The sequence below is a fragment of the Campylobacter troglodytis genome (assembly GCF_006864425.1).
In the GTDB taxonomy this organism is placed as follows: Bacteria; Campylobacterota; Campylobacteria; order Campylobacterales; family Campylobacteraceae; genus Campylobacter_D; species Campylobacter_D troglodytis.
This window is the reverse complement of the sequence record NZ_QHLI01000003.1, coordinates 1-56170: the sequence shown is the minus strand read 5'-3', so window position 1 is coordinate 56170 and position 56170 is coordinate 1. Positions and strand designations below refer to the sequence as shown.

Here is a 56170-nt window from a genome sequence, read left to right as displayed (position 1 = left end):
AAAATCCCATAGAGCCATATAAGTGGAGAAAGGATAGGGAAAAAAGCCCTTCAAGGTGATAAGCTTAAATTCAAGGCTTGATTTAAAAACAGTTTGACAGTTTATAGTTTTAAGATCTTAAATTCATAGGATTAAAATTTGCAAGGTGCATTAAACTAGAAAATGAAGAGCCTTGAATTTAAAGGACGGTTGAGATTATAAATTTGGATAAAAGCTTTGAGTTTGATAAATTTAAAGGCTATATTTTAAAAAGTGCCGATCTTTTCGCATAGGCTTGTCAAAATGATACTCTTGCAAAAAGAAGATCTAGTGGCTTGTAAGAGTAGCAAGGTAAGCTTTTGTGAGAGCCTATGCTTAGTATGTTTTAAATTTAAAGCTTGTTCAATATGAAAAATATTTTTTTAAATTCAAATATTAACAAATCATTTTAAAACAAGCTTAAATTCAGCAAGAATTTAAGGCTTGTAGGTTTAGACTGAATTTAAATCAAAGGCTCTTTTAAAAAAGTGCCGATCTTTTTACATAAATTTTGTTAAATTGGTATCTTTGTGAAGTGCTAGTGGCTTGGCATTAGGTGCTAAAACAAAAAAGTTCTTTTTTTAAAAAAAACCTTGAGAACTCTTTGCTTTGACTATGTCTAAAAGTATCGCTGTATAGAAATGCTTAATATGAGAAAAAGCGACATTTTTAAAAAAATATTTTTAAATTTAAACAAATCCAATTTTTAAAAAAAGAGTTTAAATTCAAACAAAAAGAAAGGCTAACAATGCTAAAAAATCTCAAAAAAATTTGCAAGATCTATATACTCATACCCTTAATAGCTTTGCTTTTTTCTGCTTGTTTTATAAATGAAAGAGGGCTTTCAAACCGCTTTTATGATGACTGTAAGCCCTATTATGATGCAAGTGGGAGCTATCACGAGGAGTGCATACCAAATTGGTTTGATCTGCCTCTTACTCCAAAGCCTTAGAGACCTCCAAAGGCATTAAGTAGCTTCATAGCCTCTGCTTCATCAGAGTTATCAGCTTTTTCGTCCTTGTCGTTATCTTTTTTGATAGGATTGCTAGTTGGAGGACGTTTAAGCTTAAAGATATGATCATCTGTTACAACAAGGCTCATACTTGATTCAAAGACCTTGATCTCATTTACAGAGCCTACTATCTTAACATCTCTTTTTTTCGAGCTATCATCAAAGAGAGCCTGGGCTTCAAGGATTAGCACATCTCCTAGCTTTAAGGGTGCGTAAAACATAGACTTTGAGGTTATAAGCACTGAATACTCTTTGTTTATGGCTGCTTGGGCTACATAGTTTGCAGCACTGAAAACAAAGGCATCGTGAATTAGCCCATACTCATCCACTACCATCTCAGCCGTTGGGATAAAAACAGACTTAGCCTGATTTTCAGAAAACTCTGAGATTGTACCAGCCAAGGTAGCACTGATATTAGGACAAGTTAGAAGCTCACCTCTTATCCTAGCTGCTTCCTCTTGGGATACATATTTTTCAATCTTTGTGTAATTAACGCCTTGCTTAATCATAGCCTCGCCTTTAAAAATATTTACAATCAAATCGACAAAATCCAAAAAATTTTACCATTAAAAATTTATTTTAAGTAAAAGTTTTTAACTGAGAACCTAAAGTTTTTGCAAAAATTGTCAATTTTTCATCGCACTTTAAGCAAAAAAAAACGATAAAATCAACTCAATTAAAGAAAATTAAAGGAGCAAAAATGAGAAACTTAGCTAAATTTGCGTTGCTAGGCTTTATGGCTTGGCTTTTAAAATTCCGTGAATTTTTTAGCAAAATGGCAAGAAATTTACAAATTTTAAGGTTAAAAACTCAAAGTTATATTTAAATTTCTCTTTACAAAGGACAAAAAGGTTAATCGCAATTTTCACCTTTGTGGTTGGTGCGGTGAGTGCGGGTTTTGGTGCTACTAGCGATACTGAATTTAAGGAAATGCAAGATAAATGCTATGATAAAATAGATTTTAAATCGTGCGAAAAATTATGTGATTTAGATGATGGCAAGGGGTGTAATATACTTGGTATTTTATATCTTAAGGGACAAGGTGTTGGCAAAGATTTATCAAAAACCATAAAACTTTATGAAAAGGCTTGCGATTTAAAATATGCCAATGCTTGTGGTAATCTTGGCGGACTATATTACAGCGGACAAGGCATTAAACAAAACAAAAACAAGGCAAAAGAGTTTTTGGATAAGGCTTGTGATTTGGGCGATTCAATGTCTTGCGATAATTATAAAAAAATGGTAAATTCTGCGCCAACTACTTCTAGTTCTGAAGAAACGCTTACTTCTATTAAAAAAAGAGCTATTGAAAAGTGGTGTGATAAAATTGGAAATGCGGATCCTCGATGTGGTGAGTGGGCGAAGAAAGGATGGTATGATCCTAGTCAAAGAATTGAACGAGAAATGTTAAGAAAAATGGAGGACATAGAAAGGCAAATGCAAATGGATAACATACAAAGGCAACAAAGGCAAATTTACGGCTACTAAGAAAGGGTAATTAAAATGGCGGAGGACAAACTTAAATTTTTAGAATTTATCCAAAATATCATCACAAGAATGAATACAAATTCATTTCAAATTAAGGCTATGTGTGTGGCTATCATTTCTGCCATTTTTGCGGTGTATGCGACAAATGGCAACAAGGCTATCTTTTATGTAAGCCTTGTTGTGTTGGGGCTTTGCTGGGTTTTTGATGCGTATTATTTGTGTCAAGAGAAAAAATTTAGAGCCTTGTATGATGAGGTGCGAAAAGAAGATAGCAAAGTGCAAATGTTTGACTTAAGTGCTTTTAAAAACTATCATAAGGATTGTTGCGGTTGTTTTAAAGCTTGGTTTTCTAAAACGATTTTGTATTTTTATGCTTTGTTAGGTGTTTGTATTTTTGTTTTAAAGGAGATCTTATAATGAAAAAGGTATTTTTTAGCTTTCATTACGAGCTTGATTTTTGGCGTGTAAATCAAGTGCGAAATATGGGCGTTGTCGAAGGACAACAAATTTGTAAGCCAAATGAATGGGAGGAAATCAAGCGTAAAGGTGATGAAAATATCAAAAAATGGATAAATGATAATATGAAAGAGTGTAACTGTGTTATCTTGCTTATAGGAGAAAAAACTCATACTAGAAGATGGGTAAGACACGAAGCAAAAAAGGCAAGAGAGCTTAAAAAGCCTATTTTTGGCATATTTATTCATAATTTAAAAGATCAATATGGCAAAACAGCAAGGCGGGGGCAAAATGTTTTTGATATTTACGCTTATGAGCCTAAAAACTATGATGAAATAAGAGAAAATTTAAGTTCTTGGATAGACAAACAATGTGATTTATTAAAATATAAAAACACTTTACCCACAGATAGAGACTGAAAAAAGCCCTAAATTCCAAGCCTCACATATACCCTTTGAGGTGCAGGATATCCCTCGCAAGTAAGATTTGAATTTAAAGGATCTAAAAAATCACTCAAAGAAAAGCCATCGCTCCACTCAGTTTTTCTTTGCTCAAAGCTGTCGGTAGTTTTGGTGGCAAGCACTTCAAAGTGTGAAAATCCCGCCCTCTCGCACCAGTTTTTCAAAGCTAAGATAGAAGGCACAAAGTAAATGTTGGAGATTTTAGAATAGGTTTTTTTCGGCACAAGGGCGATTTCCCTTTCATCTTCTATGAAAACCGTGTCTAAAAATACCACCCCTTTTTTGTTTAAACCAGCTTTTAATTCTTTAAGCATTTTAAGGGGATCGCTTCTGTGATAAAGCACCCCAAGACAAAAGATAAGATCAAATTTATGCTTGTAGTTTGGCAAGGCTTCAACCCCCAAAAGCTCGTATTTTATGGCAGTTTTAGCAAGGGCATTTATGAGCTTAAACTGCAAAAAGCAACGCATACTTGGATCAAAGCCAACAAGTTTTTTGGGGCTAAACTCAAGCATCTTAAACATATAATAGCCATTATTACAGCCCACATCAGCTACCACCTTACCCTGAATTTCGTTTAAATAGGGCTTTAAAAGATTAAACTTCACAAAGCTTTGCCACTCACTATCAATGAAAAGCTCATTTATGCGAAAGGGTCCCTTTCGCCAGGGCTTTAAATCAAGCGCAATTTGTTTTATTTCCTCATTAAATTCAAGCTCGCAACTCAAATTCACGCTCTCATCTAGGCTTAAAATGCCCTTTTTAACGCGCTTTTCTAAGCTTTCTATTTGTTTAAGAAGCTCTTTTGTCATCTTATCCCCTTTAAGCTAAATTCTATTTTTCAAAGGCAAATTTTAGCCAAGTCATTTAAAAAATGCTCAAATTTAAAATAGGCATTTAAAAAGTTTAAATTCAAGCAAACTAAAAAAGATCTTTAAATCCCATTTAAACACCCTAAATTGTTACCTATGGTAATTTTATCTTTAAAAAGCTTAAATTCAAAAAAAAAAAAAACGCTAAAAACTACTCTTTTTTTGCTAAGATTTATGTTAAGGCTTTTTAAAGGCATTTATCTTTCTTGGCAAAGTAGCTAAAACCAGCTTTTTGGCAAAAGCTTAGGTGATAAATCAAGATCTTTGAAGGGCTTTTTGATTTAAGGGGGATTTATGATTGAGGTTGGAATGTTTAGCACCCTAATGCTTGCTGTTTTGGCCATTTATGCGGGTGAGTTTTGCAGAGAAAAGATTAAAATTTTAAAGACTTGGTGTTTGCCTTCTGCTGTTGTGGGGGGTACTGCCTTTGCTATTTTAACAGCACTTTGTTATTCAAGTGGGATCCTTGCTTTTAGCTTTGATTATCAGGTGATGAATAAATTTTTTTACAATGTCTTCTTTGCAGCCTCTGGGCTAAGTGCTTCTTTGGCCTTAATTAGACACGGAGGCAAATTGGTGCTTATCTTTGCCTTTTTAGCAGCCTTACTTGCTATCTTTCAAAATGTCCTAGCCATTGGCATTGGCTCCTTGATGGGCATGAATCCCCTTGTTGCCTTAATGGCAGGATCAACTCCCCTTACAGGAGGGCACGGAAATTCAGCCTCCTTTGCTCCCATAGCCGTTGAGATGGGAGGAGAGGGAGCCTTGGAGGTGGCAATTGCCGCTGCTACCTTTGGTCTTGTAAGTGGGTGCATAATGGGAGGTCCCATTGGCAGAAGGCTAATTACAAAGTATAAGCTAGATAAAGAAGAAAGCCTTACAAGGCAAGAAGATAGCATAAATGCCAAGATCAAAGCCTTTGTAAGCTCAAAAAGAGCCCAGCAAGCGGTATTTATCCTACTTTTAGCTTGTGGGATAGGCGAGGTGCTTTTTGTCTTTTTTAAATGGCTCATTCCAAGCGTGAATTTACCCATACATGTTATGAGTATGTTTGGTGGGATACTTTTAAGATTTATACTAGATAAAAGATCAAAGAATTTTCAAGAAGAGGAGCTAAAAGAAAGAGAAGCCTTGTATGAGAGCATACAGATCGTAGGGGCTGTGTGTCTTAGTCTCTTTGTGTCCTTATCTATCATAACGATGAAATTATGGGAGCTAGCCTCCTTAGCCTTGCCCTTAATCACGATCTTGCTTTTACAATGCGTGTTTATTTATTATTTCATAGTCTTTCTTACCTTTAAGATGTGTGGGAAAAACTACGATGCTGCCATCATTAGCGTAGGACACTGTGGCTTTGGGCTTGGGGCTGTGCCTGTAAGTATGGCTACTATGAGCTCGGTTTGTGAGAGTTACCGCTACTCAAAGATAGCCTTCTTTGTGGTGCCCTTAGTGGGCGGCTTTATAAGCAATATCACAAATGCCATCATCATAACGGCATTTTTAAATATAGCCAAGGCTATGCTGTGAATTTGGCTGTTTTATACTCTGCCTTAAATTTGCATTAAATAACAAACAAGAATGCTTTGTTTAAATTTAAGGTTTACTTAATTTGCTTTATCACATCCAAAGCCAATGCGATAAAAATTTTTGCGATAACTAAGGGGACTTGAATTTAAAAAATTCAAGCAAGTTAAACAATTTAAATAGGTTTAAATAAAGCTTAAACAAGCTTTAAAAAGTAAGGTGTTGCTTGAATTTAAAGGTCTAAATTTAAAAATTAAGGTAAGTTTGTTTAAATTTAAGGTCTAAGCTTTGAGAATTCAAGCGAGGTTTTTTGAGTTTTTAGTATCTAAGCTTAAAAATTCGATTAAGATTTTTTAAATAACGACAAAGAATCCTTTGTCTAAATTTAAGGCTTGTTTAAAAGGGAGCTTGAATTTAAAAAATTCAAGCAAGCTTAAACAAGTTTAAAAAGTAAGATTTTTTTGAATTTAAAGTGTAAATTTAAAAATGAAGGAGTGTAAATTTAAAAATGAAGGCAAACTTGTTTGAATTTGAGAGTGTAGGTTTTAAGAATTCAAGCAAGTTTAAATTCAAGGAAAAATTGATAAGTTTAAAAATTTCAAGCTAGAACGAAGTTAAAAACATAATTTAAAGCGTGAAATTCAAGTTAGGATAAAATGGGAATTTTAAGTAATTTAGCCTTAAATTTACAAGTAAAGATTAAATGCAAGGTTTAAGCCCTTTTGTCTTTGCTCTTGCAAAGCTTAGTTAAAAAACAGCTTTCACATAAAGGATTCTTAGCCTTACAGGTATAGCGTCCAAAAAGCACCATTGCTTGATGCAAGCGGTTTAAATTATCCTTAAAGATGCGAGTAAGATCGGCTTCTACAAGCTCAGGTGTCTTAGCCTTGCTTAAATTAAGGCGATGTGCTACGCGAAAAATGTGAGTATCAACAGCCATCACATTTGCCCCACACCACTCGATCAAAACCACATTTGCCGTCTTTTGCCCCACACCTGCAAGGCTTTGTAAATCTTTTTGATCTAGGGGTATATTTCCCTTGAAATTCTCGCACACAGCCCTTGCCATTTTGATTAAATTTTGTGCCTTGTTATTAAAAAAAGAACAAGTTTGTATGAGAGCTTTCACGCTTGCAAGATTAGCCCTAGCTAGATCAGCAACGCTAGGATAGGCTTTGAAGAGATTTGGGGTGATTAAATTCACTCTTTTGTCAGTACACTGTGCTGAGAGCATAACGCAGACTATTAACTCATAAAGATCCTTAAAGACAAGTTCTGTTCTAGCACCCTCAAAATGTTTTAAAAACAAGGATTTAATCTCTAAATTTCTTTTCATTTTTTTATTTTAGTTAATTAATCTTAACCAAGCTTAGATAAAATTATGCCTAAATCTCTAAATACAAAGGAAGAAGATGAAAAAAATCTCACTAGCACTTGGTTCTTTACTGCTTACGCTAAATTTAAATGCAGCTGTGGTTGCCACTGTGGATGGGAAAAATATTACAGATACTCAGATCAATGAAGATCTAGCCTCTGCCTTAGGAGGACAAAAGCTTAACTCCTTGCCAGAACAACAAAAAAGGCTTTTGATTCAGCAATACATAGCCCAAATGCTACTACTTGAAGAAGCCAAAAAACAAGGCTTTAACAAGGGCTCAGATTTTAACAAAGAGCTTGAAAGGGCAAAGGATCAAATAGCTTTGAATTTGTATCACAAGAAGCTTTATGATTCTATAAAGGTTGATAATTCCAAGATCAAAGCTGCTTATGATAAAAACAAGAGCCAATTTGTCCGTCCTGCTGGTGTTAGGGCTAAGCACATTTTAGTTAAAAGCGAAGCAGAGGCAAAAAGCATAATCAATGATCTTAAAAATCTAAAAGGAGAAAGTCTAGATCAAAAATTTAGCGAGCTAGCAAGGACTAGATCCATAGATGGCTCAGCTCAAAATGGAGGTGAGCTTGGCTGGTTTGGCGAAGGAGATATGGTAAAGCCTTTTTCAGATGCTGCCTTTTCTCTTAAAAAAGGGGATTATTCTAAGACTCCCATAAAAACAGACTTTGGCTATCATATCATCTTAAAACAAGACGCACAAGCAAGGACACAGCTTAGTTTTGATCAGGTAAAGCCAAATTTAGAAAACGACTACAAGATGCAAGAACTTCAAAGATTATTAGGACAAAAGGCTAATGAGCTTTATGGTAGAGCAAAGGTGGAGTTAAAATAATGGGTGTTTTAGACTTAGTAGGTGCTGGGGTTGTAAGTGGGGATGAGCTAAACAAGGTATATGCCTATGCAAAGGCACAAGGCTTTGCCATACCTGCTGTAAATGTAGTTGGATCAAATTCCATAAATGCGGTCTTAGAGGTGGCAAAGAAGGTAAACTCTCCTGTGATTATTCAATTTTCAAATGGAGGGGCTAAATTTATGGCTGGTAAAAACTGCCCAAATGGCGATGTCCTAGGTGCTATTAGCGGTGCAAGGCATGTTCATTTACTTGCTAAAAATTACGGAGTGGCTGTGATCTTGCATACAGATCATGCAGCAAGAAAATTACTTCCCTGGGTGGATGCTCTTATAAAGGCAAGTGAGGATAATAAAAAGATCTATGGTAAAGCCCTTTATAGCTCTCATATGCTTGATCTAAGCGAGGAGGACTTAGAGGAAAATATCTCTACTTGCGAGGCTTATCTTAAAAGGCTAAGTGAGCTTGGAATTAGCCTTGAAATAGAACTTGGATGCACAGGAGGTGAAGAGGACGGCGTGGATAATACAGGAATTGACAATGCTAGATTATACACCCAGCCAGAGGACGTAGCCCTTGCTTATGAAAGGCTTGGTAAGATTAGTGATAAATTCTCCATTGCGGCTAGCTTTGGCAATGTACACGGGGTGTATAAGCCAGGAAATGTAAGCTTACAGCCTAGTATCTTAAAGAATTCACAAAATTTTGTCAAGGAAAAATTCGCACTCAAAGATGACAAGCCTGTGAATTTTGTCTTTCACGGAGGCAGTGGAAGCGAGCTAAAAGACATAAAAGAAGCACTTAGCTATGGGGTCATAAAGATGAATATAGACACAGATACCCAGTGGGCTTTTTGGGATGGGGTCAGAGGCTATGAGAGTGCAAATAGGGCTTATTTACAAGGACAGATCGGAAATCCTGAGGGCGATGACAAGCCAAATAAAAAATATTACGATCCTCGTGTGTGGCTTAGAGCAGGTGAGGAAAGTATGATAAAAAGGCTTGAAAGAGCCTTTGAGGATTTAAACTGTTTGAATAGAAATTAAAATTTGGCTAAGTTAAATTCAAAGTAAATGGTTTTGGCTTAAGATAACTTAAGCGGATATTTTCTTACAACTTCATTAAATTTTGATGAGAATTTTGTCCTAAATTTTGAGACTTAATTTCTTTTAAATGAGGGACAAAATTTTCTATTTTTATGCCACGAATTTCAATAATATGAAGCTTTGCAAAGCCTCTTCTGTTTGCAGTTACAAGACGCGTAGCACGAAGTAAAAAAGTTCTCTATCCCATTGATATGATTTCGCTAATGTGCAAACTCGTTTTTGCTATGTTTTACCATATAATTAGCTTTACTCCTTCTTGCAAAGTTACAAGCATAGTGAAGTAAAAAATCAACCAAGGCACCGTAGGCTTTGAAGCTGTTGCTGTAAATTTCACCTTCTTTAAGCTCTGCAAAGTCCCTTATAATAGATAGTAGCTCTTTGGCAGAGCAAGTGTTTTAGAGTATAAATACAACCGTTTCGCTTTAACATCCCTTCTGCTTACAGTTATGAGCGCGTAGCACGAAGTAAAAACACAGGTGTTTTTTACCAACCCCACATACACGCTTACCACGTCCACTCCTTACACCGAAATAACTCTCATCAACTTCTATTTCACCGATCATTTTAGAAAGTTTCTAGCATTCTTTGGCTATCAAAATGTGAATTTATTTGAAAATTTTACACAAACTTTGATGAGGAATTTGACAAAGTAGAGCGTTTTTTTCACCTCTAAATCAATCCCCCAAAAGTTACAAGACGCGTAGCACGAAGTAAAAAATAACGCAAAATTTACCTAAATTTCTTTTGATACAATTCTGGAACGGATTTTTGTTTTTCATAGGACTTAACTTAAAAACCTTTCAATTTAGTTTAAGTTTAATTGAGCCATTATTTTTGCCGCATTAAAACAAGCTGTTAAAGTTAGCATTTCACAAATTTAATTTTTGTTGGGTGTTTTAAAAATGAGCTTTTTATAAGCTCACATAAATTGATCCTAGAAATTGAATTTTATGCAAGATTTAAAAGATAGCTTAAATTTAAACACCAAAGATAGCTTAAAATAAGTTTATTTTTTCCTAAAAAGAAAGAAAAATTAGATATAATTCAAAATTATTTAAGTTTTTAAAACTTGTTGCTTTTGCTCTAAATTTAAGACAAGAATTTGCAAATTGTAGTTTTATGAATTTAGACAATTTGGCTTTTTGTGAATTTTTTTTGCAAAGGTTACTAGGTTTTGAATTTAAGGAATTTAAATATTTTTTAAATACTTATAAATATAAGATTTACACAGTTTACAAAAACAAGATTAAAGTAAAAGCTAAGATTAAAGGTAGGAGTGATGGATAGGATAGAAGGGGTTTCAGAGCTTTCTTTGCCAGATATTAAGGAAAGAAGTGGATTTTTGGTTTATCTTAAAATCATCTTTTTGCCTTGTTTGATATACATTCTTGTGCTTTTGGCATATTTTGGAAAGATAGATTTTAAAATAAGCCTACTTGCCCTTGCTCTTATGGGTCTTATCTTGGTTGTAGCCCTTCTTCTTGCAAGACATAACGCAGAATACGCTTCTAGTTTCTTAGAACAACAAAAAAACGATTTCAAGCAAGCCCTAAAAAGCTATATTATGAAAAATTTTTTAAAAATAGGCAAGGAAACCAAATGCAATGGCAGTTTTGATGCCTTTTGTGCTACCTACATAAGAACTTCTAGGAATGAAAATTTTGCCAACATAGCTTCTAGCTTGTTTTCTATGATGGGAATTTTAGGCACCTTCATTTGCATAGCCTTGTTTGTGCCAAGCTTTAATGCAAAGGAGCTAGGTGCTTTAGAGCAAGAAATTTCACAGTTTCTAAGTGGGCTAGGGGCTGCTTTTTATGTGTCTATTTATGGGGTATTTTTGTCCTTGTGGTGGGTATTTTTTGAAAGATTGGGTAGGTCTAAGATACAAAAATTATTTGATAGATTAAAAAGCTCAACAAGCATATTTTTTTGGACCAAAGAAGAGCTAGAACAAAGATATTTGACTCAGGGTTTGCAGCATTTTGATAAGGTTGGTGTGATCTTTGAACAAGTTAGTAATCAAGACTTTTTCAAGGAGCTTAATTACAGTATAGAAAGAAAATTTGGGCTTTTTCAAGAGATGCTAAATGTCGAGGAAAAGGCCATTCGCATCAGTGCTGAGCATATTAAGCAGACTATGAACGAGCTTAATGCCTCGCACAGAAAGCAAAAGGATCTAAGCAAGGTTTATATAGATATGACAGAGGTTATAACTAGCTTTAATCATAACTTAAAAGAGGTAAATTCTAAGCTTAGCGAGCAGTATAGTCGCTTGCTGGAATTAAGCGCAGATAGGGTGCAGCACCTTGATAAAACCCTTAGTAGCCTCGATGAGATGATAGAGGATTTTAAGAAAAGCTTTGGGCATTATCAAGAGCTAATGATACAAAATCAAGAAAAGATCTTTCTTGGTTTTAAGGATAGTTTAATTCAAGGCATTAGAGAATTCAAAGAAGCCTATGAGGATGAAAAGCACATAGACGGTGGCATAGAACTAGCCTCTAAATTAAAGGCTGAAATAAGCGAGCTTGATAACGAGGCTAGCGAGGTCATAGCTAAGTTTAATAAAGACGGTGAATTTTCAAGTAAATGAAAAAAAATTACGAAGAAGAAAGAAGCTTATTTTATCTTAGTTATACCACCCTTGTGGCTGGGCTTTTTTTTGTTTTTTTGTTCATCTTGGCTGCTGTTTTGATTAAAAACTCTTATGCAAGGCTTGATTTTAATCTCATTGAAGCAAGGCTAAATGATGAAAAAACACAGTTTGAAGCTCAAAAAGAAAGCTTTAAAGAAGAACAAAAAATCATCTATGAGCTTGGTAAAAATCTCAAAGGAACAGAGCTGAATTTTTCAAGCAAAAAAGATGAGGAGATGCTGATCTTATTATCCCAGCTAAATGAAAAAGAAATTAGGCTTAAAAATTTAAAAGACAATTTTACTCAGCTAAGAGAAGAATTTGCTAATTTAAGATTTATTAAGAATAACCTCATCTTAGAACTTCAAGCTAAATTTGATTTTAATATTACAGTTAATCCTCAAACAGGAGCACTCATCTTATTTAACAACACCCTCTTTAATCAAGGCTCATATCTACTTAAAAACGAGGTTAAGCCAAAGCTTAGAAATATCTTAAATGAATATCTAAGTGCCATCTTGCAAGATAGCTCCCTTGCTAACAGCATAGAACAGATCAGCATACAAGCTTACATAGCAGAGGAAGGGCATTCGTTTCTTCACAAGATAGATCTTGCCTCCAAAAGAAGCAACGAGCTTATGGGCTTTGTGCTTTCTTTTTACAAGGATGAGAGGCTAAATTCCTTGCTTTTTGCAAATACTAGCGTACAAAATGATGAGAAAGAGGGTAGGGTGGAGCTTGACTTTGAACTTTCTAAGGACTTCATCATCAAAAAAACTCAAGAGCTTTTTGACAAATGAGCCTTAGTAGGCTTGAAAAAACCAAGCTTGATGGCTTTGAATTCTTTGTAAAAAGAGATGATCTACTTGGGGATCTTTGTGGGGGAAATAAGGCAAGAAAGCTTAAGTATTTCATTAAAAACGCAAAAGAGCTAAGAGTTTCTTTAATGCAAGAACTATCTCATCAATCAAGCCTTAAAGATCAAGCCTTGCAAGCTCATAATTTTAAACTAGGCTTAAAAAGTGGGGACCTATCAACCTATAATTTTAAACAAGCCTTAAAAATAGGCGACTTAAAAGCTCGTAAATTTAAAACAAAGCTAAGCTCAAATTTTAAGCAAGAACTAGCCACAAATACTTCTTTAAATTTAAAAAACTTCACTCAAAAAATTCAAAGTAAAACTCAGCCAAGAATCATAAGCTTTGGTAGCTCTCAAAGTAACTGTTTGGCTGTTTTGAGTGAATTTGCAAGGAAGTATGATTTTGAGCTTATCTTTGTTTGTAAGCAAATTTCAAGCTTTTTAAAGGATAAGCCTTGTGGAAATTATGCCCTTGCCTTGAAAAATGAGGCTAAGATCATACAAAGTTTAAATTCTAGCCTAAAAGCTGAGGCTTTGGCTCTATGTGAAAAAGGGGATCTTTTTATACCAGAGGGACTAGCTTGCAAAGAAGCTGAGATGGGTTTTGAAAGCCTTGCAAGAGAGATTAAAGAACAAGCCTTTGATTTAAATTTACAATTTAACATCTTCTTGCCCTCAGGCACAGGAACAAGTGCCTTATATCTTGCAAAACACAGTGAATTTAGGGTCTTTACTTGTGCTTGTGTGGGGGATGAGGCTTATTTAAAAAGGCAAATGCTTGATTTAAAGGAGCCACTTTGCATTGAAATTTTAGATCCTAGTGATGAGGGCTTAAAAAATTCAGTAAAGCTCAATGACACCTCTTGCAAAAAGCTTTTTATATTAAAAAAACCAAAAAATTTTCATTTTGCCAAGCCCTACAAGGAGCTTTTGGCTATATATAAAAAAGCACTTTTTGAGTGCGGGATAGAATTTAGCTTACTTTATGATACAGTTGGGCTAGGTACCATGCTTTTTTATAGGCATTTATTTGCTAGACCTATGCTTTATGTGCATCAAGGAGGGGTAAGTGGCAATGCCTCTATGCTTGAGCGCTATAAATTCAACAGGCTTTTGTAGTATAGGCAAGGCTATGCTTAAAACTACAAAATAGATAAAGAAGAATATTTTGTTAAAAGTGCTAAATTTAATACTGTTCTTTAATCCACGCTTTGCGTTCTCGCTATAAACGCTCTTTTTCTTGCAAATGTTAAAAGTCTTGTTAGCAAGAACTTTGCCAGGTCAATTTTTGCAAATTTAGCTATTTTTAATAAAAATTCAAGCATTCACAATCCATCATTTTAAAGTTTAAAGCCTTTTATTTGCATAAAAGATTTTTTAAGACTTAAAAAAATTCACAAAACAAATTCTTAAATTTAAAATATCAAGTTCTAAAAATCTTTTGATAAAAAATTTGTTAATTTCAAAACCTTGCGTGTTTTTGGGCATTTTTTAGCACAAACTGTTTTTTTTATGCACTTTTTAATGTTTTTTAATTATAATTTCCTTATGCGATTTTATCTTCAAGGAAGCTAGTATGATTTATAAAATTTTAATTGCAAACAGAGGCGAGATAGCTATTCGCGTGATTCGTGCTTGTAGGGATTTACACATTAAAAGCGTGGCTATTTATACAGAACCTGATATGCACTGCCTTCATGTAAAAATAGCAGATGAGGCTTATAAAATAGGCACAAACGCCATTAGAGGATACCTAGACATTGATAGAATCATAGATGTAGCAAAGGCTTGCAAGGCTGATGCTATACATCCAGGCTATGGCTTTTTAAGTGAAAATTATGAATTTGCAAAGGCTTGCGAGGATGCAGGGCTTATCTTTATAGGACCAAGATCAGAAGTAATTCACAAAATGGGAAATAAAAACATAGCTCGCTATCTTATGAGTAAAAACGGCATTCCCATTGTGCCTGGAACAGAAAAGTTAAATGACTGTTCCTTGGATGAGCTTAAAACACAGGCTGAAAAAATAGGCTATCCTGTTATCTTAAAGGCAAGTGGAGGAGGAGGGGGACGAGGAATTCGTGTCGTTCATAAAGAAGAGGAATTAGAGTCTTCTTTTGAGGCTTGCAAGAGAGAGGCCTTGGCTTTTTTTAATAACGATGAGGTTTTTATGGAAAAATATATAGTAAATCCAAGACACATAGAAATTCAGGTTCTAGGGGATAATTACGGACACATAATCCACCTTTGCGAACGCGACTGCTCCATCCAAAGAAGGCATCAAAAGATCATAGAAATAGCACCTTGTCCTAGCATAAGCGAGGATCTAAGAAAGACCCTAGGGGTTACTGCTGTTTCTGCTGCTAGGGCTGTGGGATATTCAAATGCTGGAACGGTCGAGTTTTTGCTAGATGATTATAACCGCTTTTATTTTATGGAGATGAATACAAGAATTCAAGTAGAACACCCCATCACAGAGGAGGTTATAGGGGTTGATCTTGTGGTTAGGCAAATTCGCATAGCAGCAGGAGAGATCTTAGATCTAGAACAAAGCGATATAAAGCATAGAGGCTATGCTGTGGAGGCTAGGATCACAGCTGAGAATGTGTGGAAAAATTTTATCCCAAGTGCTGGTAAGATAGGTGAGTATTTTCCTGCCTTAGGACCTGGGGTTAGGGTTGATAGCCATATTTATAAGGATTATGTCGTGCCTTCCTTTTATGATAGCTTGCTTGCTAAGCTTATAGTAAAGGCTACTAGCTATGATTTGGTGATTAACAAGCTAGAAAGGGCATTGAAAGAATTTGTCATAGATGATCTAAGAACAACCATACCCTTTCTTATTGCAATTACCAAGATTAGAGAATTTAGAAGAGGGTATTTTGACACCTCCTTCATAGAAACTCATATGCAAGAAATACTAGAACACACAGAAGACAGACACCAAGAAAACAAAGAAGAGGTCATAGCAGCCATAGCAGCTACTCTGCAAAGGATCAGAGAGGCTAGGAAATGAGTGATTTTTTAGACAGTCTAAGAGACATTAAAAAAGAGCTTTTAAAAGAGCAAAAATTAAAAGAAGAAAGCTCACAAGAATCAAAGGAAGCTTCTTTGCGTAAAGAATTTGCCGACTTTGTCAAGGATAGTGATATATTAAAAAGATGACACATTTTAAAGAAGAAAGAAGAGAGATTAGCTTTTGCACCTTAGAGGATGACTGCCCTTATTTGGATAGGCACCGTTGTATAATGGAGTATAAATTCATACAAGAATGCTCCAAAGAGCTTAATCAAGAGCTTGTAAGTAGGGGGTGGAGGAGATTTGGTGCGTATTTTTCAAGACCCATTTGCAAGAGCTGCTCTGAGTGCTTGGGGCTTAGAATTGAGATTGAAAAATTTATCTTTTCTAAGAGCCTAAGAAGGGCTATTAAAAAAAATGAAAAAACTCAGATCGTTTTAAGAAAGCCAAGTTTAAGTAACGAGCATTTGCTTTTATATGAAAAATATCACTCCTTTATGAAGGATACAAAGGCTTGGAAATTTTATTATTTAAATTTTAGACAGTATTATAATCTTTATGTAGATGCAGCCCAGGACTTTGGCTATGAGCTTGATTTTTACATAGACGGTAAGCTTGTTTGTGTGGATCTAATTGACATCTTAGAGGATGGAATTTCGAGTATTTATTGTTTTTACGATCCTGAATATAGATCATTTTCCTTGGGTAAGTTTTCCTTGCTAACTGAGATTAAAATGGCTCAAAAAAGAAACCTAAAATACATTTACTTAGGATATTTTGTAAAAGGGTGTCAATCATTAGCTTATAAAGCCGATTATACTCCAAATGAAATATTAAAACAAACAAGCTCCTTGGATGAGAGTGCGTTTTTGTGGGAGAAATCTAATGCAAATTGTCCAAAATTTACAGTCCATAAGTCTTAATATAGACGATCTTAGCCTTTTTCATTATTTTAAAGAAATCATTACAAAAAACTTCTCAAAGGTAATAGGCAAGAAATACAAGATCCTGTCCTTTTTTGATGAGGGTGAAATTCAGCAAAGAAAGTATTTTTTAAAGCTAGTTGCCAAGCATTACAAAGAAGATGATATAGAATTAGACAGCTCTTGCTACAAAAAGACCTTTAAGCTAAATTTCAAAGAAGAAAATGCCCTCAAACCCCTAATCCTTGTGGATGTGAGCTTTGAAAATGGGGGGCTTATCTTTAAGCTAGGATCAAATGAAAAACTCTTTGTTTCTTATATCAAGCAGTATTTCAAAGAGCATCAATGCGAATACAACGAAACAGCTAACATACTTAGTATTTCTTACAAGGACAAAGGCACGGTGGCACTCTTTGAAAGCTTTGCCTCTGTGAATGAGCATTTAAAATACTGTGTTAGCTTTAAGATAGATGAGGATGAATACAAAAAATTCAAAGAAGAAGCACATAAAAAAGAAAATGATAGGTGGAAATTCAATGCCTTGGCTAAGATCTTTGGCTCATATTTTCAACTTCTTGATTGCTCTCCAAATGATAATATAGACCAGATCAGACAAAAATACCTCATCCTAGTCAAACTTTATCACCCTGACTCACATTATGATAAGGATCAAATAGAACAGCTAAGATGTAGGGAGAAATTTGAGCAAATTCAAATAGCCTATGATAATCTAAAAGCCTTGTATAAAAACAACGCCTAGGGATTTTAGCCTTGTGCGAAAAAAATTTAAATTCAAAAGGCTTTTGCCACAGTGCTTTTTAATAAAAAACACTTAAGCACTATTGGCAAATCTTAGAGCCTAAAAAAAGATTGGCTCTCTTAAACTTAAGCTCACATAAAGAAGTTTCAAGTTATGATTTATAAGATGAAAAACAAGTATATCAATCGTTTCAGAATTTCAGAGGCTAAATTTAAAGAGATTTTGAAGTATTTTTTTGCATCCTTACACTTGCAACTTTGCAAGAAGGTACTAAAGAACATTTAGGGTAAAACATTCCAAAAATGAGTTTAGCTAAGAATCACATAAATAAAATTGTGAATTTCTAGAGCTTTGCTAAACATAGACTTGCTAAATTTAAAGGCAAAAGCAAATTTCTTGTTTCACTTAAAAGAAACTAAGTTAAGACGAAAATTCAAGATCAAGCTTTGTATAAAATCTTGTTAAAAATGATGAGTTCTAATCCGCTTAAGTTGTCTTGAGCCTTATGATAAGTATCTTAAAATACTTATTTATATTCTGGAATGCAAAGTGTATCAATACAAATTTTTCGCCTTACTCTTGTAAGCTTTAAAATGGCAACACAAAAGAAAATTCACAAAAGCCTTTGAATTTTTGTCATACAAGGCAAAATGCGAAATAATCAAATAAAGCCTCTTTGTTTTATAAACTTAAAAATGACAAGGGTGTGAATTTTTATTTTTGCAAAAACTAAAAGCCTAGTTTCTTTGGCAAAATGAGAATAGCGTGTTGTAGAATCGATATTTTAATTCCTTAAATTTAAAGCTTAAACTTAGGCTAGTTTTGTCGTTCAATTTAGTTCCTTGGCTAAAATTTAATCTTACAAAAGTTTATATCAGTTTTTCACAGCACATCTAAAATTCAGCCCTTAAAGTTAGGCTTAAAAGCACTTTGTTTTAACTGTAAAATTAAAGTTTTAAAACTAGCTTTTAAAAACATACTTAAAATTTAGACTCAAGATACTTTAATTTGATACAAGATGGTTTTAAAGTATAAATATATAAATTTGGCGATTGATACTTTTAGCTGATGTAATTACGGCTGAAATGTTGGTAAAATCGATGTTAAACAAGTATATATTTTTATCGCACATTTCTGAGCGTAAATTTAGACAAATTTTGGAGTGCTTTTGTGCTGATATTTGCGTAAGCAAAATCGCTGTTTTGTGCAAGGTTTCTCGCCCTTGTGTTAATAGAATAGTGCAACAAGCTTTTAACCCTTAAAGAGTGTGAAAAATTAGCAAAATGAGTGGTGAGATTGAAGATGGTGAGAGTTATTTTTTGTTTCGTTTCGTCTTGCAACTTCGAACAGAATGTGCAAAAAGAGTTTGTGGAAAAAATGGGACATGGAACTGGTAAGAATACACCTATGTCTTTATTTCGTTAAGCCTCTTGCAACTGTAAGCAAAAGGTTTATTAAAACGCTAGCTTAGCGTTTATATGCTCAAACACTGCTCTGCCAAAGAGCTATTGTCTATTATAAAGGACTTTGCAAAGCTTGAATAAAGTGAGATTTACAAGAAAGATTCAAAGCCTATGATGGTTTGGTTGATTTTTTGCTTCGCAAGGATTGCAACTTTGCAAGAAGGAGCAAAGGCAAGTTACAGAGTAAAGCATAGTGCAAACGGGTTTGCAAAGGGACAAAACCACATAACGAAATAAAGAACTTTTTTACTTCGTTAAGCCTCTTGCAACTGCAAGCAGAGGGGGATTTGCAAAGTTTCGTTTAGCTAAATTTAGAAGCACAAAAAAAGAAAATTTTATCCTTCATTTAAAAGAAACAGAGTTAAGACGAAAAATTTAAGGCAATATTCTCATCAAAATTTATTAAAATTGATAAGCCAAAATCCTATTAAAGTATCTTGAGCAAAAATTTATAAGTAAAACTCCCACTTTAAGCATCTAAGATCTAAAATAGGGCTTAAATTTAGACAAAAGCAAACTTTTTTAAAAAGTATTAAGCTGACAAACTTTGATTTTGTCATTCTTAAAAATAACCTTGCCATCTTTGTGTGCTAAAAGATAAAAAGCCTTAAAGCTCACATAGCCTAGTGAATTTCTAAGCTTTTTATCCAAAAATACACAAAATTCAAAGTGTCCTTATGAAAAGCTTGAATTTAATTCTTTAAAGTCCGTCAAAGGGGTTATTTACTACATTTTTCCTATCTACTATGTAGGGGATTAAGGCCACCTGTCTTGCTCTTTTTATGGCCACCTCGACCATTTCTTGATACTTTTTGCTTGTGCCTGTAAGGCGCCTTGGCATGATCTTAAATCTTTCGCTCAAAGCGTATTTAAGCAAGGCTGTGTCCTTGTAGTCTATAAATTCTACCTTTGCTTCTGTGTATTTGCAGTATTTGCGTGAGTATTTTCTTTTTTCTGCCATAATTTTTCCTTTCAAAATGGTAATTCTGAGTCGTCAGCTTCGAAATTATCTACATCGATCTCTCTTAGCTTTTCTTGTTGTGGAGGCTGTTGGGCTGGTTTTTGAGCCTGCTTTGCGGACTGATTTACAGACTGATTTGAGTAGGGATCCCCACTCATTGTTTTTGTTTGATTGTAGTTTTGATTATAGCCTCCTTGGCCTTGATTGTAGCTTAGATTTTGAGCTGGGTTTTGACTATTTGGGCTTGATCCTAGCATTTCCATATTTTCTACGGATACGGTGTGTTTTGATCTAGTTTGTCCGTTTTGATCATTCCATTGCTCAAAACGCAAACGACCCTCTATAAGTACCTTGCTACCCTTGGATAAATATTGATTTGCCACCTCTGCTGTTCGTCCCCAAAAGGTGATATCTACAAAGCAGGTTTCCTCGCGTTTTTCGCCATTTACGGTCATCTTGCGTGTAACGGCAATGCCTGTCGCACCTATAGCCGTACCTGATGGTGCATAACGCATCTCTATGTCTCTTGTGAGGTTGCCAACCAAAACAACTTTGTTAAACATTGTTTTATCCTTAAATTTCAGGTGCTTCTAGAGGCTTTATCTCTTTTTTAGCCTGCTTTATGCCCTTACTTAGCTTTTCCCAAGCTACAATCTCCTTTTTGCTTTCATATTTTACTATGAGATAGCGGATGATTTCTTCTGTGATGCCTAGCACCCTTTGTAGCTCTGCGATAAGAGTAGGTGGGGATTTAAAGTAGATGACAAAATATGTCCCTCTTTCGTATTTTTTGATAGTATAAGCAAGCTTTCGCGTCCCCATAGGCACTACAGTTTCGATTAGCCCCTCATTTTTTGTAAGGATCTCTTTGACAAAATCCACCTTAGCACTTAGCTCCTCTTCTGTGAGCGTGGGTTTTAGTATAAATAAAACCTCATAATGTCTCATATCTTCTCCTTATGGATATATAGCCTATCTTCATAGGCAAGGATTTTAAAAAGCAAATTATAGCAAAGTTTTCTTAAATTTTAGCTGTTTTTAGTGTATTTTAATGTCTCAATTTGCCTTTGTTTTTTGCCAAAAGTTAAGCTTAAATTAATTTTAAATTTAAAGGTTAAATTTGGCAAGATAGCTTTAAAAGCTTCTTTTTTAAAAAGTGTTAATCTTACAACAAGGCCTTGTATTTTTGAATTTTCGCAAGAAAACTATTAGGTGGCTATAAGGAGTTAGGTGGCTACAAGGAGTAGGCGCAACAAAGATATATTTTTGTGAGATCTTTCGCTTGGTATGACAAGAATTTTGTCATTTTGAGCCGAATGCAAAGCACAAAGCGAAAAATCTCTTGCATTGTCATATTGAGCTTTCGCAGAAAGCGAAATATCTCTTTCTCTTTGAGATACTTAGCACACGCTTAGTATGACAAAGTTTAAGATACTTAGCTTTTTGTGAAAGACCAGTATGGCAAGACACAAGTTGAGATACTTAGCACACGCTTGGTATGATAAAGTTTGCGTTATTTTGAGACACTTTCGCTCAGTATGACAAAGTTTGCGTTATTGTGAGATACTTTTGCTTAGTATGACAAATTCTAATTTTTATAAAAGAACTATGTATTTTTAATAGTTTAATTCGACTTTGTTTCTTGTAAAAAAATAAGCTTGAATTTAAATTAATCTTAAATTTAAAGGCTAAATTTGGCAAGATAGCTCTTAAATTCATTTAAGCTTGTTTAAAAAAGGGGCTTTTTAGCCTAAAATTTAAGTTCTAATAGATGCCACCAAGAGATATAATTTTTGCAGATTAAAATTCTAAGAATGCTTAAGCAGTAAAAGGCTTAACAAGCACAGCCTTGTGAATTTAAACAAGGCTTTAATTTAATGCGTTTGGGTGTAATTTTTCATAATGGCTATGTTTTTGTAGATCTCAGCTTGAGGGAGATTGTTAAATTTCTTGTTAGCATACTCAAAAAAGCCCTGAGCCTCACTCCAAAGGGGCTTTGTGGAGAAATTATACCCACCCATCATCATTAGATCGTGGGCTAATTCACTGTCCTTTGTCTTCTTATAAGCAAAGTCAGTAAGCTTTTTCATAAGATGGGCTATGCTTTTTACAGCTTCTTGATACTCCTTAGAGCTTGGAATCACAGGTGTTTCATCGCTACTTAATAAGGCTTTTATATACTCCTTGTCATTTTTATCAAAGGCTGCATTTGTGCCTTTAAAATCATATTTTTGCGTAAAAGCTTTCATCTTTTGCTCCTCTTTTTAAACTTTGAATTTAAAAGCAAAAAGCATTCCAAGGCTGAAAATTCTTTAAATTCAAAGCAAACTTAAAATTTCATGGATCTTTTGTAAAAAAAGCTTTGTCAAAAAAACATTGAAATGCCTCATACTAGACATTGAATTTAAGTAAAAATTCAGCACAGTTGAATTTAAAATCATAAAAAGACTTTCGCAAAAGAACCTTGCTTTTTAAATTGTTCATTTTGCAAAGCAAGATTATCAAAACAAGCTTTTTTGAATTTTTGTGAATTTAAGTAAATTTAGGCTTTGGCTTGTAATTTGCAAGTTATTTAAAGCTTTGTAGTTTATAAATAGACCTTGAATTTGCCCAGCTTGTAGGAAAATTAAAAGAGAGGAAATGCCCAAAGTGTTTTTAAAAGCAACTCATTAAAATTCACAGTTTTAGTTTTTCATTAGGGCTTTAAGATAAAAAGAGTGCCAAGATAGCACTCTTTGGATTTGAAAAAGCATTTGAGCGTGTTATGAAAGAAAAAAATTCTTTTTATATTTAGCTTAAATTTCAAAACACCTAAGATAAACACAGCTCAAAGGCTAAACTGAGTTTGAACTTCGTCAAGGGCTTGAATTTCGTAAATTTAAACAAAACAGCTTAAATCAAAGGCTTAAGCAAATTCAAGCCAAGCCTTTAAATCTATCCAAGGGCTTGAAACTTTTTTAAATTCAAGACTCAAAAAATTTAAAACCCAAAGCCTTGAATTTTTTTAAATTTAAGAGACTTAAAATTTAAATTCAAGTAAGCCCCTTAAATTTAGCCAAAGGCCTGATCTTATTTTAAAAATTTAAACATTAAAGCTTAAAAACTAAGTTTAAATTCAAGCTTAACTTAAATCAAGGCTTAAATTTACTTGCTTAAACTTACAACACAACTGTGTGAATTCTTTAAATTTAAGCTCTAAAACTTGAAAGCTAAAAGCTTAAATTCAAGCTTAAAATCACAGTTTAAATTCAAGCCAAGCCTTGAAGCTTTGCTTTAAATTTAAAACCTAAAGGCATTGAATTTTTTTTTTTAAATTTAAGAGACTTAAAATTTAAATTCAAGGCTTAAATCCAGCCAAAGGCTTGATCTTATTTTAAAAATCGAAACATTAAAGCTTACAAACCAAGCTTAAATTCAAAACTTAAATTCACCAAGCCCTTAAATCTAGCCAAGCCTTGAAACCTTGCTTTAAATTTAAAGCTCAAAGCCCTTCAAGCCTTAAAAGCTTCCATTTACAGAAATATAATAGCGCCTTCTTTCTTCTATTCTATTATAATGCCCATTTGTAGGTGTATCAAATTCCTTTACAAAGTTCTTATCAAGCACATTATAAACTGCTAGGTTAAAATTCCAGTTCTTATTTAGCTCATATCCCACACCCACAGAGGCTAAGAATACATCCCCATAATAACGAGAGCCTCTAAAAAGATCAGTTGTTCCAGGAGTTTGACTACTTCCTCTGTATCTGCCAAGCTGCCACTCACCCTTGATCCAAGGACTAATACTTGCTATTTTATAGCTAGCCTTTGTGATGATGTTGTGCTTTAAAGAGCCAGCTTCTGGCTTTCCTACATTTACTCCGTTTTGATCCTTTTTAACCTTGCTATCAAGATAGGTATAAGATAGATTAAAGGCTAGATTATCAATAGGTCTTAGGGTGCTTCCTACCTCAAAGCCTCTGTATTCAACCTTGCCAAGATTTATAGCCTGCGAGCAAATTTCATTTGTAGCACACAAGACGCTGGTATTTGGCACTGTTGTGCCTTGGGCTACTGATTGAGATGAAAGCTTGTTGTCAAAGACTGTGTAAAATCCCGTTACTGAGTGAGTAAGAAAGTTGCTGTCATAAGTAAAGCCTAACTCGTAATTGATGCTAGTTTCCTCTTTTAACTTAGGATTTCCATATACATAGGTGGTTCCTTGCCCTGAGAGGTTGTAGTTTCCTGGGGTTAGTCTATTTGGAGGAGGTGCCTTGAAGCCTGTGCTAACCCCTCCTTTTAGCATTAAATTATCCATTATTTCAGCTACTACATAAGCTCTAGGGCTTACATTACTTCCAAAGGTATCGTGGTAATTATACCTAGCACCAAGGGTTAAAAAGACCTTATTAAAGATATTTAGCTCATCCTCTGCAAAAACGCCTAGCAAGGAGCTATTAAAATGTGTCTTTTCTACAAGTCTATCTCTAAATGTTGAGTATTGATAAGAAGCACCAAGGCTTAGGGTATTATACTCGCCAAGTGCTAAAACGCCTTTGCTCTCAGCTATATAATCCCTAGTTCTTAGATCCCTATTTGAGCCGTCTCTGCTAGTTCCAGTGGCTACTACCTCTCGTCCCATATTTGCATACTCGTTAAAGCTTAGGCTTGAGTTTAAATTAAGCCCATCATACCTTCCCTCATGTGCTAAATACCCACTTAGCTTTTTCATAATGACAGTTGGAGGATAGCCACCAGTATACAGACCGTTTGCTTCTCTAACAGTTCTATTTCCCATCTGAGACTGTCTATTATCATAATGATGATAGGAAAAATCCACATCTGCTATCACAGTGTTTTTCTCATCAAAAAGATAGCTTAATCTTGCTCCAAAATTATAAAGATTTGCCTTGGTTGGATTATCCCCTGCGTGAGGGCGGCGAATGGTGCCGTTTTGATTTCTAACATCAGCCGGATGTCTATAACCCGTCCTTGCTCTTAGCTGCACATCAAGCTTATCTTCAATGAGAGGTCCCCTTGAAAAGATGCCAAAATTAAAGGCGTTTCCATAGTCTCTATGCTCTTGTAAGAGGCTATCAAAGGACACAGAGGTTTGCCAGTTTTTACTAGCCTTTTTTGTGATGATATTTATCACGCCTCCAAGGGCTTCTGAGCCATAAAGCGTGCTCATAGGACCTCTAATGACCTCTATCCTTTCTATGCTAGAAAGAGGGGGCAAGAAGGTGTTGGTAAACTCGCCAAAGCCATTTGGACCTAGATCGTTGTTTGAGGTGGTTGACACCTTTTTACCATCCACAAGCACGAGGGTGTAGTTTGTAAGCCCGCGCATAGTGATGTTAAAGCCTCCTGTCTTGCCCTTGCTAGCGTGTAGATCAACTCCTGGAATTTCTCCTATGGCTTCTGCTAGATCGCGAACTGGCATCTTTGAAAGCTCCTCTCCTGTGATGACGCTTGTTGAGGCTGGGGCGTATTTGATCTCTTGCTCATAGCCTGAGGCTGAGATAACTGTGGATTCAAGGGTGTAGGTTTCATCGCCAAAGGCTAGCCCCCCCCCCCCCGCAACCATAAAAAATACAGCTGCTAATGAAAATTTATGCCTTTGCATAAGATCTCCTTGTTTTGATTTAAAAAATTCTTAATGTTAAATCAATAAAGATATTTTGAAAGCTTTTTGATTTTAATTAAGGCAAGTATTGTATTATTTTTCAGCTTAAAAATTTATGAAATTATGATATTTAGGATTAAAGTTAAAGATTTTTATTTGAATTTTTGCGAAGTTATTTAAGTTTAATATTTTTTTAAAACTTTGTGAAAAGTGAAATTTTGCAAAGAGATAAAATGGGGGGACAGTGGAGGTGGAGATGAAGTGGGGGTGAAGTGGAAGTGGGAAGATAGTGGAGGTGAAATGGAGGTGAAATGGAGGTGAAATGGAGGTGAAATGGAGGTGAAATGGAGGTGAAATGGAGGTGAAATGGAGGTGAAGTGAGGGAGTGGCGATTTTAGATTATTAAGCTTATGCTTTTTTGTGGGCTTGAAAAGCGATTTTAGCCTTTGAGTTAGTCTTTTAGTGCGCAAAGCTTTGATTTGTTAGGGCAAACCGAGAGAAAAAGAGCAAAATTAGGGCTTATTTACTATTTTAATCTTGTGAATTTTTTAAAATTTAAAGAGCTTTTATTTTTGAATTTAAGCCTTGTAAAATTTATAAATTATCAAAATTAAAATATATCAATATATAAATTCAAGGCATTTTGATTATATTTTGCTTCAAGCTATAAAAAAAGTTGCTTTGAATTTTTTTTTTTTTTGCGTAATTTAAGTTAGTTATTTTTTGTGCAGTTTTTTTTAGTAAGGTGTTTGGCTAAGTCGTAGATTTGCAAAAAGAGGGCTTTAAGTGATTTGTGTCTAGCTTTGAGCTTGTCCTTAAATAAACACCCTTAGCAACTGTTTTACCATAAAAAGCTTGAATTTTTTAAAGAAAAGAGCCTTTGCTAGACAAGATCTTTATCTATCTTGCAAATTTGAATTTACAAAACTAGCTGAAACTTAAATAAATTTGCAAGTTCTATCTTAGCTAGCTTGAATTTAACTGTTTGAATTTTTGTAATTTGTTTTAACCAATTTTAAGCAGATTTACTCTTATCAATTTTAATAAAACCTGATATAAATTTTGTCCTTCATTTAAAAGCAAGAGCATTAAGATAAAAAAATTAGGACAAATTCTCATTAAACTTTATTGAAATTGATAAGAGCAAATCCTATTAAGTTTAATTGAGTTTAAATTTAGCTAAATCCTTATAAATTCAAGCCAACATTCATCTTGCTTAAATGACTTTAAAACAAATTATATGTTTAAGGCTTAAAATTCAGTTAATTGTGTATGTTTGAGGACTCGGAGGAGAGGGGAGTTAAAGATAACATAGAAAGTCATATTTTTAAATGGCGATTGATACTTTTAGCTAATATAATTAGATCTAAAAAATTGATAAAATCGATCTTAGTATATGTTTTTGCCCTACATTTGAAAGCGAAAATTTAATCAATTTTAGAGTGTTTTTGTGCTGATCTTTGCGTAAGCAAAATTGCCCTCTTTGCAAGGTTTCTCGCCCTTGTGTTAATAGGATAGTGCAGCAAGCTTTTAACCCTTAAAGAGTGCGAAAAAATCTCAGCGGTGAAATCGAAGTTGATGAGAGCTACTTCGGTGGTGTGCGTGGAAAGCGTGGGCGCGGGGCTGGAAAAAAGACACCTGTGTTTTTACTTCGTTAAGCCTCTTGTCCCTTTGCGAGAAGGAATACTAAAATGCAATCGCACGAGTCTATACGCTCAAACATTTGCTCTGCCAAAGAGTTGCTACCCATCATAAAGGACTTTTCAGAGCTTAAAGAAAGTGAAATTTACAGCGATTGACTAAAATCCTACGGTGCCTTGGTGGATTTTTTGCTTCGTTACACTCGCAACTTTGCAAGAAGGAGCAAAGTTACAGGGTCAAACACGTTAAATTCGAGTTTGCAAATGGACGAAGCCATATCAACGAAATTGTGAATTTCTGGGGACCTTACAAAGGCTAGATTAGGGGGTTTCACGGGATTAAAAAGGAATTTTTCTACCTTCATTTGAAAGAGGGTGAATTTAGATACAATGTCAAGGTTAAAAACGAAAATTTGTATAAAATTTTGTTAAAATGGCTTAGGAAAATCCTAGCCATTTTAGCTAAAAGTATCAATCGCCTTTTAAATATAGCCAAATTCAAGGCTAAATTTACAAAGAGGGATCTTGCGATCCCACAGTCTTGTAAGCTCACAAGTTTTACTGTCTTCTACCAAAGGTAATGGCATATACAGAATTTCTAAGCTCAAATATATCATCCTTTGGCTCTAAGATGCCACTAGGCAAAACGCCAGGCATAAAGACCTCTTTATTACAGCCATAGCCTTCAAATTTGCTAATTTTTAAGGTTCCTAGGGGGATTTTTTTATGCTCACCCATCCAAAGGGCTGAGGTATTTTTAAGATCATCCTTTGCATTTGCAAGCTCAAGCTCAAGCTCAAATTCTATTGGAGCTTTTTTCACCTCTTTTTTGAAGTTTTTTTCTAAAAAGCTATCTCCTAGCTTTTTAAGCTCCTCCTCATTTAAAGCTAATACCCCACTTTTTGGCACAAAGGAAAAGCGAGCTGCAAGGGGCTTTTTGCCATTTTTTTCCTCAAAGAAATAAGCATGAACGCTGTGATAGGCATTGTTAGCAAAGCTAGGAGTAATGGGCAAGGAACCTACCTCTTTTGAAAAATTCACAAAAGAAGCCACCTTTGCTCTTTCAGCTGCTATTTGCTCTGCTGTTAGGCTCTTGTTTTTTTGCTGTAGCTGTAAATCAAAAAATTTGATAAATTCAGTAGCGTTTTTAGAAAAGGTTACTCTGGCATTTGTCATCGCCATTTCCCATTGCTCGCCGTTTGAATCTATCTTTAAGGCCATAGCCCTTACCTTTGAATTATCGCTTTGCTTTTCATTTCCCCCACCAAGAGAAAATCTAGCCTTAACCTCGCCTTTTTGTGTAAGCAAGGGTATGTTAAACCTAGAAGCTGCGGCCTCATTAGGTATAAACTCCCCACTAGCACAAAAGCCCTTTGAGTGATTGATCTTCTTTTTGGGATTTTTAGGATCTGCGTTTAGTTTGTAAAAATAATCCGCAATGATCTCCTCATTAGAACCAATAGGCTCAGCCACCCCAGCACAAAGCACAAAGCACAAGGCACAGCAAAGTTTAGGAACCTTCTTGCCAACTAAGTTTAAGTTTTTCATATTTGATCCTTTCTTATTTTGTTAGGATAGTCATTTTTGCATAATAATTTAAAAAATTTCTTAACATAGCACAATTTTAAAGGCTTTGAGGCAAATTTTGTGTAAAAGCTGTCCTTATTTTAGCCTTTTGATAAAAATTTCACACAAAGACAGTGAATTTTCAAGCTGGCTTATTTTAAAACTAAGGCTTAAATGCTTTTATCTTACAAAGCTCACACAAAAAGTGTATAAATTCACAAAGAAGCTTGAATTTAGACTCAAGCCAAGTATTCTTTAAGACAAGTTTGAGTTAATATTTGGCTTAAGATACTTTAATTTTATACAAGATCATTTTAAAGCATAAAGAGCAAAATGAAAAAACAAATATATAATTCATTCCCTAATCTCTTAAAATAAATTTAAAGAATTTTGAAATATTTTTTATTTCGCCTTTTATGCCCCTCATTTTGCAAGAATTGATTTAGAGGCGATAAAATCGCTGAAATTTGCAAAATAACTCATGCTTGTGTGAATGCAATTGTGCGAGAAATGCGCATTTTAATAGCCAAAGAGTGTGAAAAAATCAGCAAAATGAAGTTTTTTTAGAAAATGAGCGGTGAGATTAAAGGGGGCAAGAGTTATTTTTTACAAGGCTTTGTTCGTAACTGTGTAGTAGGAGGTGCAAAAAGGGTGCGAGCTAAGCGTGGGACTAGCAAGAAAAGATCTGTGTTTTTACTTTGTGTTACACACTCGTGCCTTTGCAATAAAAAGCAAAAACACAAGATTTTGTAAAACATAGCGAAAACGAGTTTGCAAAGAGACAAAACCACATTAGTGTAAATTGTGAATTTTTTTTGCTTCGTACTCTTGCAACTGTAAACAAAAGGGGCTTTGCAAAGTTTCGTTTAGCTAAATTTAATGGCTGAAAATTTTATCCTTCACTTAAAGGAAATAGAATTAAGACAAAAATTTTAAGGCAATATTTTCATCAAAATTTGCTGAAATTGATAAGCTAAAATTTCATTATAGTATCTTAAGCCATATTAAATAATCCTTGTTTAATTTATTAAATATTTTTTAAGATTGTATTCTAGGGCTATCTTAGCTGGGTAAAATTTAAGTTCTTTTGGAAGTAATATATTTTTATCTTTAATACTATCAAGTATGCCTGTTTCATCTTTTATGTCGGATGAATTTGAGGTTTGAATTTTAATCTTATCTCCCTCATAAACAAAGCCAAACAAGCCCTTATCAAACATCTTGTGCATCTCATAGCTTAAAGCTATGCCATTTGTCGTAGCAAAAGAACCTCCATCCTTGTAGGGTATAATATGTGCTGCTTCAAGCAAATAGCTACCCCTTACGCAAATGCACTCCCTTGTAATCGCACACTTATAATCATAAGCCTTTAAAACATTTTCTCTAAATGCCCTTTGTTCTTTTGCTGGACGAGAATTTATCCTTTGTTCATATAGCACAAATTCCTTATTCATCTTAGCTATAACCATATCTACAAGTGTATAATCAACGATGATTTTGCACTTTTCATCTATGATTAAAGCACTTTGCAAGAAATTATAAATGTAAGAAATGGGTCTTCTTAGCTCAGCTTGTAAGCTTTTATCAAGCTTAATAAAGGCATTTTTGTCGTAGTGCATTAGTAAAATTTGCTCCTTGTTGTGTGCTAGGATGTTTTGGAGTATATCTTTATCAAGATGCGTGAATTTATGGTGCTTTAAAAAAATTAAAAGACTAAGATAGGGACGAATCATATCGCTTGTATCATAATATGATAAGATTATTGTAAGCATTTCATAACGGTAGCTTTCTAGCTCATCAAAGCAAGAAATCAGCTTACTTGCACTCAAAGAGCTTATATTTTTTCTACCACTTTTTAAAAAGCTTTCATCATAAAAATTTTGTCTTAATTTTAGATTTTTCATAAAAAACTCGCCCCAAATTGTAAGCTTAAAATCCTTACTAAGAGGCTTGTCATAGTCAATTAAGCCTATTTTTCGCATATCTGGGTATTTGGACTTATAATTTGTGGGTATAAGATTAAGATATTTTTTTGCCCCAAATTTGTAAAGTGTGGGTAATTCAACAGCAATTAAATTAGATAAATTATGCTTAAAATGTTTAAAAGAATCAAAAAACAAGCCCGTATCATTTCTTTTGAATTTCCTTGCTAATTCTTTCATAGCTTATCCTTTTGTAGCACTATAATGCTTTCTCTTAAATAAAATTTAGTTAAGTTATCAAGCGTTTTCATTTGCTGGGCTGAGGTGTTAATCTTTCTTGCGATGATAAGCTCTTTAAGCTTAAAGCCTATTTTTTCAGCCTCTCTAGCTAGAATTTCATCTGTTTTTATAGGCACACCCTTATAACAAGAATTAGCCACGACAATAAAGCAAAAGCCATCATTTTTAAGTAGCTCAAAGCATTTTTGCAAGATTATTTTCATATCATAAAAATAGTTTTTTAGCATAGTAATTGTGCTTTTATCTAAGTTTTTATCTTGCAGTTTTTCTAGGGCTTTTTGCAAAAGTTCGTTCTTTATGAAATCATTTGTGTTTAAATTTGCATTTTTATTGTTTCTTAAAGCACTCTTTTTGAGGCTTTTCCACTGGGCATAGTCCTTGATTATGCCACTGCTCCAAAGTTCCATCTTATATACCTCAAAATAATCAAACAAATTCGCATAGGGAGGGGAAGTAAGCACGCAATCAACCCTTATATCAAGGCTTTTTGCAAGACTTGATGTATTTTGTAAATTTATTTCTTTTGTGTTCTCTTTATCAAAAGCACTTTTTAGCTCAAATGCCCTACACAACAACTCTTTCATATAAAGTATAAGCTCTTTTATCTTGGATTTTCTATATTTTATGCCATTGCCATCTTTTTTGTAATCAAGCATTTTGTCAAGATTTGACAAAAGCGTGTATTTAACAAAATGATAAAGTTCTTTATCAAAGCCCTTGAAATGCTCCATAAGGCTCATTATAAGGGAAAATTTTTCCTTGTTTGCGTATTTTTCAAAGGGTTGCCACTTTGGCAAGGCAAAGGGGCTTACGAAATCTTGATTAAAGTTTTCAAGCAGTTTTAAAGCCTGCTTTATCTTTTTTGAATTTAAAGGTGTAAGCTTTGCCAAACTTACATTTATAGCAAAGGGGTTTGTGTCAAAGCCAAAACAGCACTTAGTCTCTTTGCTTAAAAAACTACTTCCCACTCCACAAAATGGATCAAACACAGAAGCTATCTTGCATTTGAATTTTTGCTTTAAAAATTCAAGCAAATAAGGACTAAAGGCTTCTTTGTAAGGAAAAATCTCATTTAAAGAATCAGCTATTTTTTCGCTATTTATGAGCTTTGAGACATCTTTGTCAAAGCTGTATAAATTTGAGGGCTTTTTGATAGCATTAAGCCTTTGCAAGGCTACAAGGCAGTAGCTTTTTGAAAGCTCAATGCCTATGAACTGTCGATTTAACTTAGAAGCTACAAGTGTGCTTGTGCCTGTGCCATTAAAGGGGTCTAAAACAAGGTCGTTTTTGTAGGAGTAGATTTTTAATAATCTTTCTATCAAATCCTCTGGGTAGGGTGCTGGGTGGGTGTCTTTTTTGGCATTGTTACTAGCACATAAAATGCCTTCAAAGCCTTGGTCTTTGTCCTTGTCAAAATACCAAAGATTTTTGGTCCATTCCTTAAATTCCTCGCTTGTAATGTCTATGAATTCGTGTGGGTCGCCCCCCCCCCCGTTATCTTATGCACCCTTTCATCCTTATAAAATACAAGCACAGCCTCGCCAAGCGGACGAAATGAGGGGCAAGATGGGCTTTTCCAGCTACCCCAAGCTGTGTTATTGCCCTGAAAATGCCTTATATCCTTGCCCTTATGCCAAGAAATTAGCTCAAATTCCTTAAAGCCTATTGAGTTTAGAATTTGCATCATATAAATGCTTAAAAATTTAACCTCTTTGCTTTCTTTATTTTTCACAGCAAAAGGCACATTTACGCAGATTCTACCCCCACTTTTTAGCACACGGTAGCATTGAGAAAAGATCTCTTTCATAGAGTTAAGATAGTCGTTAAAGTCTAAGTCATCATTGTAGTTTTCGTATTTGTGTGCGACATTATAAGGGGGCGAGGTTATGATTATATCCACAGACTCATTAGGGATAAAATTCTTTAAAATGTAATGGCAATCGCCATTTAATATCTCTTGTAGCATCTTCTATCTTTGAATACAAAATTAAAGAGATATTGTAATCTTAATTGGCTTAATTAAACTTAAATCAAAGGGTTTGTAAGCTAAGTCCTATGAAAAACAAAAGTCCGTTTCTAAATTTCGCCAAATGTAAGGGAAATTTTAAGGTATTTTTTACTTTGCTTTGCGACTTGCCCCTTTGCAAGAAGCCTTGATTTATAGGCAAAAAAATCGCTGATCTTTGTCAAATGCGTCATTAAGCTTTGTATAAGATTTTCAAGCAAATTCGCATTTTGATAGCCAAAGAGTGTGAAAAAATCAGCAAAATGAAGTTTTTTTAGAAAATGAGCGGTGAGATTAAAGGGGGTGAGAGTTATTTTTTACAAGGCTTTGCTTGCAACTGTGTAGTAGAAGATGCAAAAAGGGTGCGAGGTAAGCGTGGGATTAGCAAGAAAAGATCTGTGTTTTTACTTCGTGTTACACACTCGTGCCTTTGCAAGAGGAGCAAAGACACAAGATTTTGTAAAACATAGTGCAAATGGATTTGCAAAGGGACAAAACCACATTAGTGTAAATTGTGAATTTTTTTGCTTCGCATACTTGCAACTGTAAACAAAAGGGGTTATGTAAAGTTTCGTTTAGCTAAATTTAATGGCTGAAAATTTTGTCCTTCACTTAAAGGAAATAGAATTAAGACAAAAAATTTAAGGCAATATTTTCATCAAAATTTATTAAAATTGATGAGAGAAGATCCTATTTAGTTTAATTGAAACCCTTAATGTTATTAAGAAACAAAATTCACCCTAATATGCTGCCTTAAATCATTTTCCCACTTGGCGAAATTGGGATTTTTATATACATCATTTACCATAAAGCTTGGTAAAAATTTGCTAAAACCTAAGAATTTAAAGATCTTATAAATATGAGTAAAGACCTCATCAACCCCTCTGCCATCAAAGAATTCACCTACCTCATTAAAGGCATAAAGCGGGGCATTCCAAGTGGTGCTTAGCATCATAGCCTTGCCCTGACAAAGCCCACCGCTTCCATATTTCTTACTTGCATCCGTGCGACTTCTTCCATCGCTTTTAAAAAGCACTCCAAGAGCCTGATCTCCTATGGCTTCGTCAAAGTATTTTTTCACAAACCAAGGCTCGCCCATCCACCAGCCAGGCATTTGCAAGATGACACAGTCAGCCCACTCCCATTTTGCTACCTCATCTTTAATCTCATAGCCTTTTTGTATATGGGTGATTTTAAGCTCCTTAGCTAGCTTTTTTAGCTCCTCTTGCATAATCTGCGTAAGGGCTAAATTTAACTCGCCCTTTGATTCTCCGTGCTCACCGCCCCCATTTAAAATTAGAATTTTTTTCATTTTTTCTCCTTAACTTATATAACTTGTCCAAGAAAAAGAGCTTTTGTTTTCATCAAAGCTTCTTAACAAATCCATATCATCCTCTTTAAGCGTAAAGTCAAACACCTTGAAATTTTCTTTTATATGTTCAACCTTAAAGCTTCTTGGAATTACTTGCACCCCTTCTTGGATTAAAAAACGCAAGATGATTTGAGCTGGGCTTTTTTCATATCTTAAAGCTATCTTTTTAAGCTTTTCATCCTTTAAAATAGGCTTTTCTCCTGCCATAAAAGGACTCCAGCTTTGAAGTAGTGTACCCTTTTCTTTCATAAGTGCCTTTAAAGGTCTTTGTTGTAGCTTTAAATTCGTCTCGCATTGATTAACCATAGGCACTATCTCGCAATGTTTAATGAATTCGCTGTAGGTTTTCATCCCAAAATTTGAAACCCCTATGCTTTTAAGCACACCCTCTTTGTAAACTGCCTCCATAGCCTTATACATAGGCTTTGAGCCAGGGTATTGATGGTGGATTAAAAGTAGGTCTATGTAGCTTGTATCAAGGCTTTTTAGGGATCTTTCTATGGCTTTTTTTGTGCTTGATTCATCCTCATTATTCATAATCTTTGTTACTATGAAAAGATCCTGCCTTTTAAGCTTACTTGCCTTAATCGCCCTTCCTACCTCTGCTTCGTTTTTATACATTTGTGCTGTGTCAATGAGCCTATATCCTATTTCTAGGGCTTTTTCAATGAGCTCTTGCCCCATTTCATCATTCAAATAATCTGTGCCAAGTCCAAGGGCTGGCATTTTAATGCCGTTGTGTAGTGTAAAATGCTGCATAATTATCCCTGTGTGAGTCCCACCTACTTGGTGGGGGTTTGTTTAAACGATTTGAATGATCTTATCTAAGCTTTGTCTTGTTTTGGCGTGTTTTGGAGGATTTAGTCTATATCCAAAAGAACACATCACAGCAGCACCTAGCTTTTTGGTGTCAATTATGCCCTCTTCTTCTAAGATCTTATCCACCCTTGCTTGATCAAAGCCCTCAACAGGACAAGAATCAAGTCCAAGTAAGGCTGCAACACTCATCATATTGCCAAGGGCTATATAACACTGCTTGCAAGCCCAGTCAAAGACCTTTTGCTCGTCATTGTAGATATTGAAATTATCCTTTTGAAAGCTTTCAAAAAAACCCCTTTTGATCTTTTGAATTTCCTCATTAAGCCCTTGAACATCCCTCATTATATAGGTGATATAATCAGCATCAGGGTGAAGATCTGCATTTTTTCTAGCTAAGAATATTATAAACTCACTTGCGTTTTTAAGACCGTCTTGTCCTCCCCAAACTGCACCGTGAAGCTTAGATCTAAGATCCTTACTTTGAACGATTAAAAATTTCCAAGGCTCAAAGCCAAAGGAACTAGGACTAAGCCTACCTGCTTCTAAAATAGTGTCAAAATCAGCCTTATCAAGCTTTTTAGAGCCATCAAATGCCTTGCATGCATTGCGGAAATTAAAGGCTTCGATCACCTTTGCATTGTCTAGTAATTTCATTTTTTCTCCTTTAAATTTAAATAGGGAAAAATTATAACATTTAATGATAGCTAAGGCAAGAACGGACATTGATTATATATACTAACATTAACCTTAGCTAAGTATAATTTTTGATATTTAATTTTACCAAGGATGAGGATGAATACAGAGGAACAATGTAAGGCATTTTGCCCTGTGGAAACGACCTTGAATTTAATCAGCGGCAAGTATAAATTACTCATTATCTACTATCTTTTTTATGGCAAGAAAAGATTTAACGAGTTACAAAGGGCTATGAGTTCGATCACCCACCGCACCCTTACCTTGCAGCTAAGAGATCTAGAAAGAGACAAGCTTATAAAAAGAACGGTTTATGCGCAAGTTCCTCCAAAGGTAGAGTATGAGCTAAGTGAGCTTGGACTTTCCTTAAAGCCCATAATTGAGGCTATGCGTTTGTGGGGCGTAGAATACAACGACAAAAATAACAACTAATGCCTATTAAGATTATTTTTATGGGAACTCCCAGCTTTGCGGCTAGAATTTTAGACGAGTTAATAGACAAAAGCTTGAATTTTTCATCACAAGCTAGTGCTATTAGCGGATCAGGGCCAAAAGAAGAAGTTGTCCTTGAAACAAGATCAAATGCCACAAATGCTTTAAAAGACATAAATCGTGCTAAAAAATTCGACATTTTGTGCGTTTTTACAAATGAAGATAAGGCTTTTGGCAGAAAGGGTAAGCTAAAACAAAGCGAAGTTAAGGCACTTGCACGAGAAAAAATCCCCCAAACTCCCATTTTTACTCCAAAATCCCTAAAAAATGACGAAATCATCAAGCAAATTCAAGGCTTAAAGCCTGATTTCATAGTAGTAGCAGCTTATGGGAAGATCCTGCCAAAGGCTTTGCTAGAAATAACGCCTTGCATAAATTTACACGCCTCACTTTTACCAAAATACCGAGGAGCAAGCCCCATCCAACAAGCCATTTTAAACTGCGATGAAATAAGTGGGGTTTGTGCTATGCTAATGAACGAAAAGCTCGATGCAGGGGCTGTTTTGGCTAGTGAAAAATTAAACATAAAAGACAAAAGGGCGAGTGAGGTTTTTGAGCAAATGAGCGAGTTAGCAGCAACACTTTGCGTGCGTGTTTTGAGTGAATTTAATTTGCTAAAAGCAGAGCCTCAAGATGAGAGCAAGGCTACTTACTGCGTTAAAATCAAAAAAGAAGACGGACTTGTGAATTTAAAAGACGCGAGGGAGATTTACCGCAAATTTCTTGCCTTTTATCCTTGGCCTGGTGTTTTTTTGGAAAATGGGCTTAAATTTATGGATATTGAAGTTGTCGAAGATGTGGGGTTTGAGGATATAAATTTGAGCGAGAATTTAGAAAATGCTACCACTTGTCATTCTGAGTGTGGCGAAAAATCCACAGACAAAGAACAAACCGTGAATTTAAATATAGATTCTTCACTTGCTACACAGACTCAAAATGACGAAGTGGGTGTGAATTCAAAGGTAAATTCAAAGGCAGGTAAGATTTTGGCTGTAAAAAATTCATATTTTTTACTTGCTTGTGAAAAAGGGGTACTGAAAGTTAAAGCCTTGCAAGAAGTAGGTAAAAAAATAGTGAATGCGAGAGCTTATATAAACGGCAAAAGGCTAAAAGTGGGGGATAGTTTGTGTTAAATTATAGAGTTGAGTGCTTTTTTGGATACTTGGCTTATATGACAATTTTGAATTTTAGTTTGAATTTTTTGTCAAATTCACAAAAAAGGTAAAAATTTGCAAAGCTTTGTGAATTTTTAAGCAAGGTTTGCGTTTTTTGGCTTTATTTCAAAAACATATTGATTTTAGACAAAATTTCATTTGTTATTCTGATTCTGAGCAAAGCGAAGAATCCACGAATTTATGGAAAATTCTTTGAATTTATGAATGATTAGCTTTTTGCGAACACTCAATGACAAATCAATAGTTTTTAAAATAGAGCTTTTTTTAAAGGCTTTTAATAAAAATTAACGGTTTTAAAATTTCAACAAAATTCACAAAGGAGAGCAAATGCAAAGTAGAACATATGCTGAATTTAAAGGCTACTTATCAAGTTCTACAACCTGCAAAAAAGCTCTAACAAAAGAAATTTTTGCCACGCATTATCTAACTACGATTTTAGAAAAAAGCGAAAAATACCTAGCCCAAGAATTTAGCCAAAACGAGCTAAATGCCTTTAAATCTCGCATTCAGCATATTTACGCATTAAATGATACAAAAAAGATTGTTTATGAGTTTGAAAAAAGCTATTACGCCTTTGTTAAAGAGCTTTTTCAAAGCAAATATAAGCACGGCACAAGGCTAGAAAACTTTTTAAGCACCACAAATTCAAGTGCCAAAATTATTTGGGGCGATTGTTTAGATGCCTTAAAGCTAATGAAAAGTGAAAGCGTGGGGGCTATGGTAACGAGTCCTCCATATTATAACGCAAGGGATTACGCACAGTATAAAAATTTAAGCGAGTATTTAGATACAATGGAAGCCATTTTAAAAGAGTGCTGGCGTGTGCTTGATAATCACCGCGTATTTGTTTTTAATGTGGGCGACATTTTTGACAATGACAAGCTTTTTACTACAAGCACTTGGGGTAAAAGGCGGTTGCCCTTGGGGGCTTATTTCATCACGCTTTTTGAAAAGGTGGGATTTAGCTTTGTTGATGATATTATTTGGGATAAGGGCGAGGTTCAAAGCCAAAGGCACAAAAACGGCGACAAGCCCTATCCTTACTATCAATACCCGATGAACTGCTATGAGCATATTTTAATCTTTCACAAGCACCGCCACGATGAAAGACGCTATCCTTGCCCTGTGTGTGGTTGCTTGCAAGTAAATGGAAATGCCTACACAGAGAGGGGCTTAAAAAGCTGGGAGTGCAAGAATTTAGAGTGCTTTGAGCGAAGTGCGGCAAATAGGGGCAAGAGATTTAGTGCAAAGACTTATTTTACGCAAAATGCGGATTTTAACAAGGGCAATGAAATCTCAAAGGACTTTATCTACGCTTGGCGAAGGGATATTAAGAAAATAAATCCTGTGATTAAAATTAACTCCAAGGGGCAAAATGTGCTAGGACACACCGCACCCTTTCCGCGTGAAATTCCTGAATTTGCTGTGAAAATGTTTAGCTACAAGGGAGAAAGGGTTTTAGACCCCTTTGCGGGACTTGGCACAAGTGTGAAGGTGGCAAGTGAGCTTGGTAGAGTTGGCGTTGGCATTGAGAGGGATTTGAATTTAAAAGAGGCTATGGATAAATTTATAGGCGAGTTTAGTGAAATTCAAATTTGAGCGTGAATTTTAGGATTTTGTAATGTTAATTTTTATATAAAGCTTGAATTTATCTATGTTTTAGCGTGAATTTAAAAGGGCAAAAATGAATGTATTGCAAGAAGAAAAGAAAAAGCAAATCATATTTTCGGTGAAATGCAGCTTGTTATGAAGCTACACGCACTTGGTTGGCAAGTGCATAGAGGCTACCTTGATGAGGGAATTGATTTTGTGATTTCTCGTTATTTTTGCAAAAAATGTAATAAATTTAGCAATCAACTCATAAGACAAAGCAATTTTGATGGCAAAAATGCAAAATGCGTAACGAATTTATGTGAGCTTTGTGGCACACAAAAACTAGACATTATCACTAGGTATTTACAGGTAAAAACGAGCGAGGGAAAGCCTACAAACAAACAAGATGAGCGAAGTTTTAGCTTTCACCCTAAAATCCGCTATGATATGGATAAAAGCGTGTTTTATGTGTGGATAGCGGTGTTTGCGAATTCAAATAATGATGAGGATTTAGAAAATGCTAAAATTCACTATTATATCTTTCATTCAAGCGATGTAAGTAAATTTGATGATATATCTTTGCCTACTTATCAAATCACGGATAATCAAAAAACCACTTTACGCATAAATTTTCAAGGCAAAGTTTTAAATAAAGGCAAAAAGTACAGCTATGAGTGCTTTAAAGAATTTTTTAATGATTTTAAGATTTTACAAGGGTTGTAAAATGCTTTGTTTGTGAATTTTTTTGTGAATTTTCTTTAAAAATTCACGGATTTTAAGGCAAAAATTCATAAAATTATTCAGTGGGCAAAAATCTCACAAGCTAGATTTTTACTGTAAAGAAAGCTGTGAATTTTTTTTTGTTTAAAAAGCATTGAAAAGTGTTGAGAACTAAAAAATACTACATAAAATAGCAAAACCAAAAAACTAAAAAAGGCCAAAAATGCAGATAATTTGTGTTGAAAAGATAGACTCTACTCATAGTTTTTTGTGCAAAAAGGTGAGAAAGGGCGAGGTTAAAGGCTATTTAAAGCAAAGTGAGGGTGAGGCATTATGTGAAATTTCGAGTCAAATAGGGCTTGAGGATGCCTTAGGACAAGGTGGAGCTAAGAATTCGCCAAGCCAAAGCCCATCAAATCAAAATAAGAATGAAAATTTGCACGAGAATTCAAGCCAAAATACTATTGAAGCACCCTTTGGACTTTATGCCTTGGAGCAAACAAGCGGTGTGGGTAGCAGGGATAATGCCTGGCAAAGCAAGAGGGGTAATTTGCATTTGTCCTTTTGCTTAAAGTGCGAGCATTTAGCCTCTGACTTGCCTTTATCATCAGCTAGCATTTATTTTGCCTTTATTTTTAAGGAAGTTTTGGCAGCAAAAGGCTCTGCTGTGTGGTGTAAATATCCAAATGATTTATACATAAATGATAAAAAAATAGGCGGAGTGATGAGCTCTAAAATCAATGATTTTCTAATAATTAGCCTGGGTTTAAATGTGAAATTTGCACCGCCTAATGCAGCCATACTTGATATAAGCGTGAATTTAGAGGACTTGGTGAAGGATTTTGCAAAAGAGCTTGAAAAAAATCTTTCTTGGAAAGAAATTTTTGAAAAATATATGGTAGAATTTCAAAAATCAAAAATGTATAGCTTTCATTACAAGGGCAAAGAAGTGCCTTTAAATAGCGTTTTGCTTTGTGATGATGGTTCGATTTTATACCAAAACAAAAGGATATATAGTCTAAGATGAGCGAGATAATTACGATTGCCAACCAAAAAGGCGGAGTTGGCAAAACAACCACGGCAATAAATTTAGCAGCAAGCCTAGCAGTTGCTGAAAAAAAGGTGCTTTTAATTGATGTGGATCCACAAGCAAATGCTACCACAGGACTTGGCTTTAATAGAAACAACTATGAGTATAATATATACCATATCTTCACAGGCAGAAAGAACTTTGCAGATATTATCCTTAAAACAGAGCTACCAAGTTTACACCTAGCACCCTCAAACATAGGACTTGTAGGCATAGAACAAGAATTGGCAAAAGAAGATAGCATTAAGATGAAGACCATACTTAAAAAGGCATTAGAAGAGGTGAAAAATAGCTATGATTTTATCATCATAGACAGCCCACCAGCACTTGGTAGCATCACTGTAAATGCCTTTGTGGCAAGTCATAGCGTGATAATTCCAATTCAGTGTGAATTTTACGCGCTTGAGGGTGTGGCTATGGTGCTAAATACCATTAAAATCATCAAAAAATCGATCAATCCAAAGCTAAAAATTCGTGGCTTTTTGCCAACTATGTTTAGCATTCAAAACAATCTCTCACGCGACACGGTAGAAGATTTGAAGCAAAATTTCAAGGAACAGCTTTTTCGTTTGGATGATGAGGAGGATTTCATCATAGTACCTCGCAATGTCAAGTTAGCCGAAAGTCCTAGCTTTGGTAAGCCTATAATCTTATATGATATTAAATCCCCTGGTTCAATAGCTTATCAAAATCTAGCCCATTCTATTTTAGGATAATTTATGGCAAAAAGAAGGGCTTTGGGACGAGGGCTTGAAAGCCTACTTGGTGAGGCTGCTGAGGCTTATAGTAAGGATTTGGGCATAGGTGTTAGCGATGTGCAAAACATTGACATTGATTTAATAACCCCAAACCCTTATCAGCCTCGTAAAAGCTTTGATGAGGAGGCTCTAAGTGAGCTAGCAGCTTCCATAGAGGAATTTGGACTTATTCAACCTGTGGTGCTTTATAAGCAAAATGATGGTAATTTCGTGCTAATTGCTGGCGAAAGGCGGCTTCGAGCTTGCAAAATGCTTGGAAACACCGATATAAAGGCTGTTATTTTAGATGCAAATGAGGAAAGACTCAGAGAATTAGCCCTCATAGAAAACATTCAAAGAGAGGATTTAAATCCTATCGAGCTTGCACACTCCTACAAACAAATCATAGACGCACAAAATTTAACCCAAGAGGCCTTAGCTAGATACATACACAAATCCCGCCCCCAAATAACAAACACCCTAAGACTTTTAGAGCTTGATGAGAGTACTCAAGAGCTTATAATGAATGGCAAGTTAAGCCAAGGACACGCCAAAATGCTAGTAGGACTTGATAAAAATGATCAAAAAATGGTTTTGGATACTATTTTAGGGCAAAAATTAAATGTTAGAGATACAGAAAGATTGATACAAAGGGTCAAAAGGGATGAAGATGCTACTGAGATCCAAGATGAAAATCTACAAAAAGAACTAGAAAAACTTAAAAAAAGATTAAATAAACTCGACATAAGCTATAAGATAAAAAAGGCTCAAATCACCTTAAGCCTAAGCGATGTGGATAAAATTAAACAGTTGAATAATTTGTTGCAATAAAAAATTTACAAATTTAAGTTATATTTAGTTAATTTTATGTTACAATATAATTTCATTGAAAATGCAATTTGTTTTTGCATAAAAAGGATTTTTAATGTTTGATGATGTCCATTTTTCCATTATGTTGGCAACCCTAGTCATATTTTTAGCCCTTATGATTATCTTAAATTCTCTACTTTATAAACCACTTTTAAAATTCATAGACGAAAGAAATTCTTCCATAAATAGCGATGAGGAAAGGGTGAGGCAAAATGTAGCAGAAATGTCAGGCTTTAATGAGGAGTTTGAAAAGATTAAGCAAAGCACAAGAGATGAGATAGCTAAGATCAAGCAAAAAGCCCTAGATGAAGCAAGGAATATGGCTGAGGAAGAGATCAAAGCAAAAAGAGTGGAATTAGAGCAAAAAATGGAAATTTTTTCTACAGAACTTTCAAAGCAAAGAATAGAATTAGAACAAGAGCTTAAACTTCGTTTGCCTTTGTGGCAAGAAGCATTAAGAAATAATTTGAAAAATATTTAAAAGGATTGAAGGTGAAGAAAAGTTTTATAGTATTTTTTATATTACCAACTGCGATCTTAGCTGCTGGTGGTTCTGGTGATTATGATATAGTTCCTAGGACTGTGAATTTTCTTATCTTTGCTGCTATTTTATTTTATTTGTTGGCAAATCCTGCTAAGAATTTCTATAACAACCGTATATCAAAGATCGCTTCTAGATTGGAAGATATACAAAAAAGGGTGCTTGAAAGTAAGAATCAGAAATTAGAAATGATGAAAAAGATAGAAGAGGCTAAAAAAGAAGCTCTTGGTGCTGTGGCTACTGCTAAAAAAGAGGCTGAACTTCTAAGTCAAAAGATTAAAGATGAGACAAAAAGCGACATACTAATATTAGAAAGGCACTTTGAAGAGCAAAAGAACTATGAAAAAAGAAGAATGCAAAAAGAAGTTGTAGCTAAAATTTTAAGTCAGGTTTTTGATAGCAAAGAAGCCGAGCTTAAACAAGATGATATTCTCAATATTATGCTTAAAAAGGTTTCTTAATGGAAGATCTAATTGCTAAAAAATATGCCAAGGCTATTTTAACCAGAAATGATGCAAATGAATTTTACGAGTTAATGTTAAAACTTGTTCCAGCTTTTTCTTTGGATAAATTTAAACTTATTCTAAATTCTTATGATATTAAAAAGGAAGAAAAGCTTAATATTATTATGTCTTTTTTTGAAAAAACTACTCCAAATTTTACGAATTTCATAAGACTTTTGGCTCATAATTCAAGATTAAATTTAATACCTCAAATTGTAGAGGAACTTCGCAAACAAAAGGCTTTGAAGGAACAGCTTTATTCTGGTACCGTGTTTTCACAAGATAGTATTAGTTTAGATAAGATCACAGAGTTAGAGCAAAAATTAAGTAAAAAATTCAATGTAAGCATAAAATTAGATAATCAAATTACAAATATGCAAGGTATCAAGATTAGCCTAGATGAGCTAGGTTATGAAATTTCTTTTTCTATGCAAGGTCTTAAAACAAAAATGAGTGATTATATACTCAAAACACTATAAAGGAGAAATTCAATGAAACTCAAGGCTGATGAAATTAGTTCTATCATCAAAGAAAAGATTGAAAAGTTTGATTTAAATCTTGAAATTGAAGAAACTGGTAAAATCATCTCTGTCGCAGACGGTGTTGCTAAGGTTTATGGTCTTAAAAATGTTATGGCTGGCGAGATGGTCGAATTTGAAAACGGCGAAAAGGGAATGACACTTAATCTTGAAGAAGCAAGTGTTGGTATTGTTATTCTAGGTAAGGGAGAGGGTTTAAAGGAAGGAAGCTCTGTAAAAAGGCTAAAAAAATTACTTAAAGTGCCTGTCGGAGATGCTATTATAGGACGAGTTGTCAATGCTCTTGGTGAGCCCATAGATGCAAAGGGTGCCATCAATGCCACTGAATTTCGCTTTGTTGAAGAAAAAGCAAAGGGCATTATGGCTAGAAAAAGTGTTCATGAGCCCTTGCAAACAGGACTTAAAGCAATCGATGCCCTTGTTCCCATAGGACGCGGACAAAGAGAATTAATCATAGGCGATAGACAAACAGGAAAAACAACAGTTGCCATAGATACCATAATCAATCAAAAGGGACAAAATTGCATTTGTATTTATGTGGCCATAGGACAAAAGCAAAGCACGGTTGCACAGGTTGTAAAAAGGCTTGAAGAAAATGGAGCTATGGATTACACCATAGTTGTAAATGCAGGCGCTTCTGATTCTGCTGCCTTGCAATACATAGCACCTTATGCCGGTGTAACTATGGGTGAATATTTTAGAGACAATGCCCGCCACGCACTGATCATTTATGATGATTTATCAAAGCATGCTGTAGCTTACCGAGAAATGTCTTTGATTTTACGTCGTCCTCCTGGGCGAGAGGCATATCCGGGCGATGTATTTTACTTACATTCAAGATTACTTGAAAGAGCAAGTAAGTTAAGCGATAAGCTTGGAGCTGGCTCACTTACAGCCTTACCCATTATAGAAACTCAAGCAGGAGATGTTTCAGCTTACATTCCCACCAATGTTATTTCTATTACAGATGGACAAATTTTCCTTGAAACAGACCTATTTAACTCAGGCATTCGACCAGCTATTAATGTTGGACTTTCGGTTTCTCGTGTTGGGGGTGCAGCTCAAATTAAGGCAATTAAGCAAGTTTCTGGAAATCTTAGACTGGATCTAGCTCAATATAGAGAGCTTCAAGCCTTCGCTCAGTTTGCAAGCGATTTAGATGAGGCAAGTAGAAAGCAGCTTGAAAGAGGAAGAAGGATGGTTGAGGTGCTTAAACAGCCTCCTTATTCTCCTTTGCCAGTTGAACATCAAATTGTTTTAATCTTTGCTGGAACAAATGGTTATTTGGACGACATTGAGGTTGATAAGATCAGTGAATTTGAAAGCGGACTTTACTCTTATATAGAGACAAAATATTCTGATATTTTTGAGCAAATAAGGACAAAAAAAGCCTTAGACAAGAATATGGAAGAAAAGTTGGCTTTAGCATTAAAAGAGTATAAAGCAAGTCATATTTAGGATACATTATGGCAAGTTTAAAGGAAATAAAAAGGAAGATTAAGAGTGTAAATAACACTCAAAAGACTACCAAAGCTATGAAGCTGGTTTCAACAGCAAAGCTCAATAGAGCAAAAGAAGCAGCCACTAGGTCTAAGTTTTATGCCCAAAAAATAGTAGAGGTTCTAGGTGATATTTCTTTAAATATTAATAAGATCTCGCCTGATGATAAAAGATTTGAACTTTTTGAGCAAAGAAAGGAACTAAGGCAGATTGATATTATCTTTATAACAGCAGACAAGGGACTTTGCGGAGGCTTTAATATTAAGACCATTAAAACAGTAATGGAAATGCTAAAACAATACAAAGAACAAGGTGTCAATGTGAGATTAAGAGCTATAGGCAAGGTGGGTATTGATTTTTTGAGATTTCAACGTATAGAGCCTTTACAAAGCTATTTTAATCTAAGCTCAAGTCCCGATTATGAAAAGGCTTGCGAGGTTATCAATCCAGCTGTGAAAGATTATTTAGAAGGAGTAACTGACAGTGTGTTTATTGTCCATAATGGCTATAAAAATATGATCTCACAAGAGCTTAAAGTAGATCATTTAATTCCTGTTGATCCTATACAAATTCAAGATGAGCAAATGCAATCAAATTCAGCCTTAGACATGGAGCCTCAAGATGATGAGCTTATGAATGAGTTAGTTAAAACATATTTTGAATACAGTATGTATTTTGCTCTCATTGATTCTTTGGCTGCTGAACACAGCTCAAGAATGCAGGCTATGGATAGTGCAACAAATAATGCCAAAGAAATGGTAGCAAAGCTAAGTTTGGCCTATAATAAAGCAAGACAAGAAAGCATCACCACTGAACTTACTGAAATTGTAAGCGGTGTTGAATCAATGAAATAAGGAGATATAAATGCAAGGTTTGATTTCTCAGGTCTTAGGACCGGTTGTGGATGTTGATTTTAAAGATTACCTACCGCAAATAAATGAGGCCTTAACTGTAAATTTTGAGGCAGAGGGCAAAAAACAAAAATTAGTTTTAGAGGTTGCTGCACATCTTGGCGATAATAGAGTTCGCACCATAGCTATGGATATGACAGATGGTTTAACAAGGGGTTTAAGCGTTGAAGCTACGGGAGATTCTATTACAGTTCCTGTGGGCGAAAAGGTTTTGGGTAGAATTTTTAATGTAGTAGGCGATCTAATAGATGAGGGAGAAGAGATCAAGGCTGACAAAAGATGGAGCATACATAGAGATCCTCCAAGCTTTGAAGAACAAAGCACAAAAAGTGAGATCTTTGAAACAGGCATCAAGGTGGTAGATCTCATTGCGCCTTATGCAAAGGGTGGAAAGGTAGGACTTTTTGGTGGTGCTGGTGTTGGTAAAACCGTTGTTATTATGGAGCTTATTCATAATGTTGCTTTCAAGCATAGTGGTTACTCAGTTTTTGCTGGTGTGGGAGAAAGAACTAGAGAGGGAAATGACCTTTATAACGAAATGAAAGAAAGTAATGTTTTGGATAAGGTTGCCCTATGCTACGGACAAATGAATGAACCACCAGGTGCTAGAAATAGAATAGCCTTAACAGGTCTTACTATGGCTGAGTATTTTAGAGATGAAATGGGACTTGATGTGTTGATGTTTATCGATAATATTTTTAGATTTTCTCAATCTGGTTCTGAGATGTCAGCACTCTTAGGACGAATTCCCTCAGCCGTTGGTTATCAGCCAACACTTGCAAGCGAAATGGGACAGTTACAAGAAAGAATCACCTCCACAAAAAAAGGATCAATAACCTCAGTGCAAGCTGTTTATGTGCCAGCCGATGACCTGACAGACCCAGCACCTGCAACTGTTTTTGCCCACCTTGATGCTACAACTGTTTTGGAAAGACGCATTGCAGAAAAAGGAATTTATCCAGCTGTTGATCCTCTTGGTTCTACTTCAAGGATGCTTGATCCTAATATTATAGGTGAGGAGCATTATAAGGTAGCAAGAGGGGTACAATCTGTTCTTCAAAAGTATAAAGACCTACAAGATATTATCGCTATTTTGGGTATGGATGAGTTGAGTGAAGAGGATAAAAAGGTTGTTGAAAGGGCAAGAAAGATTGAGAAGTTTTTATCTCAACCCTTCTTTGTTGCTGAGGTATTTACAGGAAGTCCAGGTAAGTATATAGCCTTAGAAGATACCATAGCAGGTTTTAAGGGAATTTTAGAGGGCAAATATGATCATTTGCCAGAAAATGCCTTTTATATGGTAGGTAGCATTGAGGAAGCTATAGCTAAGGCTGAAAATAGCAAGGGTCAGTGATGAGCAACACTATACACTTAGAGATAGTTACACCTACTGGGATCATATATCAAGGCGATGTTCTTTGTGTGGTTTTGCCTGGAAGTGAGGGTGAATTTGGAGTACTAAGAGGACATGCTGCTTTGATATCTTCTTTAAAGGCTGGGGTCATTGATATAGAAAAAACAGATTCAAAGCATGAATTAGTTGCCATTGATTCTGGTTATGCTGAGGTGAATGAATTTAAGATTACAGTCTTAGCCAAGGGTGCTGTGGCTATAAATACAGGAGAAGAAAGCGAAATAGCAAAAAATTTAGAAAAAGCCAAGGATCTCATTCTTTCTATGAGCTCTGATAATGCCTCCTTGTCTCTAGCTTTTGCAGAAGTTGAAAAGAAAATAAAATAGGAATGATAAATCAATGATAGATTTATCAAGTATTTTTTATTTTTTTAATCAGTCAAGCTTAATTACCTACATAGTTTTAGCTTGGCTTTCTTTTTATTTCATTCTTTCTTTTAGCATACTATTTGCAAGGCTTACTTCCTTGTCCGTTTGGACAGCAAAGGAAAAGGCTAGTTTAGAGCATTTGCTAATGGGGAATAATGACATCTCGCAAACTGCTTCCATTCTTAGAAGATGTTCTCAAATTGAAAAAAATCACTTAGAAATTTACAAAAATGCTGCGGAAAAAAGAGCCACAGTTGGACTAACCTGGCTTAGCATAATAGCTAGCACAAGTCCTTTTATAGGACTTTTTGGCACTGTTGTATCTATCTTAGAAACCTTTGGCGGACTTGGCACACAAACCTCACTTAGCATAATTGCTCCTAAGATTAGCGAGGCTCTTGTTGCTACTGGTTGTGGAATTTTAGTTGCCATTCCAGCTTATAGCTTTCATCTTGTTATCAAAAGAAAAGCCTTTGAATTAATCTACATAATAGACGATGAGATCAAGGCATTATTGGGTTCTTAATGATGTTTCTTGAAGAAAAACCAGAGCTTAACATAACTCCACTTGTTGATATAATGCTTGTTTTACTTGCTATTTTAATGGTAACTACACCAAGCATTACCTATGAGGAAAATGTGAATTTACCCAAAGGCTCGCAGCAAAGTTCAAGCTCAGCCACCCTTAAAAGTCTTATTATTAGTATCACCAAAGAAAGAGAAATTTTTATCAATGATAAAAAATTTGATTACACAGGTTTTGCGGATAATCTTGTAATCTTAAAATCAAGCTTTAAGCTAGATGAGCCTGTTTTTATAAGAGCAGATAAGGATCTAAGATATGATGATGTGATCTTTGTCTTAAAAACTGTTAAAAATTTAGGCTTTAATAAGGTTTCTTTACAAACGGAGTGAGCTTTGAGAGATTATGGTATAGGTTATTTTAATGCATTTTTGTTGGCTCTTGTTGTTTATATGGGGCTAATATTTTTTGTATTTTATAAGGTAAATAAAGAAAGCAAGGTGTTTGTAAAATATACAGATCTTGAAAATAGCTTTATAGATATTGAAATTGGCGAGTATAAAGCACCAAGTCCACAGCTTCCTGAGCCCTTGCAAGAAAAGATTGAAATTAAAGAAGAAAGCAAGGAAACTACAAATAAAATGATCAAAACAGAAGAAAAAACACAAAAGGCAAGCGATATAAATTCCTTGTTTGGAAATATAAAAGAATTTCAAGAAGAAAAAAGCTCAAAGGTTCAATCCTCAGCCAAATCTCAAAAAACTACAACAAAGGCAAAAAAAGAAGAAAATAAAAAACTAAATGATAATTTAATTGCCAAAAAAGATGAAAAGGTAGGAGAAAGTGCCACTCAGCAACAAACAGGGCTATATGATAAATTCTTAGGCACTTTGAGAAGAAAATTTGAGGAAAATTGGACTCTGTATGAAAAAAATGGAAATTTTAAGGCTGAGTTTGAATTTATAATTGAAAGTAACGGAATTTTTAAATATACTTTTGTTAATCAAAGCTATAACGCTGAATTTGACGAAAAGGTTATGGATTTTTTAGAAAATTTACAAGGCAAATACATCGCCATTCCGCCAAATAATCAAGCCTATCAAGGCAGTGCGATTTTAAGCGATGAGCTTATTACTATGTTAGAGGAAAATACATGAAAAAATTTTTTTTAGCCCTTGCTTTAATCACCTTTTGCCTTGCAGAAGATGCTCTTTATATAGTAAATAGAGGACAAGTTCTTCCTAAGATCATCATTAAGGATCTATCAAATTTAGAGGATCCTACCCTAAAAATAAATTTTTATAATCTTATGTTAAATGATCTAAGGGTCAGTTCAAATTTCGAGGTGCTTGAAAGTGGAGATGAAAAGGGAAATTATGTACTTGAATACGATCTTAGTAAAAGTGGAAATAAATTAAATTTAAATGTTACAGTTAAGGCTGATGGTGCTGAAAAATCAAAAAGGACCTATGCCTTAAATAAGATAGAGCAGTATCCTTTCCTAGCTCACAAGGGTATAAAGGAATCTGTGCGAGATCTGGGGCTTGCTCCTGTTGAGTGGATGGATCACAAAATTTTAATAGCAAGGGCTAATGGCTCTGGTAAGAGCCAGATCATAATGGCAGATTATACACTAACTTATCAAACTGTGGTGGTTGGTGGGGGCTTAAATTTGTTTCCCAAATGGGCAAATAAAGAACAAAGTGCCTTTTATTACACAGCTTATGATCAAAGCATTCCCACTCTGTATAGATATGATCTAAATTCAAACAAGGCAGCAAGGATTATTTCTAGTATGGGTATGCTAGTAGCAAGCGATGTAAGCGAGGATGAAAACAAGCTTTTGCTTACTATGGCACCTGATGATCAGCCTGATATTTATGTGTATGATCTTAAAAAAAAGACACTTCAAAAGGTAAGTTCTTATTCTGGCATTGATGTGGGAGCTCAGTTTATAGAAAACGATCAAAAGATAGTCTTTGTTTCTGATCGTTTAGGCTATCCTAATATCTTCTTGCAAAGCATAGGGGCAAACGATGCCCAGCAAATTATCTTTCACGGCAAAAACAATAGCTCGGTTTCAACCTACAAAAACTATCTTGTGTATTCAAGCAGAGAGCCAAATCAAAGAGGGGTGTTTAATATATATTTAATGAGCACAGAAAGTGATTATATAAGACAGCTTACAGCAAATGGAAAAAACATCTTTCCAAGGTTTTCAAGCGATGGAGGAAGCATAGTCTTTATAAAGTATTTTGGTTCCCAAACAGCACTTGGTGTAATTAGAGTTAATGCAAACAAGAGCTTTCATTTTCCATTAAAACTGGGTAAAATTTTGTCTATTGATTGGTAAATTTAGTTAATATTTATAAAAATAATGCTAAAATATTTCTCGTTAAATTTTATTTTGAAAGGTAAAAGATGAAGAAAATTCTCTTAGTCTCTATTGCATTGTTTGCGATAGTTCTTAGTGGTTGTGCCCCTCAAGGTGGTAATACTCGTGTAAAAAGTGCTGATCAGGCAAACGCTACTGGTGGTGGTGCATCTGGTGGGCTTGATTCCTTTGGTGCTGGATTTGGCAGTGGAGGACCTGTTGTGTACTTTGACTTTGATAAGTATGACATTAAGCCAGAAGCACAGTCTGTCATAGATGCTGGTGCTGGTTTGGCTAAGGGTAGAACAGGCGGAGTTAAGATAGCTGTTGAGGGACACTGCGATGAGTGGGGAACTGATGAGTATAATCAAGCTCTTGGTTTAAGAAGGGCAAATTCTGTAAAAAGAGCCTTGGTTAAGCTTGGAGTGGATGCAAAGCAAGTTTCAGTAAAAAGTTTTGGTGAGTCAAAGCCAGTTTGCACAGACAAAACACCAGAATGCGATGCTAAAAATCGCCGTGCAGAAATTAAGCTTGACGGTATCCCAGGTCTTTAATGAAAAAGACTTTTTTTGTGGTAGCTCTTTTTGGGGCTACTTTTTTTTACGGTGAGGTTTCAGCCTTTGACGCTGGCAATATAAACGGTGCTAGTTACGGCTTAACCTCAAATGAAAAGATCTTAAAAGATAGACTTGATGTCTTAAATGGCAACTATCTTCAAGCAAATTCCAAACTCGATGCCACAGCCGAGAAGGTAGAGGGGCTACAAAGTACCTTAGAGGGCATAAATTCTCAATATAGTCAGTCCAATACCAAGCTTAAGGAGCTTGAACAAACTGTCAAAAAATTAGACGAAGAGCTTAAAAATTTGAGCAAAACCCAAGAAGCAAATAATAAACAAATTAAACAAATTCTAGGAGAGCTTAACGAGCTTATGAGTGCCTACATAGGCAAGGATTTAAATTTAGATTATAATGCTACAAATATAGACACAAATTCAACACAAACAGTGAAAAAAGATGATACTTGGAAGAAAAAAAGCACAGAAGAAATTTTAAAACTAGCCTTGGCTGAATTTAAAACCAAGGACAAATTAGCACTTGCGAAGGAAAAATTTGAATTTCTAGTAGGTAAAAAATTCAAGCCAGCAAGATCTCATTTTTACTTAGGCGAGATAGAATACAAGCAAAAAAATTATGCTGGTGCCATAGTTTCTTATCAAAAAAGCGTTTCTTTGTATTCTAAGAAGATAGATTATATGCCAACGCTTTTATATCACACAGCAATAAGCTTTGATAAGGTTGGTGATACAAAAAGGGCAAATGGTTTTTATAAGGCTTTAAAGGCTGATTATCCAGAAAGTGCAGAGGCAAAAGCTGCACCAAACCGTAAATAATGCACTAAAAATTCAAGTTTTGCAAGGAATATTAAAATTTAAACTGTAAAATTAATCAAGGCTTAAATTTATCATTAATTTAAGTAAATTTTAAAAAAAGGAGAAACTATGCCAATAGCAAGAAATTCGGTAGTCTCTATGTATTATGAGCTTAAAGATGCAAGTTCAGGTGAGCTTTTAGAGAGCAACACTCACGCCGCACCTCTATCTTTCATACTTGGAAAGGGACAGATCCTAGACGGTCTTGAAAGTGAGATTGAAAAGCTTGATTGCCCTTCAAATGCCGATGTTATCATAAAAAAGGACAAGGCACTTGGTGATTATGATGAGGGTGCCATTCAAAGTCTGCCAAAGGAACAGTTTGCAGGCATTGATTTAAAGGTAGGAATGGAGCTTTTTGGCGAGGGTGAGGACGGTGCTACTGTGAGAGTAAGCGTCAAGGATATAGGCGATGAAAATGTTACCATAGACTACAATCATCCCTATGCAGGCAAGGATCTACTTTTTAGTCTCAATCTACTTGAAGCAAGAGAGGCTACTGAGGATGAGCTTTTAACAGGTATAGTGGCTGGCTCTCATAGCTGCGGTTGCGGAGGACATGATCATGGGCATCATCATCACGGCGGCGGAGGTTGTGGTTGTGGAAGTGGGGGTTGTGGTTGCCACTAAATTTAGTATTCCTTTTAAATTTGCTTTTGTGAATTTGAAAGGAAAATCTATCTTAAAATTTCTTACATTGACACACATTAAAGACAGTTATACTCAAAATTTAAGCTCAGATAAATAACTTAAGATTATGATTAATACATATGAAAAATAAATACATAGTTTGTTTCCGAATTTCACAGATATAATTTAGGGCAATTTTGAAGTATTTTTTTGTGTCATTACACTCGCAATTTTTGGGGAAGACTTGATTTAGAGGCTAAAAAAATGCTCTACTTTGTCAAATTCGCAATCAAAGTTTGTTCAAAATTTTCAAAAAAATTCGAATTTTAACCATCAAAGAGTGTGAGAAGCTTTTTAAAAGGTGAAATCAAAGATGGTGAGAGCTACTTTGGTGCAAAAAGAGTAAGGGAAAAGCGTGGGTGTGAAGCTGTAAAAAAGACACCTATGTTTTTATTTCATGCTACGCATTCACAACTATACTAGAAGAAATGCTAAACGCTAGCTTAGCGTTTATATGCAGGTCGTAAAATATTGTTCTACCAAAGAGCTATTGCCTATCATAAGGGACTTTGCAGAGCTTAAATAAAGTGAAAATTACACAAAAGCTTCAAATGAATACTTGGTTGATTTTTTGTTTCGTGCTACGCGTCTTGTAACTTTGCAAGAAGGCACAAAGGCTCACTATAGGGTAAAGCATAGCACAAACTAGCTTGCAAATGGTTGGAATCATATTAACAATTGTGAATTTTTTTACTTCGTGCTACGCACTCGTAACTGCAAGCAAAAGGGGCTTTGCAAAGGCTAGATTAAGCCATTTTCACGGCAAGTGAATTTCTCACGCACTTAAAGGAAACTGAATTTAGAACTAATGTCAAAGTTAAGAATGAAAATTTGTATAAAATTTTGTTCAAATGGCTTAGGAAAAATTCTAGGTCATTTTAGCTAAAAGTATCAATCGCCAAATTTATAAAATAGATGAATTTTTAGATATTAATTTTGAAGCTATAAGCAAGGATGATTCTTTAAATGATTTAGCTACAAATAATGCCTTAAAAGCTATGCTAGAATCATTAACACAACTTTATGATAAGGCATATTTTGCTTATAGAATTTTTAGTATAAGAGTTTCTTATAGCATTTATGAATACATACTAATAATCCCTAAAAAGATGCCAAAATTTATTGCTAAAATGCTTAAAGAAAAACGAAACAAGGCTGAGATAAAATATGGCTATGGAAGGTTTATTGATTTACAAAAAGATTATGTAAGAGGTATTGATGAGAGTAAGGAAAAGGAAGTGGGGTTAAATACTAGCATACTTCAAGTGCTTTAAAATTTGTTTGGATTTAATAGTCTCTAACTTTTAAGAGAATGGATAAGTTTGGATAGGTTAAAGCGATTTTATGGTGTTTGCAATGCTAGATTGTGCATTTGAGGGTAAAATGTGGCTAAACTCAAACTAAAAAGTGCAGCAAAGATTATGCTCATCATCTTTGTATTAGTATTTGCCCCTTTATTTGTCATTGCAAATTTTTCAAAGAAACTTGTAGATTGGTAATTTCATAAAGCTGATAAATTGTGTGAAAAATGTAGCGGAGTTTATATATTTGACAAGGACTTATATGCAGAAGCATAAAAGATTGGCATATCGCACTAGCTTGGTGTTGGAGCTATACCATCACAAAAAATGACATATTATCAAATAATTTTTTATTGGAGGTTGAGAGCTTGAGAATGAAGACTAAGTATAATAGAATATAAATAGTAGGCTACATTGTTTTATATATAGACAACAACGGCAATAAGATACAAGTTATCAAGCAAGAAGATATATACAAAAATACTTTGCTCTTTATATTGATGGTTGTGAGGGAGGAGGAATTAGGACTTCGCGACTATATCACATACCATACGAAAATAACCTTTTTGATGTGAAAAATGTGGAAACAACACAAGGAGTGTGTAAATATGAGTAATGCCAAAAAGATAATTGATAACATTAAAGACTACGCAGATTGTGCAGATATAAGTTATACTATGTTGGATTTTGTATTTGATTTTAACAAATGGGACAAACCGAGTGAAATAGATAAAATTACACTTGACAATGAAAATGTGGATAAAATAAACAGTGCTTACGCTCGTTGCATAGAAGTTAGATTTATGCAAGATAAAATTATAGAAAAAGGTATTTTTACGGTTAGCACAATAAATAATAATACAAAAAATGTTTTAGCCACAGACACACTATCCCAACGCACCATTAACTTTGTAAATCGTTTCAAACTTTTGTTTCAACGCAAACAATCTAAAGTATTTACATTTGCAATAAGAGTCACAAAATGAATATGCAAATAAAAAAACACCTAAAACCTAAAAAGATTATTTTGACTTTATTTGTATAGTGTGGATAATTTATTTCATAGGGATTTTGCTATATTATACGCCCTATGTATTATAGCCTAGCTACCTTGAGTTTAAGAAATTGTGTGAATTGAACAATTTACCAAATGGAGAGGAAAAATATAATAAAATGTTGGCGTATTATGGGTTAAATTTGGATATGCTGGATTATGATATGTTGAGTGGTAAAATTTACAAAATAGAATGGGGAATACAAAGTGTGCGGTTAATTAACAAGTTTCTTAAGTATGCTACAAACCTCGATTATGTTGATATAAACTATCGCACAGAGGCATTTGTTGCGTTCTATACAAAAGATTTAACAATAAATAAAGGTTCAATCCAACTTAAACTAAAACAAATGAGTTTTAAATTATGATTTATAAGATGAAAAACAAGTATATCAATCATTTCAAAATTTCAAAGGCTAAATTTAAAGAATTTTGAAGTATTTTTTACTTCGTGCTACGCACTCGTAATTTTTGGGGAAACCTTGATATTAAAGCAATTAAAAATGCAAAATATTAAAGCCTCTAAACTTGCAAAATTAAGCAAAAATTCTCGCCAAAGCATCAATAAAATAATCAAAAATATTAGAATTTTAAGCCTTAAAGAATGTGAAAAAATTCAAAAA

59 protein-coding genes and 5 pseudogenes (1 of these 64 cut by a window edge) are annotated in these 56170 nt (G+C 34.7%); 48 read left to right on the top strand and 16 right to left on the bottom strand.

The genetic code is table 11. The features are described from left to right. Together DMC01_RS01270 and DMC01_RS01265 are read left to right on the top strand one after the other, a co-directional pair. Positions 1 to 59 carry the 3' portion of a thermonuclease family protein gene (locus tag DMC01_RS01270; protein WP_142692493.1) on the top strand. Its footprint begins 481 nt before the window's first position, so the window shows 59 of its 540 coding nt (coding positions 482-540); its start codon lies off the left edge, out of view; its stop codon occupies positions 57 to 59. 707 nt (positions 60 to 766) lie between these two features. Continuing rightward, the gene (locus DMC01_RS01265) at positions 767 to 970 is read left to right on the top strand and encodes a hypothetical protein (RefSeq protein WP_142692492.1); all 204 of its coding nucleotides are present in this window, start codon (positions 767 to 769) and stop codon (positions 968 to 970) included. Here the strand turns inward: DMC01_RS01265 and DMC01_RS01260 are convergent. Then, positions 967 to 1539, bottom strand: coding sequence for a hypothetical protein (locus DMC01_RS01260; RefSeq protein WP_142692491.1), 573 nt, complete (start codon positions 1537 to 1539; stop codon positions 967 to 969). The two genes, DMC01_RS01265 and DMC01_RS01260, sit on opposite strands and share 4 nt — an antisense overlap. Before the next feature lie 191 nt (positions 1540 to 1730). On the opposite strand from DMC01_RS01260, the gene DMC01_RS15705 reads away from it, so the two are divergent. Genes DMC01_RS15705 through DMC01_RS01245 form a run of 4 tightly spaced genes read left to right on the top strand, consistent with a single transcriptional unit; the run spans position 1731 to position 3393 of the window. Beyond that, positions 1731 to 1856, top strand: coding sequence for a hypothetical protein (locus DMC01_RS15705; protein WP_282432216.1), 126 nt, complete (start codon positions 1731 to 1733; stop codon positions 1854 to 1856). Positions 1857 to 1903: 47 nt separating this feature from the next. Then, on the top strand, positions 1904 to 2518 hold the full coding sequence (locus tag DMC01_RS01255) for a tetratricopeptide repeat protein (RefSeq protein WP_221887116.1): 615 nt from the start codon (positions 1904 to 1906) through the stop codon (positions 2516 to 2518). Positions 2519 to 2533: 15 nt separating this feature from the next. Further along, positions 2534 to 2935, top strand: a complete 402-nt coding sequence (locus tag DMC01_RS01250) for a hypothetical protein (protein ID WP_142692489.1) — start codon at positions 2534 to 2536, stop codon at positions 2933 to 2935. Beyond that, positions 2935 to 3393 carry a TIR domain-containing protein gene (locus DMC01_RS01245; RefSeq protein WP_185908580.1) on the top strand — a complete coding sequence of 153 codons (459 nt, stop codon included), beginning with the start codon at positions 2935 to 2937 and terminating at the stop codon, positions 3391 to 3393. Before DMC01_RS01250 ends, DMC01_RS01245 begins: the two co-directional genes overlap by 1 nt. 8 nt (positions 3394 to 3401) lie before the next feature. Here the strand turns inward: DMC01_RS01245 and cmoB are convergent, their stop codons facing one another. Beyond that, complete coding sequence (gene cmoB, locus DMC01_RS01240) at positions 3402 to 4247, bottom strand: tRNA 5-methoxyuridine(34)/uridine 5-oxyacetic acid(34) synthase CmoB (protein ID WP_142692488.1); 846 nt, start codon at positions 4245 to 4247, stop codon at positions 3402 to 3404. A gap of 354 nt (positions 4248 to 4601) precedes the next feature. Here cmoB and DMC01_RS01235 point away from each other — a divergent pair, with 354 nt between their 5' ends. Then, positions 4602 to 5834, top strand: coding sequence for a sodium/glutamate symporter (locus tag DMC01_RS01235; RefSeq protein WP_142692487.1), 1233 nt, complete (start codon positions 4602 to 4604; stop codon positions 5832 to 5834). A gap of 709 nt (positions 5835 to 6543) precedes the next feature. Here the strand turns inward: DMC01_RS01235 and nth are convergent. After that, complete coding sequence (gene nth / locus DMC01_RS01230) at positions 6544 to 7167, bottom strand: endonuclease III (protein ID WP_142692486.1); 624 nt, start codon at positions 7165 to 7167, stop codon at positions 6544 to 6546. A gap of 76 nt (positions 7168 to 7243) precedes the next feature. On the opposite strand from nth, the gene DMC01_RS01225 reads away from it, so the two are divergent. Both DMC01_RS01225 and fbaA read left to right on the top strand, forming a co-directional pair. Next, positions 7244 to 8056 carry a peptidylprolyl isomerase gene (locus DMC01_RS01225; RefSeq protein ID WP_142692485.1) on the top strand — a complete coding sequence of 271 codons (813 nt, stop codon included), beginning with the start codon at positions 7244 to 7246 and terminating at the stop codon, positions 8054 to 8056. Then, positions 8056 to 9120, top strand: a complete 1065-nt coding sequence (fbaA, locus tag DMC01_RS01220; RefSeq protein ID WP_142692484.1) for a class II fructose-bisphosphate aldolase — start codon at positions 8056 to 8058, stop codon at positions 9118 to 9120. Before DMC01_RS01225 ends, fbaA begins: the two co-directional genes overlap by 1 nt. Positions 9121 to 9602: 482 nt before the next feature. Here fbaA and DMC01_RS13040 read toward each other — a convergent pair whose 3' ends face one another. Next, on the bottom strand, positions 9603 to 9743 hold the full coding sequence (locus tag DMC01_RS13040; protein ID WP_185908579.1) for a hypothetical protein: 141 nt from the start codon (positions 9741 to 9743) through the stop codon (positions 9603 to 9605). Between the two features lie 716 nt (positions 9744 to 10459). Here DMC01_RS13040 and DMC01_RS01215 point away from each other — a divergent pair. The 10 genes and pseudogenes from DMC01_RS01215 to DMC01_RS15700 all read left to right on the top strand — a co-directional run bounded on the left by DMC01_RS01215 (position 10460) and on the right by DMC01_RS15700 (position 19075). Next, on the top strand, positions 10460 to 11773 hold the full coding sequence (locus tag DMC01_RS01215) for a hypothetical protein (RefSeq protein WP_142692483.1): 1314 nt from the start codon (positions 10460 to 10462) through the stop codon (positions 11771 to 11773). Then, positions 11770 to 12615: a hypothetical protein gene (locus DMC01_RS01210; RefSeq protein WP_142692482.1), complete on the top strand. Its 846-nt coding sequence runs from the start codon at positions 11770 to 11772 to the stop codon at positions 12613 to 12615. The genes DMC01_RS01215 and DMC01_RS01210 overlap by 4 nt, the downstream gene beginning before the upstream one ends. Then, positions 12612 to 13793 carry a 1-aminocyclopropane-1-carboxylate deaminase/D-cysteine desulfhydrase gene (locus DMC01_RS01205; protein WP_142692481.1) on the top strand — a complete coding sequence of 394 codons (1182 nt, stop codon included), beginning with the start codon at positions 12612 to 12614 and terminating at the stop codon, positions 13791 to 13793. The genes DMC01_RS01210 and DMC01_RS01205 overlap by 4 nt, the downstream gene beginning before the upstream one ends. 457 nt (positions 13794 to 14250) lie before the next feature. Beyond that, positions 14251 to 15690, top strand: coding sequence for an acetyl-CoA carboxylase subunit A (locus DMC01_RS01200; protein WP_142692480.1), 1440 nt, complete (start codon positions 14251 to 14253; stop codon positions 15688 to 15690). Next, positions 15687 to 15839 (top strand): hypothetical protein, encoded by a 153-nt coding sequence (locus DMC01_RS13035; RefSeq protein ID WP_185908578.1) that lies wholly within the window; start codon positions 15687 to 15689, stop codon positions 15837 to 15839. Before DMC01_RS01200 ends, DMC01_RS13035 begins: the two co-directional genes overlap by 4 nt. Then, the gene (locus DMC01_RS01195; RefSeq protein WP_142692479.1) at positions 15836 to 16615 is read left to right on the top strand and encodes an arginyltransferase; all 780 of its coding nucleotides are present in this window, start codon (positions 15836 to 15838) and stop codon (positions 16613 to 16615) included. The genes DMC01_RS13035 and DMC01_RS01195 overlap by 4 nt, the downstream gene beginning before the upstream one ends. Beyond that, entirely contained in the window at positions 16578 to 17375 is a 798-nt protein-coding gene (locus DMC01_RS01190; protein WP_142692478.1) for an adenylosuccinate lyase, read from the top strand. Before DMC01_RS01195 ends, DMC01_RS01190 begins: the two co-directional genes overlap by 38 nt. A 153-nt stretch (positions 17376 to 17528) precedes the next feature. Then, positions 17529 to 17609, top strand: a pseudogene (locus DMC01_RS16345) (IS1595 family transposase); the annotation flags it as partial. A gap of 46 nt (positions 17610 to 17655) precedes the next feature. Next, positions 17656 to 17875, top strand: a pseudogene (locus DMC01_RS14645) (IS1595 family transposase); the annotation flags it as partial. A gap of 1077 nt (positions 17876 to 18952) precedes the next feature. Further along, positions 18953 to 19075, top strand: coding sequence for a hypothetical protein (locus DMC01_RS15700; RefSeq protein ID WP_282432215.1), 123 nt, complete (start codon positions 18953 to 18955; stop codon positions 19073 to 19075). A gap of 463 nt (positions 19076 to 19538) precedes the next feature. Here the strand turns inward: DMC01_RS15700 and rpsR are convergent, their stop codons facing one another. The 5 genes from rpsR to DMC01_RS01165 all read right to left on the bottom strand — a co-directional run bounded on the left by rpsR (position 19539) and on the right by DMC01_RS01165 (position 25403). Beyond that, positions 19539 to 19799 (bottom strand): 30S ribosomal protein S18, encoded by a 261-nt coding sequence (gene rpsR / locus DMC01_RS01185; protein ID WP_142692477.1) that lies wholly within the window; start codon positions 19797 to 19799, stop codon positions 19539 to 19541. Between the two features lie 11 nt (positions 19800 to 19810). Beyond that, a complete protein-coding gene (locus tag DMC01_RS01180; protein ID WP_142692476.1) occupies positions 19811 to 20362 on the bottom strand; it encodes a single-stranded DNA-binding protein in 552 nt (183 codons plus the stop codon). Positions 20363 to 20372: 10 nt separating this feature from the next. Next, positions 20373 to 20747: a 30S ribosomal protein S6 gene (gene rpsF / locus DMC01_RS01175; RefSeq protein ID WP_142692475.1), complete on the bottom strand. Its 375-nt coding sequence runs from the start codon at positions 20745 to 20747 to the stop codon at positions 20373 to 20375. A 926-nt stretch (positions 20748 to 21673) separates the two neighbouring features. Next, positions 21674 to 22048, bottom strand: a complete 375-nt coding sequence (locus tag DMC01_RS01170; protein ID WP_142692474.1) for a nucleotide-binding protein — start codon at positions 22046 to 22048, stop codon at positions 21674 to 21676. 1249 nt (positions 22049 to 23297) lie between these two features. Then, positions 23298 to 25403 (bottom strand): TonB-dependent receptor domain-containing protein, encoded by a 2106-nt coding sequence (locus DMC01_RS01165; protein ID WP_142692473.1) that lies wholly within the window; start codon positions 25401 to 25403, stop codon positions 23298 to 23300. Between the two features lie 1559 nt (positions 25404 to 26962). On the opposite strand from DMC01_RS01165, the pseudogene DMC01_RS01160 reads away from it, so the two are divergent. After that, positions 26963 to 27049 (top strand): annotated as a pseudogene (locus tag DMC01_RS01160) (IS1595 family transposase); the annotation flags it as partial. A 149-nt stretch (positions 27050 to 27198) separates the two neighbouring features. Further along, positions 27199 to 27363 carry a hypothetical protein gene (locus DMC01_RS13030; RefSeq protein ID WP_185908576.1) on the top strand — a complete coding sequence of 55 codons (165 nt, stop codon included), beginning with the start codon at positions 27199 to 27201 and terminating at the stop codon, positions 27361 to 27363. A gap of 238 nt (positions 27364 to 27601) precedes the next feature. Here DMC01_RS13030 and DMC01_RS01155 read toward each other — a convergent pair whose 3' ends face one another. Further along, complete coding sequence (locus DMC01_RS01155) at positions 27602 to 28591, bottom strand: catalase (protein WP_142692472.1); 990 nt, start codon at positions 28589 to 28591, stop codon at positions 27602 to 27604. Positions 28592 to 29179: 588 nt separating this feature from the next. Here DMC01_RS01155 and DMC01_RS01150 point away from each other — a divergent pair. After that, the gene (locus DMC01_RS01150) at positions 29180 to 29362 is read left to right on the top strand and encodes a hypothetical protein (RefSeq protein WP_142692471.1); all 183 of its coding nucleotides are present in this window, start codon (positions 29180 to 29182) and stop codon (positions 29360 to 29362) included. A 266-nt stretch (positions 29363 to 29628) separates the two neighbouring features. On the opposite strand, the gene DMC01_RS01145 is transcribed toward DMC01_RS01150, so the two are convergent. Genes DMC01_RS01145 through DMC01_RS15695 form a run of 3 tightly spaced genes read right to left on the bottom strand, consistent with a single transcriptional unit; the run spans position 29629 to position 32797 of the window. After that, the gene (locus tag DMC01_RS01145; RefSeq protein WP_142692470.1) at positions 29629 to 30771 is read right to left on the bottom strand and encodes an HNH endonuclease; all 1143 of its coding nucleotides are present in this window, start codon (positions 30769 to 30771) and stop codon (positions 29629 to 29631) included. Then, positions 30768 to 32291 (bottom strand): DNA methyltransferase, encoded by a 1524-nt coding sequence (locus DMC01_RS01140; RefSeq protein ID WP_282432220.1) that lies wholly within the window; start codon positions 32289 to 32291, stop codon positions 30768 to 30770. The genes DMC01_RS01145 and DMC01_RS01140 overlap by 4 nt, the downstream gene beginning before the upstream one ends. Positions 32292 to 32293: 2 nt before the next feature. Further along, on the bottom strand, positions 32294 to 32797 hold the full coding sequence (locus DMC01_RS15695) for a DNA methyltransferase (RefSeq protein WP_282432214.1): 504 nt from the start codon (positions 32795 to 32797) through the stop codon (positions 32294 to 32296). 320 nt (positions 32798 to 33117) lie between these two features. Here DMC01_RS15695 and DMC01_RS01135 point away from each other — a divergent pair, with 320 nt between their 5' ends. Beyond that, entirely contained in the window at positions 33118 to 33306 is a 189-nt protein-coding gene (locus DMC01_RS01135) for a hypothetical protein (RefSeq protein WP_142692469.1), read from the top strand. A 251-nt stretch (positions 33307 to 33557) separates the two neighbouring features. On the opposite strand, the gene DMC01_RS01130 is transcribed toward DMC01_RS01135, so the two are convergent. The 3 genes from DMC01_RS01130 to DMC01_RS01120 are packed head-to-tail and all read right to left on the bottom strand — an operon-like array spanning position 33558 to position 35681. Further along, positions 33558 to 34148 carry an NAD(P)H-dependent oxidoreductase gene (locus tag DMC01_RS01130; protein WP_142692468.1) on the bottom strand — a complete coding sequence of 197 codons (591 nt, stop codon included), beginning with the start codon at positions 34146 to 34148 and terminating at the stop codon, positions 33558 to 33560. A gap of 9 nt (positions 34149 to 34157) precedes the next feature. Beyond that, positions 34158 to 34967, bottom strand: a complete 810-nt coding sequence (locus DMC01_RS01125; RefSeq protein WP_142692467.1) for an aldo/keto reductase — start codon at positions 34965 to 34967, stop codon at positions 34158 to 34160. 42 nt (positions 34968 to 35009) lie between these two features. Beyond that, positions 35010 to 35681, bottom strand: a complete 672-nt coding sequence (locus tag DMC01_RS01120) for an NAD(P)H-dependent oxidoreductase (RefSeq protein ID WP_142692466.1) — start codon at positions 35679 to 35681, stop codon at positions 35010 to 35012. A 138-nt stretch (positions 35682 to 35819) separates the two neighbouring features. On the opposite strand from DMC01_RS01120, the gene DMC01_RS01115 reads away from it, so the two are divergent. The 25 genes and pseudogenes from DMC01_RS01115 to DMC01_RS14640 all read left to right on the top strand — a co-directional run. Then, the gene (locus DMC01_RS01115; RefSeq protein ID WP_142692465.1) at positions 35820 to 36152 is read left to right on the top strand and encodes a winged helix-turn-helix transcriptional regulator; all 333 of its coding nucleotides are present in this window, start codon (positions 35820 to 35822) and stop codon (positions 36150 to 36152) included. After that, the gene (gene fmt / locus DMC01_RS01110) at positions 36152 to 37345 is read left to right on the top strand and encodes a methionyl-tRNA formyltransferase (protein ID WP_142692464.1); all 1194 of its coding nucleotides are present in this window, start codon (positions 36152 to 36154) and stop codon (positions 37343 to 37345) included. The genes DMC01_RS01115 and fmt overlap by 1 nt, the downstream gene beginning before the upstream one ends. Before the next feature lie 369 nt (positions 37346 to 37714). Further along, the gene (locus DMC01_RS01105; protein ID WP_142692463.1) at positions 37715 to 38986 is read left to right on the top strand and encodes a DNA-methyltransferase; all 1272 of its coding nucleotides are present in this window, start codon (positions 37715 to 37717) and stop codon (positions 38984 to 38986) included. A 147-nt stretch (positions 38987 to 39133) separates the two neighbouring features. Then, on the top strand, positions 39134 to 39703 hold the full coding sequence (locus DMC01_RS01100) for a hypothetical protein (RefSeq protein WP_246058929.1): 570 nt from the start codon (positions 39134 to 39136) through the stop codon (positions 39701 to 39703). Between the two features lie 220 nt (positions 39704 to 39923). Continuing rightward, positions 39924 to 40727, top strand: coding sequence for a biotin--[acetyl-CoA-carboxylase] ligase (locus DMC01_RS01095; protein ID WP_142692462.1), 804 nt, complete (start codon positions 39924 to 39926; stop codon positions 40725 to 40727). Further along, positions 40724 to 41506: a ParA family protein gene (locus DMC01_RS01090; protein WP_142692461.1), complete on the top strand. Its 783-nt coding sequence runs from the start codon at positions 40724 to 40726 to the stop codon at positions 41504 to 41506. The genes DMC01_RS01095 and DMC01_RS01090 overlap by 4 nt, the downstream gene beginning before the upstream one ends. 3 nt (positions 41507 to 41509) lie before the next feature. Beyond that, entirely contained in the window at positions 41510 to 42358 is an 849-nt protein-coding gene (locus DMC01_RS01085) for a ParB/RepB/Spo0J family partition protein (protein ID WP_142692460.1), read from the top strand. A 94-nt stretch (positions 42359 to 42452) separates the two neighbouring features. Further along, entirely contained in the window at positions 42453 to 42878 is a 426-nt protein-coding gene (locus DMC01_RS01080) for a F0F1 ATP synthase subunit B family protein (protein WP_142692459.1), read from the top strand. An 11-nt stretch (positions 42879 to 42889) separates the two neighbouring features. Then, entirely contained in the window at positions 42890 to 43399 is a 510-nt protein-coding gene (locus DMC01_RS01075) for a F0F1 ATP synthase subunit B (RefSeq protein ID WP_142692458.1), read from the top strand. Then, positions 43399 to 43920, top strand: a complete 522-nt coding sequence (locus tag DMC01_RS01070) for a F0F1 ATP synthase subunit delta (protein WP_142692457.1) — start codon at positions 43399 to 43401, stop codon at positions 43918 to 43920. The genes DMC01_RS01075 and DMC01_RS01070 overlap by 1 nt, the downstream gene beginning before the upstream one ends. A gap of 12 nt (positions 43921 to 43932) precedes the next feature. Continuing rightward, a complete protein-coding gene (gene atpA / locus DMC01_RS01065) occupies positions 43933 to 45438 on the top strand; it encodes a F0F1 ATP synthase subunit alpha (RefSeq protein WP_142692456.1) in 1506 nt (501 codons plus the stop codon). Between the two features lie 8 nt (positions 45439 to 45446). Continuing rightward, on the top strand, positions 45447 to 46334 hold the full coding sequence (gene atpG / locus DMC01_RS01060; protein WP_142692455.1) for an ATP synthase F1 subunit gamma: 888 nt from the start codon (positions 45447 to 45449) through the stop codon (positions 46332 to 46334). A 10-nt stretch (positions 46335 to 46344) separates the two neighbouring features. Then, entirely contained in the window at positions 46345 to 47745 is a 1401-nt protein-coding gene (atpD, locus tag DMC01_RS01055; RefSeq protein ID WP_142692454.1) for a F0F1 ATP synthase subunit beta, read from the top strand. Further along, positions 47745 to 48131, top strand: coding sequence for an ATP synthase F1 subunit epsilon (gene atpC / locus DMC01_RS01050; protein WP_142692453.1), 387 nt, complete (start codon positions 47745 to 47747; stop codon positions 48129 to 48131). Before atpD ends, atpC begins: the two co-directional genes overlap by 1 nt. Positions 48132 to 48144: 13 nt before the next feature. After that, positions 48145 to 48699, top strand: a complete 555-nt coding sequence (locus DMC01_RS01045; RefSeq protein ID WP_427846085.1) for a MotA/TolQ/ExbB proton channel family protein — start codon at positions 48145 to 48147, stop codon at positions 48697 to 48699. Beyond that, entirely contained in the window at positions 48699 to 49088 is a 390-nt protein-coding gene (locus DMC01_RS01040; RefSeq protein ID WP_142692452.1) for an ExbD/TolR family protein, read from the top strand. The genes DMC01_RS01045 and DMC01_RS01040 overlap by 1 nt, the downstream gene beginning before the upstream one ends. A gap of 3 nt (positions 49089 to 49091) precedes the next feature. Next, entirely contained in the window at positions 49092 to 49853 is a 762-nt protein-coding gene (locus DMC01_RS01035; RefSeq protein WP_142692451.1) for a TonB C-terminal domain-containing protein, read from the top strand. Further along, positions 49850 to 51049, top strand: a complete 1200-nt coding sequence (gene tolB / locus DMC01_RS01030) for a Tol-Pal system protein TolB (protein WP_142692450.1) — start codon at positions 49850 to 49852, stop codon at positions 51047 to 51049. The genes DMC01_RS01035 and tolB overlap by 4 nt, the downstream gene beginning before the upstream one ends. Positions 51050 to 51117: 68 nt before the next feature. Continuing rightward, a complete protein-coding gene (locus DMC01_RS01025) occupies positions 51118 to 51624 on the top strand; it encodes an OmpA family protein (protein WP_142692449.1) in 507 nt (168 codons plus the stop codon). After that, entirely contained in the window at positions 51624 to 52463 is an 840-nt protein-coding gene (locus tag DMC01_RS01020; protein WP_142692448.1) for a tetratricopeptide repeat protein, read from the top strand. Before DMC01_RS01025 ends, DMC01_RS01020 begins: the two co-directional genes overlap by 1 nt. Positions 52464 to 52571: 108 nt before the next feature. Then, complete coding sequence (locus DMC01_RS01015; RefSeq protein WP_142692447.1) at positions 52572 to 53132, top strand: FKBP-type peptidyl-prolyl cis-trans isomerase; 561 nt, start codon at positions 52572 to 52574, stop codon at positions 53130 to 53132. A 360-nt stretch (positions 53133 to 53492) separates the two neighbouring features. Continuing rightward, positions 53493 to 53582: pseudogene (locus DMC01_RS16340) on the top strand (IS1595 family transposase); the annotation flags it as partial. Positions 53583 to 54190: 608 nt separating this feature from the next. Beyond that, positions 54191 to 54466, top strand: coding sequence for a hypothetical protein (locus DMC01_RS01000; protein WP_142692445.1), 276 nt, complete (start codon positions 54191 to 54193; stop codon positions 54464 to 54466). Positions 54467 to 55101: 635 nt separating this feature from the next. Next, the gene (locus DMC01_RS00995; RefSeq protein ID WP_142692444.1) at positions 55102 to 55479 is read left to right on the top strand and encodes a hypothetical protein; all 378 of its coding nucleotides are present in this window, start codon (positions 55102 to 55104) and stop codon (positions 55477 to 55479) included. A 580-nt stretch (positions 55480 to 56059) separates the two neighbouring features. Continuing rightward, positions 56060 to 56170, top strand: a pseudogene (locus tag DMC01_RS14640) (IS1595 family transposase); the annotation flags it as partial.

Bases quoted from the DNA above. Each gene is read 5' to 3' on its own strand.
- DMC01_RS01265 (WP_142692492.1), top strand. From the start codon at position 767: ATGCTAAAAAATCTCAAAAAAATTTGCAAGATCTATATACTCATACCC.
- DMC01_RS01260 (WP_142692491.1), bottom strand. From the start codon at position 1,539: ATGATTAAGCAAGGCGTTAATTACACAAAGATTGAAAAATATGTATCC.
- DMC01_RS15705 (WP_282432216.1), top strand. From the start codon at position 1,731: ATGAGAAACTTAGCTAAATTTGCGTTGCTAGGCTTTATGGCTTGGCTT.
- DMC01_RS01250 (WP_142692489.1), top strand. From the start codon at position 2,534: ATGGCGGAGGACAAACTTAAATTTTTAGAATTTATCCAAAATATCATC.
- DMC01_RS01245 (WP_185908580.1), top strand. From the start codon at position 2,935: ATGAAAAAGGTATTTTTTAGCTTTCATTACGAGCTTGATTTTTGGCGT.
- cmoB (WP_142692488.1), bottom strand. From the start codon at position 4,247: ATGACAAAAGAGCTTCTTAAACAAATAGAAAGCTTAGAAAAGCGCGTT.
- DMC01_RS01235 (WP_142692487.1), top strand. From the start codon at position 4,602: ATGATTGAGGTTGGAATGTTTAGCACCCTAATGCTTGCTGTTTTGGCC.
- nth (WP_142692486.1), bottom strand. From the start codon at position 7,167: ATGAAAAGAAATTTAGAGATTAAATCCTTGTTTTTAAAACATTTTGAG.
- DMC01_RS01225 (WP_142692485.1), top strand. From the start codon at position 7,244: ATGAAAAAAATCTCACTAGCACTTGGTTCTTTACTGCTTACGCTAAAT.
- fbaA (WP_142692484.1), top strand. From the start codon at position 8,056: ATGGGTGTTTTAGACTTAGTAGGTGCTGGGGTTGTAAGTGGGGATGAG.
- DMC01_RS13040 (WP_185908579.1), bottom strand. From the start codon at position 9,743: ATGATCGGTGAAATAGAAGTTGATGAGAGTTATTTCGGTGTAAGGAGT.
- DMC01_RS01215 (WP_142692483.1), top strand. From the start codon at position 10,460: ATGGATAGGATAGAAGGGGTTTCAGAGCTTTCTTTGCCAGATATTAAG.
- DMC01_RS01210 (WP_142692482.1), top strand. From the start codon at position 11,770: ATGAAAAAAAATTACGAAGAAGAAAGAAGCTTATTTTATCTTAGTTAT.
- DMC01_RS01205 (WP_142692481.1), top strand. From the start codon at position 12,612: ATGAGCCTTAGTAGGCTTGAAAAAACCAAGCTTGATGGCTTTGAATTC.
- DMC01_RS01200 (WP_142692480.1), top strand. From the start codon at position 14,251: ATGATTTATAAAATTTTAATTGCAAACAGAGGCGAGATAGCTATTCGC.
- DMC01_RS13035 (WP_185908578.1), top strand. From the start codon at position 15,687: ATGAGTGATTTTTTAGACAGTCTAAGAGACATTAAAAAAGAGCTTTTA.
- DMC01_RS01195 (WP_142692479.1), top strand. From the start codon at position 15,836: ATGACACATTTTAAAGAAGAAAGAAGAGAGATTAGCTTTTGCACCTTA.
- DMC01_RS01190 (WP_142692478.1), top strand. From the start codon at position 16,578: ATGCAAATTGTCCAAAATTTACAGTCCATAAGTCTTAATATAGACGAT.
- DMC01_RS15700 (WP_282432215.1), top strand. From the start codon at position 18,953: ATGGTTTGGTTGATTTTTTGCTTCGCAAGGATTGCAACTTTGCAAGAA.
- rpsR (WP_142692477.1), bottom strand. From the start codon at position 19,799: ATGGCAGAAAAAAGAAAATACTCACGCAAATACTGCAAATACACAGAA.
- DMC01_RS01180 (WP_142692476.1), bottom strand. From the start codon at position 20,362: ATGTTTAACAAAGTTGTTTTGGTTGGCAACCTCACAAGAGACATAGAG.
- rpsF (WP_142692475.1), bottom strand. From the start codon at position 20,747: ATGAGACATTATGAGGTTTTATTTATACTAAAACCCACGCTCACAGAA.
- DMC01_RS01170 (WP_142692474.1), bottom strand. From the start codon at position 22,048: ATGAAAGCTTTTACGCAAAAATATGATTTTAAAGGCACAAATGCAGCC.
- DMC01_RS01165 (WP_142692473.1), bottom strand. From the start codon at position 25,403: ATGCAAAGGCATAAATTTTCATTAGCAGCTGTATTTTTTATGGTTGCG.
- DMC01_RS01155 (WP_142692472.1), bottom strand. From the start codon at position 28,591: ATGAAAAACTTAAACTTAGTTGGCAAGAAGGTTCCTAAACTTTGCTGT.
- DMC01_RS01150 (WP_142692471.1), top strand. From the start codon at position 29,180: ATGAGCGGTGAGATTAAAGGGGGCAAGAGTTATTTTTTACAAGGCTTT.
- DMC01_RS01145 (WP_142692470.1), bottom strand. From the start codon at position 30,771: ATGAAAGAATTAGCAAGGAAATTCAAAAGAAATGATACGGGCTTGTTT.
- DMC01_RS15695 (WP_282432214.1), bottom strand. From the start codon at position 32,797: ATGCTACAAGAGATATTAAATGGCGATTGCCATTACATTTTAAAGAAT.
- DMC01_RS01135 (WP_142692469.1), top strand. From the start codon at position 33,118: ATGAGCGGTGAGATTAAAGGGGGTGAGAGTTATTTTTTACAAGGCTTT.
- DMC01_RS01130 (WP_142692468.1), bottom strand. From the start codon at position 34,148: ATGAAAAAAATTCTAATTTTAAATGGGGGCGGTGAGCACGGAGAATCA.
- DMC01_RS01125 (WP_142692467.1), bottom strand. From the start codon at position 34,967: ATGCAGCATTTTACACTACACAACGGCATTAAAATGCCAGCCCTTGGA.
- DMC01_RS01120 (WP_142692466.1), bottom strand. From the start codon at position 35,681: ATGAAATTACTAGACAATGCAAAGGTGATCGAAGCCTTTAATTTCCGC.
- DMC01_RS01115 (WP_142692465.1), top strand. From the start codon at position 35,820: ATGAATACAGAGGAACAATGTAAGGCATTTTGCCCTGTGGAAACGACC.
- fmt (WP_142692464.1), top strand. From the start codon at position 36,152: ATGCCTATTAAGATTATTTTTATGGGAACTCCCAGCTTTGCGGCTAGA.
- DMC01_RS01105 (WP_142692463.1), top strand. From the start codon at position 37,715: ATGCAAAGTAGAACATATGCTGAATTTAAAGGCTACTTATCAAGTTCT.
- DMC01_RS01100 (WP_246058929.1), top strand. From the start codon at position 39,134: ATGAAGCTACACGCACTTGGTTGGCAAGTGCATAGAGGCTACCTTGAT.
- DMC01_RS01095 (WP_142692462.1), top strand. From the start codon at position 39,924: ATGCAGATAATTTGTGTTGAAAAGATAGACTCTACTCATAGTTTTTTG.
- DMC01_RS01090 (WP_142692461.1), top strand. From the start codon at position 40,724: ATGAGCGAGATAATTACGATTGCCAACCAAAAAGGCGGAGTTGGCAAA.
- DMC01_RS01085 (WP_142692460.1), top strand. From the start codon at position 41,510: ATGGCAAAAAGAAGGGCTTTGGGACGAGGGCTTGAAAGCCTACTTGGT.
- DMC01_RS01080 (WP_142692459.1), top strand. From the start codon at position 42,453: ATGTTTGATGATGTCCATTTTTCCATTATGTTGGCAACCCTAGTCATA.
- DMC01_RS01070 (WP_142692457.1), top strand. From the start codon at position 43,399: ATGGAAGATCTAATTGCTAAAAAATATGCCAAGGCTATTTTAACCAGA.
- atpA (WP_142692456.1), top strand. From the start codon at position 43,933: ATGAAACTCAAGGCTGATGAAATTAGTTCTATCATCAAAGAAAAGATT.
- atpG (WP_142692455.1), top strand. From the start codon at position 45,447: ATGGCAAGTTTAAAGGAAATAAAAAGGAAGATTAAGAGTGTAAATAAC.
- atpD (WP_142692454.1), top strand. From the start codon at position 46,345: ATGCAAGGTTTGATTTCTCAGGTCTTAGGACCGGTTGTGGATGTTGAT.
- atpC (WP_142692453.1), top strand. From the start codon at position 47,745: ATGAGCAACACTATACACTTAGAGATAGTTACACCTACTGGGATCATA.
- DMC01_RS01045 (WP_427846085.1), top strand. From the start codon at position 48,145: ATGATAGATTTATCAAGTATTTTTTATTTTTTTAATCAGTCAAGCTTA.
- DMC01_RS01040 (WP_142692452.1), top strand. From the start codon at position 48,699: ATGATGTTTCTTGAAGAAAAACCAGAGCTTAACATAACTCCACTTGTT.
- tolB (WP_142692450.1), top strand. From the start codon at position 49,850: ATGAAAAAATTTTTTTTAGCCCTTGCTTTAATCACCTTTTGCCTTGCA.
- DMC01_RS01025 (WP_142692449.1), top strand. From the start codon at position 51,118: ATGAAGAAAATTCTCTTAGTCTCTATTGCATTGTTTGCGATAGTTCTT.
- DMC01_RS01020 (WP_142692448.1), top strand. From the start codon at position 51,624: ATGAAAAAGACTTTTTTTGTGGTAGCTCTTTTTGGGGCTACTTTTTTT.
- DMC01_RS01015 (WP_142692447.1), top strand. From the start codon at position 52,572: ATGCCAATAGCAAGAAATTCGGTAGTCTCTATGTATTATGAGCTTAAA.
- DMC01_RS01000 (WP_142692445.1), top strand. From the start codon at position 54,191: ATGCTAGAATCATTAACACAACTTTATGATAAGGCATATTTTGCTTAT.
- DMC01_RS00995 (WP_142692444.1), top strand. From the start codon at position 55,102: ATGAGTAATGCCAAAAAGATAATTGATAACATTAAAGACTACGCAGAT.